A 44,892-nucleotide genomic window follows, 5' to 3' on the forward strand; every position below is an offset into this window, starting at 1 on the left:
CAAGGTCGGCGAGGCTCATCGTCGCCCCCGCCAGCCAGGCGCGGTGATCGAGCAGATAGTCGATATAGTCGAGATGCGCGATTGCCGCCTTCATCGCTTCGCGCAGCGCCCCCGAATCGGGCGCAGCGCGGTGGACCAGGCGCTTTTCCATCCGTTCGAACAGGAGCGGCCCGGTGACGTCGCGGTAGAAGGCGGTGTCGAACCAGATCGTCAGGCGGCGGATTTCGGCGCGGTCGGCCGCCGTCCCGTTGATCATCGCCGCCTTGTCGACGGTTTCCTCGAAATATTCGCAGATCGGGCCTGAATCGATCAACGGCATGCCGCCGCGTTCGCTATACGCCATCACCGGCGTCTGGCCTGCGGGATTGAGGTCGAGAAATTCGTCGCGCCGCAGCCACGGCGATTCGCGCACCGGGGCGTACGGCACGCCCTTTTCCCCCAGCAGCAGCCGGACCTTGCGCGAAAAGGGGCATAGGGGGAATTGGTAGAGCGTCCACATGACGCCCAGCATTAGCGGGCGTATGCGGTGAGCGGAAGTTGCAGGGTGGCGTTTTGTTGGTGCGCTCGCGTCCACACGCACCGTCACCCCTCCACGGCGGCCGGGGTGTGGGGATGGTGAGAGGCCCGGTCCCTACTCTGCCGCGACCAGTTCGCTCGGCGCATCGTCCAGGGGATGCGGCAGTCGCGTCAGCATCTCCCTCGGCACCACCTGCCAGAAATCGCCGACGATGCGGTCCCAATCCTCGATCAGGCCGCGCGAATGCTTGCTGTCGGTGGCAGCGGCGTGGGCCGCGACCAGTTCCTTCAGCATACCTTCCCAATGCGACGACGCGATGCGTTGCCAGGTGATGCTTTCCGGATTGGCCCGCGCCGCGAAGGCGCCCTCGCGGTCGTAGATGAAGGCCATGCCGCCGGTCATCCCCGCGCCGAAATTGGCACCCGTCGCACCCAGGATCACGGCGACGCCGCCGGTCATATATTCACAGCCATTCGCGCCGCAGCCTTCGACGACGACGTTGGCACCCGAATTGCGCACCGCGAACCGCTCGCCCGCCTGCCCCGCCGCGAACAGCCGACCGCTGGTCGCGCCATACAGCACGGTATTGCCGATGATGGTATTGTCCTGACTGACCAGCGGCGAACTGACCGTCGGACGCACGACGATGACGCCGCCCGACAGCCCCTTGCCGACATAGTCGTTGGCGTCGCCGAACACCTCCAGCGTAATGCCCTTGCACAGGAACGCGCCCAGCGATTGTCCGGCCGATCCGCGCAGGCGGACATGGATGTGCCCGTCGGCCAGCGTATCCATACCGAACTTGCGCGTGACTTCGCTCGACAGGCGGGTGCCGACCGCGCGGTGCGTGTTGCGGACGGTATAGGTGAGCTGCATCTTTTCGCCGCGGCTGAACACCGCGGCGGCGTCGCCGATCATCTGCGCGTCGAGGCTGTCGGGCACCGGATTGCGCCATTGGCCCTTGTCCGAACGGCGATCCTCGTCCGACGCATCGACCTTGGCAAGGATCGGGTTGAGGTCGAGATCGTCGAGATGCTCGGCCCCGCGGCTGACCTGACGCAGGAGTTCGGTCCGGCCGATCACTTCGTCGAGGCTCCTCACCCCGAGCTTGGCGAGAATCTCGCGCACCTCCTCGGCGATGAAGGTCATCAGATTGATGACCTTTTCGGGCGTGCCGACGAACTTCTGGCGCAGCTTCTCGTCCTGCGTGCACACGCCGACCGGGCAGGTGTTCGAATGGCACTGGCGCACCATGATGCACCCCATCGCGACCAGGCTGAGCGTGCCGATGCCGAACTCTTCGGCGCCCAGGATCGCGGCGATGACGATGTCGCGTCCGGTCTTGAGGCCGCCATCGGTGCGCAGCGTCACGCGGCCGCGCAGGTTGTTCAACGTCAGCGTCTGGTTGACCTCGCTCAGCCCCATTTCCCACGGGGTACCGGCATATTTGATGCTGGTCTGCGGGGAAGCGCCCGTCCCGCCGACATGGCCCGAGACAAGGATGACGTCGGCATGCGCCTTCGCCACGCCCGCCGCGACCGTGCCGATGCCTGCCGACGAGACGAGCTTCACGCACACCCGCGCGCGGGGATTGATCTGCTTCAGATCGTAAATGAGCTGCGCCAGATCCTCGATCGAATAGATGTCGTGGTGCGGCGGCGGAGAGATCAGCGTGACGCCGGGCGTGGCGTGGCGCAATTTTGCGATGAACTCCGTCACCTTGAAACCGGGAAGCTGGCCGCCTTCCCCGGGCTTGGCGCCTTGGGCAACCTTGATTTCGATCTCGTCGCAGGCGTTGAGATATTCGGCGGTGACGCCGAAGCGCCCGCTTGCGATCTGCTTCACCCCCGAATTGGCGTTGTCGCCATTGTCGTAGGGGGAATAGCGTGCCTTGTCCTCGCCGCCTTCGCCCGACACCGCCTTCGCGCCGATGCGGTTCATCGCGATGGCCAGCGTTTCGTGCGCCTCTGGCGACAGCGCGCCCAGCGACATGCCGGGGGTTACGAACCGCTTGCGGATTTCGGTGATCGCCTCGACCTGATCGATCGGCGCGGCTTCCGCTGGATAATTGAATTCAAGCAGGTCGCGCAGATAGACCGGCGGCAGGTCGCGGACGCCGCGCGCGAATTGCAGATAGGTCGAATAGCTGTCGGTCGCGACCGAGCTTTGCAGCAGGTGCATCAACTGCGCCGAATAGGCGTGCGTTTCACCTTGGTGGCGCTGGCGATAGAAGCCACCGATGGGCAGCGTGACGACCGCACGGTCGAACGCCGCCTCGTGCCGCATGATCGCGTTCAGGTGCAGCGACGCATAGCCCTCGCCCGAAATCTTGGCGGGCATGCCGGGGAACAGGTCGGCGACCAGCGCGCGGCTCAACCCCACCGCTTCGAAATTATACCCACCGCGATAGCTGGAGATCACCGCGATCCCCATTTTCGACAGGATCTTGAGCAACCCCTCCTGGATTGCTGTGCGATGCCGTTCCAGACACTCATCCAGTGACAAATCGCCGAACAGCCCGCGTGCCTGGCGATCGGCGATCGACGCTTCGGCCAGATAGGCGTTCACCGTGGTCGCGCCGACGCCGATCAGCACCGCATAATAATGGGTGTCGAGGCATTCCGCCGTCCGCACATTGACGCTGGCATAGGAGCGCAGTCCCTTGCGGACGAGGTGGGTGTGGACAGCCGCAGCCGCCAGTACGCCCGCAATCGCGATGCGGTCCGGCCCGACATTCTCGTCGGTCAGGAACAACTCGGTTTTGCCCTCACGCACCGCCTGTTCGGCCTGTGCGCGGATGTCGGCGATCGCAGCGCGCAAATCCTCCGCTCCACCACCGGTCGCAAAGGTGCAATCGATCTGCGCGGTCTGGTCGGCGAAATAGGCCTTCAGCCGGTCCCAGTCGGCATTGGTCAGCACCGGGCTTTCGAGCACCAGCACCGGATTGGCGCGCTCCTCGCTTTCCAGGATGTTCGACAGATTTCCGAACCGCGTCTTCAATGACATGACGTGGCGTTCGCGAAGCGGATCGAGCGCAGGGTTCGTCACCTGAGAGAAATTCTGGCGGAAGAACTGGCTGATCAGGCGCGGCTTGTCGGAAATGACCGCCAGCGGTGTATCGTCGCCCATCGATCCGATCGCTTCCTTGGCGCTCTCGACCATCGGCGACAGGATCAGCTCCATATCCTCCAGCGTCTGACCCGCCGCGACCTGACGCCGGGTCAGCTCGGCACGGTCGAACCGGCACGAGGAGGCGTCCACGCTCGGCAAGTCGTCGATGGTCAGGAACTCGCCGATCATCGACGCATAGTCGTGCTCGGCGGAAATCCGGTCCTTGACCGCGCGGTCATGCATCAACACGCCGTCGTCGAGGTCGACCGCAATCATCTGGCCGGGGCCCAGTCGGCCTTTTTCGAGCACGCTCGCCTCGGGCACCACCACCATCCCGGTTTCCGACCCGACGATCAGCAAGCCGTCATTGGTCAGCGTGTAGCGCAAGGGACGCAGCGCGTTGCGGTCCATCCCCGCGACTGCCCAGCGACCATCGGTCATGGCGAGCGCGGCGGGGCCATCCCACGGCTCCATCACCGAGGCCAGATATTTGTACATCGACAGATGCGCGCTCGGCATGTCGCTGCCGCCCTGCCAGGCTTCGGGGACCAGCATCAGCTTGGCGGTCGGCGCGTCGCGGCCCGAACGGCAGATCGCCTCAAACACCGCATCCAGCGCCGCGGTGTCGGATGCGCCCGCGGGGATCACCGGCTTGATATCCTCCGAGCGATCTCCGAACGCGATGCTCGCCATCTTGATCTCGTGGCTTAGCATCCAATTCTTGTTGCCGCGGATCGTGTTGACTTCGCCATTATGCGCGAGGCAGCGGAACGGCTGCGCCAGCCACCATTGCGGGAAGGTGTTGGTCGAATAACGCTGGTGAAAGATCGCGACCCGGCTTTCGAACCGATCGTCGGTCAGGTCGGGATAGAAGACCGACAGCGATTCCGCGAGGAACAGGCCTTTATAGATTATGGACCGGCACGACAGCGAACAGACGTAGAAGCCCGCGATCTGCGCTGCGATCACGGCTTTCTCGATCCGGCGGCGGACGAGATAGAGTTCCTTCTCGAACTCCGCCGCGCTCTGTTCATCCGGCATCGGCCCGGCGATCATGATCTGCTCGATCTCGGGCCGGGTTTCCTGTGCCTTGCGGCCAATGACCGACACATCGACCGGCACCTGACGCCAGCCATAGATGGTATAGCCCGCGCCGATGATCTCGGCCTCGACGATCGTCCGGCACGTCTCCTGCGCCCCCAGATCGGTGCGCGGCAAAAAGATCATGCCGACCGCCAGCCGGTTGTCGCGCGGGGCATGGCCCGATGCTTGGATCGCATCGTCGAAAAACCGGTGCGGCAAATCGATATGCAGCCCCGCCCCGTCGCCGGTCTTGCCATCGGCATCGACTGCACCCCGGTGCCACACCGCCTTCAGTGCATCGACCGCCGACTGCACGACGCGACGCGATGGCGTGCCGTCGGTGGCCGCGACCATGCCAACGCCGCAGGCATCGCCCTCGAACTCGGGGCGGTACATGCCTTCGCGGGCCAGGCGTTCGCGTTCGGATTGCATGTCGCGGACCATCACGCCGCCTCCTTCTCGCGCGTCGCCGACGCCTTTGCCTTTGCTTTCAGATACCGGTGCATATGCTCGCTAACGTCGCGCCCGTCGCGGATCGCCCAGACGACCAGCGATGCGCCACGCACGATGTCGCCCGCCGCGAACACGCCGTCCATGCTGGTCATCATGCTGCGTGCGTCGACACGTACGGTGCCCCAGCGATTGACGCCGAGTTCGGGCGCATCGAACAGCGCAGGCAGGTCTTCGGCGTCGAAGCCCAGCGCCTTGATGACCAGATCGGCTTGAAGCGTGAACTCGCTGCCCGGATCGGGTTCAGGCGCGCGGCGACCGGAGGCATCGGGGGCGCCAAGGCGCATCCGCTGACCGCGAACGCGCGCGACTTGGCCGTTGCTATCTTCAAACGCCGCAGGCGCAGAAAGCCAGACGAACTCGACGCCCTCTTCCTCGGCGTTGGCGACTTCGCGCTGCGACCCCGGCATGTTGGCGCGGTCGCGGCGATACAGGCATTTGACCGACTTCGCGCCCTGGCGGATCGCGGTGCGGACGCAGTCCATCGCGGTGTCGCCGCCGCCGATCACGACCACGTCCTTGCCCGCGGCATTCAGGCTGCCGTCCTCGAACGCCGGCACCGCATCGCCGAAGCTCTTGCGGTTGGAGGTGGTGAGGAAATCGAGCGCATCGACGACGCCGTTCGCGCCAACGCCCGGAGCCTTGATCGCGCGCGGTTTATACACGCCGGTCGCGATCAGCACGGCGTCGTGACGGGCGCGCAATTCGTCCAGCGTCGCATCGCGCCCGACCTCGAAATTGTCGTGAAAGACGATGCCGCCTGCCTTCAGCCGATCGACCCGGCGCATCACCACCGGCTTCTCCAGCTTGAAGCCGGGGATGCCATAGGTCAGCAACCCGCCCGCGCGGTCATAGCGGTCATAGACATGGACGTCATAGCCCGCCGCGCGCAGATATTCCGCCGCCGACAGCCCCGCCGGACCCGCGCCGATCACGCCGACCGACTGGCCACGCGCGGGACCGGGGACCAGCGGTTCGACCCAGCCTTCTTCCCATGCCTTGTCGGTGATGAATTTCTCGACCGAACCGATCGTCACCGCGCCGTGGCCGGAAAACTCGATCACGCAATTGCCTTCGCACAGCCGGTCCTGCGGGCAGATGCGGCCGCAAATTTCCGGCATGGTCGATGTCGCGTTCGACAATTCATACGCCTCGCGCAGCCGTCCTTCGGCGGTCAGCCGCAGCCAGTCGGGGATATGGTTGTGCAGCGGGCAGTGGACCGAACAATAGGGAACGCCGCATTGCGAGCATCGCCCGGCCTGCTGTTCGGCGTCAGGAGTCGCATAGCGATCGGCGATCTCGCGAAAATCATCGGCACGCAATTCGGCTTCGCGCTTGGCGGGATATTCCTGCTCGCGCTTTACGAATTGCAGCATCTTTTCGTCGGCCATCGTCCGCTCGCCCCATGTTTGAGGCTCGCGAATTATGCCGCAGCGCGGGGCGAGTCACGCAAAACCCGACAATCGGGTCAGCCTACATGACCTATCGAAAGAATGTTGCTGCGCCGCGAAACTTTGACGGCAATGATTATCGCGAATATCGTCCCGTATCGGTCCTATCGTGCCAGCAGCCACACCAGCGCTACCGATCCGATCGCGATCCGATACCAGGCAAAGGGCGCGAAGCCAAAGCGTCCAACGATCGCCACGAACGCCTTCACCACCACCAGCGCCACCAGAAACGCCACGGTGAATCCGATCGCGATGGCGTTCAGATCGTCGAGCGTCAGCACCTCGCGGTCGCTCCACAGCGCATAGACGGTCGCGCCGATCATCGTCGGGACGGCAAGGAAGAAGCTGAACTCCGCTGCGGTCTTGCGCTCGACCCCCATCAGCAAAGCGCCCATGATCGAAGCGCCTGAGCGGCTGACCCCCGGCACCATCGCCAGACACTGGACCACGCCGATGCCGATCGCGGTCTTGAGCGGCATCGCCTCGACGCTTTCGACCGTGACGTGCTTGACCATCCGCTCGATCACCAGAATCGCGACCCCGCCCAGAATCAGCGCCACCGCGACCGTCATCGGCGACTGCAGCAGCACGCGGATGCCTTCATAGGCGAAGGCGCCGATCACCATCGCGGGCAGGAAGCCGATCAGGATGTTGCGAGTGAACCGGATCGAATCGCGATCGGCGCGGAGCAAACCCTGGCCGACATTCCAGAAACGCCGCCAGTAAGCGACCAGGATCGCGAGGATCGCGCCCAACTGGATCGCGATCTTGAACGCCGCCGACCCTTCGCCGGTAAAACCCAGCAATTCGCTGAGCAAAATCAGGTGCCCGGTCGACGACACGGGCACGAATTCGGTCAGCCCCTCGATGATGCCGAGCAGGATGATGGTCAAAAGGTCGTTCATGGCGGCCCCTTTCGGACGTCATGCGCTGGCGGGCGGGCGGCCCGCGTCAGGGCGTGGGGGAAGGGCGGATTAGATTCAGGCAGCGCGGTGCGTGCCGAACCGACCCTGCTTGCGATACTGGACCAGCCAGCCCGGCGCGACCGTCGCCATCGGAACGGGATCGATATCGAGATCGGCCACGCCCAGCGCCGCGCCGCCGACGACATTGTCGGATTGCAGCATCTTCCACTGGTCGCGGGTGATCGGCGCGCCGGGCAGGAACCCCGCGCCCGCGATCAGCGATCCGATCTGGTCGGGCAGTTCGACGATCGCGGGGTCGCGACCGATGGTCTGCGCGATCCAGCGGATCAGCGCGCCCATCGTGATGACGTCCGGCCCGCCCAGTTCGATGGTCTTGCCCGCAAAGCGCGTCGGCTCGGCGAGCACACGCACCACCGCTTCGGCGACATCGGCGACATAGATGGGCTGGAACTTCGCCTCGGCGCGCAGCACCGGGACGACGGGCGCGCTCTGGATCATCCGCGCGAAGCGATTCACGAACTGGTCCTCGCGACCAAAGACGATCGAGGGGCGCAGGACAATGGCGTTCGCGAACTCGCCGCGCACCGCTTCCTCGCCCAGCGCCTTGGACCGGCCATAAGCGGAGGGCGATTCGCGATCCGCGCCGATCGCCGACATCTGGACGAAGGCGGTGGCGCCCGCCGCGTCGGCAGCGGCGGCCACCGCCCGCGCGCCGCGCACATGATATTTCTCGAAATCGCCCGACAAGATGCCGACCAGATTAACCACCGCGCCGGACCCTTCGACTGCGCGCGCCAGCGTCTCGGGGCGCGCGACGTCGGCGGCGACGAACTGGGTCTGGCCGAGGCCGCCCAGCGGTTTCAGGAACCACGCCTGACGCGGATCGCGCTGCGCGATGCGGACGCGCGCGCCCTTTGCGAGCAACGCCTGGACGACATAGCGGCCGACAAAACCGCCGCCGCCGATGACCGTGATGAGCTTGTCCTTCATGTGCCTTGCCATGTTTCGGTTGGTCGCTGGGATGACAGCCTGATGGCCACGTCCAATGCCCCTTGTGGGCGGCAAGGGCAAGGCCGCGCGGGTGCGGCGCCGACAAGTGCGAAAAACCGCACGATGCCGGTTGACACCCCCGACCCCGCCGCCTAGTTGCCGCCGCCTACCCCGTGCCCGGATGGCGGAATTGGTAGACGCACCAGCTTCAGGTGCTGGCGATCGCAAGGTCGTGGAGGTTCGAGTCCTCTTCCGGGCACCATTTTCCTTGAAGCTCAGGAACCACAGGGTTTGGCGTAAATTCCAGGATTTACACGAGCATCCAGCTCTAGGACGCCGCTATGTGGCACCAGCAGTTAGACTGCATTCGCTAAAGTAAGCTGGCTCGATAGGCTGTTGGGCAACCCTTACTGTGGAGTGGGCCGCTCTTAATGTGGTTTTGGGCCAGCTTTATTGTGCGGGATCAAGATTTCAGGAAATGGTGCCTAGGGACGGGATCGAACCGCCGACACTGCGATTTTCAGTCGCATGCTCTACCAACTGAGCTACCTAGGCACGCCGATCGAGTGATCGGGAGGGGGCTCCTTAGTCGGGGCGTCCGGTGCTGTCCAGCCCTGCCGAACCGGTTTCCGCGTCAGGGTCGCTCTCGGCCGGGCCGGCGGGAATCCGATACCCCTCGCCCAGCCATTTGAGCAGGTCGCGGTCGCGGCAGCCACGGCTGCAAAAGGGGGTGTGCTCAGGCGCGACGGGCTTGTCGCAGATCGGGCAGGCATTGCGGCGGGGCATCGGGTTCCTTCAGGCGGGGCTGAACAGATGGGGGCGCCCGGTCCGCCGGTGAAGCGCCGTGAGCCAATCGGGATGCCGGTCGAGAACAGCGATCAGTGCGGGGGGCAGGCGGTGCCAGGTCGGATCGGTCGGACCGCTGCGCTCGATTCGCCGCAGCACCGCGCGCAGTTCGGCGGCGGCTGGATCGAGCGCCAGCAATTCGGGAAGCGAAGCGCGCGGGCGGCGGCGAACCACCTGCAAGAAGCCGAAGCCGTTGATCGCGGTGCGTTCATAGGGTTGCGGCAAGGCGCGATCGAACGCCTCGACCACGCGGTTGCGCGCCGGTTTGTCGGGGAGGGTGGGGAAATCCACGCCGATCGACCCGCCAATCCCGAACCCCCGGATCGCGCGTGCAGCAGCGATGCCGCCCGCGATCGCCAGCGGCTCCAGCGGCGGCGCGCCGTCGATGTCGAACAGGGTCATGGCAGGCGTCACGCTCATGCGAAGCTGTCCGCCGGGAAAGGCGATCTCGCCGCTTGCGGCCTCAGCCAGCAATTCGGACCAGCCCGCGGCTTCCAGTGCATCCGCCTGATGCGGCTGGCAGGTGCGAACGGGGATGCCGGTCGCGGCGATGCGGGCGAGCAGGTCGGGGCCGGGGGCGGGGCTTGCACCTTCGGGGGCGAGGCGCGCGCGCGGCGGCTTGGGCCGCTCGGCCTCGGGGATCGCCTCACGCACGATTTCGACCAGCAGGGCGCGGCCTTCGCTAAGCCCCTTGGGAATCGCATCGAGCAGCGCTTCGCCGCCGTCTGCGAGTTCGATCCGCGCGCCGCGATTCGCGGTAGGACGCTCGATCAGCCGTGCCTCGGCGATCGTCCCCAGCGACGGTCCGGCATCGTCAGGCTCGATCCGCGCCTCGACGATCGCGCCGTTCTCGATCAGCGCCGCGCGGTTCTCGCCGATCCCGGCCTCATAGAGCCATTCAGACAAGCGGCAGCCCCGCCGCCTTCAGCAGTGCGCGCGTTTCGAACAGCGGCAGGCCGATGACGCCCGAATGGCTGCCCGACAGGAATCGCACGAACGCTTCGGCGCGGCCCTGGATCGCGTAGCCGCCCGCCTTTCCCAGCCCCTCGCCGCAATCGATATAGGCCTGGATTTCCTGCGGGTGCAGGCGTTTGAACGCGACCACGGTGTCCGCGAGCTTGATCCGCGCGGTGCCGTGCGAATCGATCACGCACACCGCCGACAGGCAGTGGTGACGGCGTCCCGACAGCTTGTTCAGCAGGTCGCGCTGGATGTCGGGCGTGTCGGCGGGCGGCAGGATGCGACGGCCGAGCGCAATGGTGGTGTCGCCCGCCAGCACGATCTCTCCAGCCGCGCGATCGACGGCGCGCGCCTTCTGCTCGGCCAGCCGCAGCGCATAGGCGCGGGGAAGCTCGTCCTTTAGAGGATTTTCGTCGATGTCGGGCGCGGCAACGCGGGTGGGCGTCACCCCAAGCCGCTCGACCAGCGCCAACCGGCGCGGTGAAGTGGAGGCGAGGACAAGGTTCATGATGTCCCCCTAGCCGTTCGTTTCGAGCGAAGTCGAGAAACGCATTCCCGGCGCCCGGGACCCGTTTCTCGACTTCGCTCGAAAAGAACGGGCCGAGAAACGCGTGATCTTATTTGAAACGATAGGTGATCCGACCCTTGGTCAAATCATAGGGCGTCAGTTCGACGAGCACTTCGTCGCCCACCAGCACGCGGATGCGGTTCTTGCGCATCTTGCCGGCGGTGTGGCCGAGAATCTCGTGGTCGTTCTCAAGCCGGACGCGGAACATGGCGTTGGGCAACAGCTCAACCACCTGTCCGCGCATTTCAAGCAGTTCTTCCTTGGCCAAAAAATGCCTCATGTCATGGAGCGAAAGTCGCGGCTCCATACGCGCTGGCGTGGAAAAAGGGAAGCGGGCGCGGAGGATGAAACGCCGCGCCCGCTTCCTTTCAGAAATTCGCGCGCACGCCGCCATAAATCGCGCGGCGCTCGATCGGATAGAAAATCTCCGACGCGGGTGTTGCCGCGACCACGGCGGAGATGTCGCCCACCGCCTTCTTCGCGGTCAGATTGCGCGCATCGACGAACACGCTGAGCGACTCCGACAGCCGCGCCTTCGCACCCAGCCCGATCGTCGCATAGCCATCAACGCGCAGCGTGTTGCGATAATCGGCCCACGCGCCCTGCGGTATCCATTCGACCCGCGGCGAGACGCTCAACGCATCGGTCCCCAGTCGCAGTTCGGCGCGATAGAGATGCTCGGGCACCACCGGCAGACGGTTGTCGCCATAGCGCGTGTCATCGACGAAGCGGAAATCGTTGAACTGATAGACCTGATTGAGCGCCAGCCACGGCGCGATGGCCAGCGTCAGGCCGGCCTCGACCCCCTGGTGCAAAGTACGATCGGCGTTGAAGGTCGATGCCGGAATGTCCGGCCCGATCACGAACTGCAGCATCTCTCCGCGAAGGTCGGCGCGATAGAGGCTGATGTCCCAGCTGGCGATGCCCAGCCGCCCGCGCGTGCCGATCTCGGTCGTCCAGGCGCGCTGCGGCTCGACCGCGACGAAGCCCACGGTGGGCGCCTGCACCAGTTCGGAAAAGCCCGGAAGCTCCAGGCTGCGCGACCGGTTGGCGTAAAGCTGCACCCCCGGCACCGGCGTCCACAGCACCCCGAATTTGGGCGAGAAACCATCGAAACGGCCGCCGTCGCTGTTGGCGGGAGCGAGCAGGTTGTCGACCTCGCGCTCACCCAGCGTGTGGATTCCGCCCGCGATCAAGCTGAGCGTGTCGCCCAGCAGCAGGCGACCCTCGACATGGCTGTTGATGGTGTGCGCCCGCTGAACGATGCTGGCGGTCAACGCGCCGCGCTTGCCGCCGATATTAACGAACTGCTTGGCGTCGGTGGTGCCGAACCGCGCCTGGCCGCCCAGCGTCACCTCCCAGCCGATGGCGTCGCTGACCCGCCCGGCATAATCCAGGCTGGCGAAGGCGCCATAGGTATCCGACTTGTGGTCGATGACCTGAAAGATCGGGTGGTAGAGCTGCTTGGTGTTGTAGAAGACGCCGACGCTTGCCTCTCCGCTGCCGATCGCGACGCGTGTGCGGTTCTGCAACCGGATCGAATCGATGTCGCGGCCGTAATTGTTGGCGATCAGTATCGCGCGCGCCTTGGCCGGATTGTTGATCGCGTCGGTCAGGTTGAGGTTGCCCGGCGAATCCTGACGGATGTGGTTGATCGACGCGTAGAAGCGCGTTTCCGCACCCGTGCCCAGCTTCAGGCCGACATTGCCGTTCAGCCGCAGCGAACGGCGATCGGACTGCTGGCGATCGCCCGACGACGTATCGCCGGTCATGGCCAGGAACACGTCACCCACTGCGTCCGACGCGCCATAGGCGATCTTGCCGCGCAGCGTGTCGAAACTGCCGCCATCGGCGCGCAGTTCGATGCCCGGCGCACTGCGCCCCGTCGGGGTGATTGCGTTGATCGCGCCACCCAGGGTCGATCCGCCATAGCGCAGCGCGTTGCCGCCGCGATACACCTCGATCGCCTCGAACACCTGCGGGTCGAGTTCCTGAAAATCGCCATTGTCGTCGGCCAGGTTGATGGGGATGCCGTCCTGAAGCAGCGTCAGCCCACGCATGTGAAAGCCGCGGCTGATCCCCGACCCGCGGATCGACAGCCGGGTTTCCTGACCGAAACGGGGCTGGGCATAGACGCCGGGCGAGAACGCGAGCGCGTCGGCGAGCGAAACCGCGACCTTGTCTTCGAACTGCTCGGCCTCGACCCGGTCGGCGCCGCCGGGGCGCTGTTCGGGATCGGTAGCGCGCTTGCCCGTTACGGTGACCTGCTCTTCGTCGCGTGGCGGTTCGTCGTCGCGGGCATGGGCGGGAAGCGCGCAAAGAAGCGCGGATGCGGAAATGCCGGCCGACAATGCGGCCCGCAGCGTGAAACTGGACATGGAAAACCCTTCATGGTCCCGTGGCCTTCGGGCAGCACGCGACAGCATCGATCGCGCCGCGCTTGTTGCGCGCGGCAAATGGAAATCAGGCGATCGTGAAGGTGGGCGGGCCGGTGGACGGCGGCGGCGGTGCGGCCAGTCCCTGGCCGATGGCGACCGAGAAACGTGCCAGCGCGAATGTCGGTTCGGTCGTGGTTGCAAGCGGTTCGGGGTCGATTCCGAGCGGCGGATCGAACGGCGCGGTCAGCCCGGCAAAGGCGCAATGCTGTTTGGCGGCGTGGGCCTCTCCCGGATCGCTGCGGTGCAGCCGGTTGTTGGCATCGACGAACGCGGTGACCATGCCGTCGCCGGTACACAGTTCGATCCAGCGCCCCTGATCCGACGGCATCCACCCGCCTGGCACCGCGATCCGCAGCAACAGCGCGCACGCGACCAGCGCCAGCGCAACGCGCCTGCCCAGTCCGTTCGTGTCGATGCCGCCCCGCATGGCTGAGCCTTTAGTGCGGAGGGGAATTGCGTGTCGAGCGTTACCTGCCCCCCCGACCCGTTTGTTTCGAGCGAAGTCGAGAAACGTGGGTTAAGCGCTGGTGTCGCGTTTCTCGACTTCGCTCGAAACAAACGGAGGGGAGGGTTTTGCTCGCGTTGTATCGGCCTCAAAAGAAAACCCCGCCCGGTTGCCCGGACGGGGTTGAGATCGCACCTCAATAAACGGTCAAGCGACCGCCAATGCCGACAGCAGCAGCAGTGCGACGATGTTGGTAATCTTGATCATCGGATTGACCGCCGGGCCTGCCGTATCCTTGTACGGATCGCCCACGGTGTCGCCGGTGACCGCGGCCTTGTGCGCCTCGCTCCCCTTGCCGCCGTGATTGCCGTCCTCGATATATTTCTTGGCATTGTCCCACGCGCCGCCGCCGCTCGTCATCGAGATCGCGACGAACAGACCCGAGACGATGACGCCCAGCAGCAATGCGCCGAGTGCCGCAAAGCCGTTGGCCTGACCCGCGACTGCAGTGATTAGGAAATAGACCGCGATCGGCGTCACCACCGGGAGCAACGACGGAATGATCATCTCCTTGATCGCCGCCTTGGTTACGATGTCGACGGTGCGGGCATAGTTGGGGCGGCTGGTCCCCGCCATGATGCCGGGGTCGTTGGCGAACTGATCGCGCACGTCCTGCACCACATGCCCCGCCGCACGCCCGACCGCGGTCATGCCGAAGGCCCCGAACAGATAGGGGAGCAATGCCCCGAGCAGCAGCCCGACCACGACATATGGATTGGACAGGCTGAAATCGACGGTGATGTCAGGGAAGAACTCGGTCAGATCGGTGGTGTACGCCCCGAACAGCACGAGTGCCGCCAGACCCGCCGATCCGATCGCATAGCCCTTGGTCACCGCCTTGGTGGTGTTGCCCACTGCGTCCAATGCGTCGGTGCGTTCGCGGACTTCATCCGGAAGCCCCGCCATCTCGGCGATGCCCCCGGCATTGTCCGTGACCGGACCATAGGCATCGAGCGCGACGACCATACCGGTCAGCGCGATCAGCGAGGTGGCGGCAAAGGCGATGCCGATGATCCCGGCAAGCTGATACGCGCCGACGAACGCGATCAGGATGACGATGGTGGGAAGCGCGGTCGCCTCCAGGCTGATCGCCAGTCCCTGGATGACGTTGGTGCCGTGGCCGGTAACGCTGGCCTTGGCGATCGACTTCACCGGGCGATAATTGGTGCCGGTATAATATTCGGTGATCCAGACCAGCGCGCCGGTCAGGCCGAGGCCGATCAACATGCACCAGAACAGGTCCATGCCGGTGAAGCTCTCTCCGGCTGCGGGAGAGCCTTCCGCGCTCGACAGCACGGTATCGCTCATCGGGTCGAGGAAGCCCGCGCCGCCGATCACCGCGTTCATGTCGCCCAGCACATACTGGCTGGCGAGATAGATGGCGGGCACCGACAGGATCGCGGTGGTCCAGAACCCCTTGTACAGCGCCCCCATGATGCTGCCCTTGCCGAGGCGGACCATGTAGGTGCCGATGATCGAGGTGATGATGCACACGCCCCCGACCAGCAAGGGCAACGACATCAGCGCGGTCAGTTCGGCATCGGTGCCCGAGACGAGCAGCGCGATCGACACCATCGTCAGGCCGATGGTGACGACATAGGTTTCGAACAGATCGGCGGCCATGCCCGCACAGTCGCCGACATTGTCGCCGACATTATCGGCGATCACCGCAGGGTTGCGGGGGTCGTCCTCGGGTATGCCCGCCTCGACCTTGCCGACCAGATCGGCGCCGACGTCCGCAGCCTTGGTAAAGATGCCGCCGCCCAGCCGCGCAAAGATCGAGATGAGCGATGCGCCGAAGGCGAGTGCGGTCAGCGCCTCGATCACTTCGCGGCTGTTCGCCGGATCGCCCTTCACGCCAACCAGATACCAGAAGATCAGCGCCATCGACAGCAGGCCAAGGCCCGCCACCAGCATCCCCGTCACCGCGCCCGAGCGGAACGCGAGAGTCAGCCCGCCCTGAAGCGAGGACCGTGCGGCCTCCGCCGTGCGGACATTGGCGCGCACCGAAATGTTCATGCCGACAAAGCCTGCGACGCCCGACAGCACCGCGCCGATCAGGAAACTGACGGTGGCGACGGTGCCCAGCGTGACCGCCAGCACGACCGCGACGACGACGCCGACGATGGCGATGGTGCGATATTGACGGCCGAGATAGGCCTTTGCGCCTTCCTGAATGGCGGCGGCGATGTCCTGCATCTTTGCGTCGCCCGCGGGCTTCGACAGGATCTGCTGACTGGTCACGATGCCATAGACCACGGCGATGACGCCGCAGACCAAGGCGAGATAGACGATCTCCATACCCCTTCGGTCCTCCCCGTTATGTCGGGACGGTGCAGGGTCTTGCGCCCTGTCAACCGGCCGCAACTAGGGGGACGAAGCTATAGCGTTGGAAGGAAAGCGCAAGCGGCGTGATGGGTGGGGGAGTTCGCTGCCCTCAAACCGTCATTGCGAGCGCAGCGAAGCAATCCAGCCGCCGCACGCGTTGCCGCTGGATTGCTTCGCTGCGCTCGCAACGACGATCATCCATATAATCGCGTCTCAGTGCCGCCACCCGAGCGACGCAGGCAGCGCAACCTGCCTGCCCCCTGCCGTCACCGACAACCCGCTCCCCGCCCGGCACGTCCCGATCGCGGTCGCGGGAACCGGCGGCCTCACCCCGGCGGGCAGCGTGAACAGCAACTGATAGTCATCCCCCGCCGTCGCCGCGAACAACCGCGCCGCCTCGCCGTCCCCGCGCACCGACACGAACGCGGTGGACAACGGCAGCCGGTCGAGGTCGATCTCGATCGCCACCCGGCTCGCCTTCGCCATCCGCTCGGCATCGATCAGCAACCCGTCGGACACGTCCATCATCGCCGCGACCACAGGCGCGAGCGCCTGCCCCTGCGCCACCATCGCCTGCGGACGGCGATAGGCGTCGATAAGCGCCCCCGGACTGGTCCGCCCCGCATCCAGCAGCGCCAGCCCCGCACCAGCGTCGCCGATCGTGCCCGTCACCCACAGCACATCGCCCGAAAACATCCCGCTGCGCGCAGGGACACGGGCGGCTGCCTCGCCGATCGCGGTCAGCGTGAAGCTGTGCGGGGCTCCCGCCGGCATCCGCACCGTATCCCCGCCGATCAGCGCGCAGCTATGTTCGACCAGGATCGCGCCCAATCCCTCGACGAACCGTGCGTCCCAACCGTCATCGCCCGACAGCGCATAGTTCATCAGGCACGCAATCGGCGTCGCGCCCTTGGCGGCCAGGTCCGACAGATTCACCGCCGCGAGCTTCCATCCCACGCTGTCGGCGGGATCGTCACGACGGAAATGCACGCTTTCGACCAGCGTATCGCTGGTGAGGACAAGCTTCGCACCCCCCACCGCCAACACCGCCGCATCGTCGGCTAGACCCCGCGCGGCGTCATGGGTCGCAAGCGCGCGAAGCCTGTCGATAAAGGCGAACTCGTCGGTCATGGGGAGGGGCTTAATGCACGGAACACCAACGCGCTACGCGACTGGCGCGGAAAATCTCGATCATCCGTCAGACATTCTTCATGCCCTGGCCTTCACCCAGTGGGTTGCCAACTTGTGCATCGTTGGCGCGAGCAGCAGGCTAGTTAGCGGCATAAGAATTGCCGTCAAAATGAGGGTCTGGAGGCCTAGCGCCAAATCGCTGATCATTGCTTCGAACAGCACCAGCATCCCAGTCACGAGTGGCCACGCGACAAGCCATACGAGGATCGTCCGAACGAGAATGATCCGCCTTGTCACGAATGGGCATCCGTTGCCCGGTTAAGGATCGCGAAATATTCCGGCAAAACCTGGCGGAGCTTGTTTTTGCCGGTTTCCGTAAGGGTAACATTTCGCGAGCGCCCATCGTCGGCGTTGTCGGAAATGGCGATCAGCTTCGACTGTTCCAGATTTTGAAGGGTGCGCGTGACGACGGGTCGCGACACATCTAATCGATCGGCAATCTCGCTGGCCGTAAGATAGTTGCGCTGTAGCTCGCGGTCGATGAGGATCATTGCCAGGAACCGTAACTGCGAGAGATCGTGCCGCGCGAAATAGGCCTCGAGGTCGCGGATCAGCAGACTGCCGTTTCGCATGATGCAAAGCGCGTCGAGCACTTTGTCCGCATCGACATTTTCCAATCGATCGACATATCCATCAACCATCCGCCAGCTTGGCAGTTCTTTCAGAAAGAACATGAAATCAACGGACTGGCCTGAGATGCAGGATTTGGGGCGGTTCGGCCAACCAAGCCTTGTAAGCCTTAAACACGGCCTGGGTGTATGGTTGGTCGTGATGTGAAGCTAGCGCTGCCTCGTCGCGCCATTCTTCGTAAAGATGCAAACTGCCTTGTTCGACATTTTCGTTAAGCCGAAACGTCATGCAGCCCGGTTCGGCGCGGGTTTGGTCGATGATCTCGCAGATCGCAGTGCGCGCCGCATCGAAATGCTGCGGGTGCGGCGTGATATGGGCGATGATGTTCAGTGGCTCGCTCATGACAGCTCCCTTTTAATTACCATGATAACCATATGGCTTCGAGTGGTTGTCTGGTCAAGCCGCGTCGCCTGTGGGAAGCGGACAATTCGTGAGCCAGCCTATATCGACGTTCGTCGCCCAGGCCGATGGCACAGGCAATAGGCCTAAGGCGTGTCGCCGCCCTTATCCCCCAACACCGCCCCGATATGCGTCTGGCCGCGCTTCTCCGCGAGCAGCGCCTGACGGTGCCGTTCGGCATAGTTCGCGCGCTGTTCATCCGTCCGCGCGTCGTGGCAATGGGGGCAGGCCACGCCTTCCTCGAATTTTGGCGAGGCGCGGTCAGCTTGCGACAATGGCATCCGGCACGCGCGGCACAGGCTGTGGCTCCCCAGGTCCAGCCCGTGAATCACCGCCACCCGCTCGTCGAACACAAAGCATTCGCCCTGCCAGCGGCTTTCCTGTGCGGGCACTTCCTCCAGATAGCGCAGGATGCCGCCGTCGAGGTGATAGACGTCCTCTACCCCCTCGCTTTTAAGGAACGCGGTCGATTTTTCGCAGCGGATGCCGCCGGTGCAGAACATCGCGACCTTCTTCTTGCCCGCCAGCACCTCGTCGCGGTGGTCGCGGAACCAGGCGGGGAAGTCGCGGAAGCTCTGGGTATGCGGATCGACCGCGCCCGAGAAGCTCCCGATCGCCACTTCGTAATCGTTGCGCGTGTCGATGACGACGGTGTCGGGATCGTCGATCAGCGCGTTCCAGTCGGCGGGCGCGACATAGCTGCCGACCTCGCGCGTCGGGTCGATCCCCTCGACCCCCATCGTCACGATCTCGCGCTTCAGCCGCACCTTGGTGCGGTGGAACGGCATCGCCTCGGCGTGCGAGAATTTGACGTCGAGTTCGGCGCAACCGGGCAGGGCACGGATATGCGCCAGCACTGCCTCGATCCCCTCGGGCGGCCCGGCGATGGTGCCGTTGATGCCCTCTTGCGCGAGCAACAGCGTGCCCTTCACACCGTTCGCGTTGCACGCCGCGAGGAGCGGTCCTTGCAACGCTGCGGGATCGTCGAAGCGGGTGAAGCGGTATAGCGCGGCGACGCGGATGTCAGCCATCGGACAGACTCTTCAATCGATACAATGCGTCGAGCGCATCACGGGGGGAAAGCGCGTCGATATCCAAGGTTGCGAGTTCGGCGCGCAATGAATCGACCGCCTCGACCTCGGCTTCCTGCGCGGCGGCGAACAAGGGCAGATCGTCCAGCCCCGCCGCAATCCCGCCGGTCTTGGCACGCCCCGCCTCCAGCTTCGCCAGCACCGATTTGGCGCGCGCGATGGTTGCGGGGGGAAGCCCCGCCAGCCGCGCCACGGCCAGACCATAGCTGCGATCGGCCGGTCCCTCGGACACTTCGTGCAGCAACACCAGATCGCCTTTCCACTCGCGCGCGCGGACATGGTGGAGGCTGAGCGCGTCGCAGCGCTCGGCCAGCCGTGTCAACTCGTGATAATGCGTCGCGAACAGGCAGCGGCAGCGATTGTCCTCATGGATCGCCTCGACCACCGCCCAGGCGATGGCGAGGCCATCATAGGTGCTGGTCCCGCGCCCGACCTCGTCCAGAATGACGAAGCTGCGCGGCGTCGCAGCGGCCAGGATCGCGGCGGTCTCCACCATCTCGACCATGAAGGTCGATCGCCCGCGCGCCAGATTGTCCGACGCGCCGACGCGGCTGAACAGCCGGTCGACCAGCCCCAGTTTGGCGCTGGTCGCGGGCACATAACTCCCCGCCTGCGCCAGCACCGCGATCAGCGCATTCTGGCGCAGAAAGGTCGACTTGCCGCCCATGTTCGGCCCTGTCACCAGCCACAGCCGGTTCGCGTCCGACAGGCCGCAATCGTTCGCGACGAAGCGCTCGCCGCGTTTCGCCAGCGCATCCTCGACCACCGGATGGCGCCCGCCCGCAATCTCGAAACACGGATGCTCAACCAGCGAAGGCCGCGCCCATCCGCCTTCGGCCGCGCGTTCGGCCAGTCCGGCCGCGACGTCGATTCGCGCCAGCGCGTCGGCGGTTGCGGCAATCGCCTCACGGTTGGCAAGCGCGGTCTCGGTCAGGTCCTCCAGATGCGCTGCTTCGGCTGCCAACGCGTGCGCGCCCGCTTGTCCGACCCGCAGCGCCAGATCGTGCAATTCCGGCGCATTGAACCGCACGACGCCTGCCAAGGTCTGGCGATGGGTGAACCCGCTCTCGGGCTTCATCAGCGCGTCGCCATGCTTGGCGGGCACCTCGATATGATAGCCGAGCACATTATTGTGCCGGATCTTGAGCGCAGGCGTTTTCGTCTCCTCGCGATACCGCGCTTCCAGCGCCGCGATCGACTTGCGCCCGCCCGCGCCGGTCACGCGCAGATCATCGAGCGCAGCATCGAACCCCTCGGCGATGTACCCGCCCTTGTCGGCATCGATCGGCGGCTCGGGCACCAGCGCGCGTTTGAGCAGGTCGATCAACGCGCCATGCCCGCGCAGCCGCGGTGCAAGGTGTTTGAGCAGTTCGGGCGCGTCCGCCAGCTTCTCCAGTCGCTCGCCGAGCATCCACGCGGCATCCAGTCCGTCGCGCAACTGGCCCAGATCGCGCGGGCTGCCCCGTCCCGCCGCGATCCGCCCGATGGCGCGACCGATATCGGGCAGCGCGCGCAGGCTTGCGCGAACTCCTTCGCGCAGGCCGGCATCGTCGTGGAAAAACCGCACGCATTCCAGCCGCGCGTCGATCGCCGCGCGCTCCATCAGCGGCGCGGCGATATCCTGTCCCAGCAACCGCGCCCCCGCGCCGGTCACCGTGCGGTCGACCGCATCGAGCAGACTGCCCTTGCGGGTGCCCGCCTGAGAAACCGTCAGTTCCAGACTCTCGCGCGTCGCGGCATCGATCGCCATCGTCGCGCCCGAATGCCGGACGCGGGGCGGGCGCAGGAACGGCAACGAACCCTTGGCCGTGTGATCGAGATAGGCGACCAGCCCACCCGCCGCCGACAGCGCGGCGCGGCTGAACGATCCGAACCCGTCCAGCGTCGCCACCCCGAACAGCGATTGCAGCCGCTCCTCGCCCTTGGCGCTGTCGAACCCGGCCCTAGGTCGCTCGACCGAGGCGGCAAGCGCCTGACCCGACCCCTCCGCCGCGACCACCTCGGCCGGGTTCAGCCGTGCGAGTTCCGCACCCAGCGAAGCCGGATCGCATTCGATCAGCTCGAAACGTCCGGTGGACACGTCGGCGGCGGCAATCGCCACGCCGCCCGCCGCCTCGCCGATCGCGGCACACCAGTTTGCCGCGCGCGCATCCAGCAGCGCTTCCTCGGTCAGCGTCCCCGCCGTCACCACCCGCACGATCGCGCGATTGACCAGCGCCTTCGACCCGCGCGCCTTCTTCGCTTCCTCCGGGCTTTCGATCTGTTCGGCAATGGCTACGCGGTGTCCCGCCTTGATCAGCCGTTCGAGATAGGCGGTGGAGGAATGCACCGGCACGCCGCACATCGGCACCTTGTCGCCGTCATGGTTGCCCCGCGCGGTCAGCGCGATGTCCAGCACCGCGCTCGCCACCTTCGCATCGTCGAAGAACAATTCGAAAAAATCGCCCATCCGGTAGAAGAGCAGGCAATCCTGCGCCTCGTCCTTGAGGCTCAGATATTGCTGCATCATCGGGGTGGGGGCGGCGGGCGTCGTCATTGCCGCTGCGAATAGAGCCTACGCGCGCGAAGGGAAACGACGCTTCTTCAGTGACTCGCGTTCAGCATTGCAAAAACCTGGTCGTAATCACCGCGTCGGTCCGCTTCGCTCAGGAATTTGACGCGCTCGACATGGATTTCCTTGGCGTCCGGGTCGGCCTCGATCAGCGACATGACTTCGGCGATATAGGCATCCAACGGCATCGAATTGGGGTTTTCGGCGTGCCCGGGCATCAGGTCGGTCGCGACCGCAGGCGGGACGATCTCCATCACGTCGATCGACGTAGCGGCGAGTTGCCCGCGGATCGCTTGCGACCAGCTGTGAATCGCCGCCTTGGTCGCGTTGTAGGTCGGCGTCGCGACCAGCGGTACGAAGGCCAGCCCCGAGGACACGGTGACGATCGACGCGCGAGGCTGGCGCTTCAGATGCGGCAACAGCGCCGCGGTCAGGCGAAGTGGGCCAAGCAGATTGGTGGCGATGATCGCCTCTGCGATGCCGATGTCATAGCGATGGGCGGTCAGGTCCTCGGCGACCATGATCCCGGCATTGTGGACGACGACGTTCAGGTCGGGATGGTCGGCAACGATGCGTTCGACGCCGGATGTGATGGCATCGGAATCCGACACGTCCAGTGTCGCCGTGGCGATGCCCGGATGCGCGGCGGCCACCGATTCCAGGGCTTCGCGACGGCGCCCCGCCACGATCACACGATTGCCCTTTTCATGAAACGCCCCGGCAAGGGCCGCGCCGATTCCCGAACCACCGCCGGTAATCAGGATGGTGTTGCCACGGATCTGCATCTCGATCGCTCCCTGAAGTCGCTTCCAGATCTCACAGATAGGAAGCCGGGCCGGTGCTGCAATGCAGTGGCGTTTTCTCGGGCGATCAGGGGTGACGGGAAGAAAACCGCTCCCTAAAGACCGCTATATCGATGACAGCGCCGGACCTCCCCCATGACCGATGAACCGAACAACCAGTTTTCCGAACGCGAAGCGCTGCTGTTCCATTCCGAAGGTCGTCCCGGCAAGATCGAGATCATCGCGTCGAAACCGATGGCCACCCAGCGCGACCTGGCGCTGGCCTACTCTCCCGGTGTCGCGGTCCCGGTAAAGGCGATCGCCGACGATCCCGCCACCGCCTATGACTACACCGCCAAGGGCAATCTGGTCGCGGTCATCTCCAACGGCACCGCGATCCTGGGGCTCGGCAATCTCGGCGCGCTGGCGTCGAAACCGGTGATGGAGGGCAAGGCGGTGCTGTTCAAACGCTTTGCCGACGTCGATTCGATCGATATCGAGTTGAAGACCGAGGACGTCGACCGCTTCATCGACGCGGTCGAACTGATGGAGCCGACCTTCGGCGGCATCAACCTTGAAGACATCAAGGCGCCCGAATGCTTCATCATCGAGCAGACCCTGCGCGAGCGGATGAACATCCCCGTCTTCCACGACGACCAGCACGGCACCGCGATCATCACCGCCGCGGGGCTCATCAACGCGTGTCGCCTGACGGGGCGGCGGCTGGAGGATGTGAAGGTTGTGGTCAATGGCGCGGGCGCGGCAGCGATCGCGTGCACCGAACTCATCAAGGCGATGGGCGTGCGCCACGACAATGTGCTGATCTGCGACCGGTCGGGCGTGATCTATCAGGGCCGCGAAAAGGTGAATCAGTGGCAATCGGCGCACGCGGTCAAGACCGACCGCCGCGAACTGACCGATGCGCTGGTCGGGGCCGACGTGTTTCTCGGGCTTTCGGCGGCGGGCGCGCTCAAGCCCGAAATGGTGAAGGACATGGCCCCTGCGCCGATCATCTTCGCGATGGCCAATCCCGAACCCGAAATCCGCCCCGAACTGGCCAAGGCCGCGCGCCCCGATGCGATCATCGCCACGGGCCGCTCGGATTATCCGAACCAGGTCAACAATGTGCTGGGCTTCCCCTTCATCTTCCGCGGGGCGCTCGACGTGCGCGCGACCGGCATCAACGACGAGATGAAGATCGCGGCGGCCAACGCCATCGCCGACCTCGCGCGCGAACGCGTGCCTGAAGAAGTCGCGCTCGCCTACGGCGTTCAGCACAGCTTCGGCCCCGATTATATCATCCCCGCACCCTTCGACCCGCGGTTGATGGAGTTGGTGTCGGCCGCCGTTGCACAAGCCGCGATGGATTCGGGTGTTGCGACCAAGCCGATCCTCGACATGGCGGCGTATCGCCAATCTTTGCGCGCCCGCCTCAACCCCACCACTTCGATCCTCACCCTCGCGCATGAAGGCGCGCGCGCGCACCCGAAGCGCGTGGTGTTTGCCGAGGGCGAAGAGGAAGTCGTGCTGCGCGCGGCGATCCAGTTCCGCGACGGCGGCTACGGCATCCCGGTGCTGGTCGGCCGCGACGACGTGCCCGATCGCCTGCGCGCGCTCGGCGTCGACGATCCCGAAGGATTCGAACTCCACAACAGCCGCGTGTCGCCGCTGGTCCCGCGCATGGTCGATTTCCTTTATGCGCGTCTGCAGCGCCGCGGCTTCCTGCGCCGTGACTGCGAGCGGATGGTCAATCAGGACCGCAACATCTTCGCCGCGCTGATGCTGCAACTGGGGGAGGCGGATGCGATGATCACCGGCATCACCCGCACCTATGCCCAGACGATCCGCGAAGTCCGCCGCGTCATCGACCCCGCGGGCGGGCGCACCCCGTTCGGCATCCATGTGATGGTCGGGCAGAGCCACACCGTGTTCATCGCCGACACCACCGTCAACGAGCGACCGAGCGCCGAGGAACTCGCCGACATCGCCGAACAGACGGCGCAGGTCGCCAAGCGCATGGGTCACGAACCGCGCGTCGCGTTCCTGTCCTATTCGACCTTCGGCAATCCGGAAGGGCGTTGGCTCGACAATATTCGCGGCGCAGTCGGCGTGCTCGACCAGCGCCAGGTCGGCTTCGAATATGAAGGCGAAATGGCCCCCGACGTTGCGCTCAACCCCAAACAGATGGCGAAATTCCCGTTTGCGCGGCTGTCCGGTCCGGCTAACGTCCTCATCATGCCCGGCCTGCAATCGGCCAACATCTCGGCCAAGCTGCTGCGCGAACTGGGCGGCGACACGATGATCGGCCCAATGCTGATCGGCATGGAAAAGCCCGTCCAGATCGCACCGATGACGAGCACGGCGGGGGATTTGGTGACGCTGGCCGTATTGGCGGCGGGGGGGATCGCGCGTTGAGCGGGTTCCGCCGGGCGTAGAGCCGTCGGCCCGAATTGTCCGGAATCAATCAAAGCCCAATCCTGACAAATTTGACAGCAGGCATACGATGATGGACGTTGTCGGCATGGATGCCTGACAGGAGACGTTCGATGTTTCTTTCCGCGCTCGCCCTCACGCTCGCTTCGGCAGCCTCGCCGCAAGCACCACCCGCAGAGATTACACTGAACAGCGAGGACCGTTGGGCTCTTCTGACAGGACTGCGCTACCGGCTCGGCGGACCGTTCGTCATCGCAAACCTTGCCGGCGCGGAAGTGGCCTGCAAGACCTCTGGCGCTTGCCTGCCTGCCGCCGCACTCGCTCGCGGTCAGACAGAAACGGTCGATTTACCGACCTTGCTCGGCGCGACGCACGTTGGTGGGCGAAACGCGGTTGCGCTTGTCGCGCTCAGAACGGGCAAGATCACCCGCCAGGGATTGCGCCTTACCGTGTCGGTGTTTGAACCGGCATCCAATAGCTGGACCAACAAGGATGTCTGGATCGACGAGCAATCCACCGGTGGGAATGTCCAGATGAAACGGATTTCTCGGTATGAGGATAGCGCTGTTCTGTAACGGACCGCATCAACCGTCGATGCTCGACCCCAGCGAAGCATTGACCAGTCCGCCATCGACCGTGATCGTGTCGCCCACGACATAGTCCCCCGCGCGGCTGGCGAGATAGATCGCGGCGCCCGCCATGTCCTCGTCCACGCCGATGCGTTTTGCCGGAATCGCCTGCGCCACTGCGTCGCCGTGATCGCGCGCGGCGCGGTTCATTTCGCTGCCGAACGCGCCGGGAGCAATCGAGGTGACGTTGATGCTGTCGCGGATCAGCCGCGCCGCCATCCGCTTGGTCAGATAGATCAGCGCCGATTTCGACGCGTGATAGCTGTAGGTGTCCCATGGATTGAGCCGCTGGCCGTCGATTGAGGTGATGTTGATGACCTTGGCGGGGCGTGTCCGAGAGGCGGCGGCCTTTAGTGGTTCGAACAGCGATTGCGTCAGGAAGAACGGTGATTTGACGTTCAGGTCCATCACCTTGTCCCAGCCGATTTCGGGGAAGACCTCGAACGGCTCGCCCCACGCCGCGCCCGCGTTGTTGACGAGGATGTCGAGCTTCGATTCATGTTCGGCGAATTGCGCGGCCAGCGCCTTGCAGCCTGCGACTGATGAGACGTCCTGGGGCAGAGCGATGCAGTTCTCGCCCAGTTCCTCGGCGGTCGCGAAGCACGCATCGGCCTTGCGCGACGAGATATAGACCTTCGCCCCCTGCGCGATGAAGCCCGCCGCGATCATCTTGCCGATCCCGCGCGAGCCGCCGGTGACCAGAGCGACGCGACCGTCGAGGCGGAAAAGGTTGGTGGTGTCCATGTGATTGCTCCTTGTTCGTCATCCAGCCGGCTCACACCTGCTGGCGATTGGTTGGTCCCGCCGCGGCAAAGCCGCGTCGTCAGACGGGTTCGCTGCGCGACCCGCTGGCCGGGATGCGCCGTCGAGCCGCGGATTAGCGACGCTAATCCGCTACGGCTTATCCCCCGCGTTTCAACGTCTCGCGGGCGATGATGAGTTGCTGGATCTGGCTTGTGCCCTCGTAAATGCGGAACAGCCGCACGTCGCGGTACAGCCGCTCGATCCCGTAATCGCTGATGTAACCCGCGCCGCCGAAGATCTGCACCGCGCGGTCGGCCACGCGTCCGACCATCTCCGACGCGAAATATTTCGCCGCCGCCGATTCCATCACAACGTTTTCCCCGGCGTCTTTCCGTCCGGCTGTCTCCAGCACCAGTGCGCGCGCCGCCAGCGCTTCGGTCTTCGAATCGGCAATCATCGCCTGGATCAACTGATGCTCGGCGATGGCTTTTCCGAACTGCTTGCGCTCGGTCGCGTAGGCCACGCAATCCGCAATCAGCCGCTCGGCGACGCCCACGCAGACCGCGGAGATATGCAGCCGCCCGCGGTCGAGCACCTGCATCGCGATCTTGAACCCCTGGCCTTCCTCGCCCAGCCGGTTGGCGGCGGGGACCGGCACGTCGTCGAGGTTGAGGTCCGCGACCTTCGCGCCCTTTTGCCCCATCTTCTTTTCCGGCTCGCCGACCGACACGCCGGGCAGGTCGCGCGGCACCAGGAAGGCGGAAACCCCGCGCCCGCCCGGCTCGTCGCCGGTGCGCGCCATCACCGTGAACAGGTCGGCCTTGTCGGCATTGGTGATGTAGCGCTTGGTGCCGGACAGGCGATAGACGTCGCCGTCCTTCACCGCCCGCGTCTTCACCGCCCCCGAATCCGACCCGACATCGGGCTCGGTGAGTGCGAAACTGGTGACGATTTCGCCACTCGCGATGCGCGGCAGCCATTCGGCCTTTTGCGCGTCGCTGCCCGCCATCACCAGACCCTGCGACCCGATCCCGACATTGGTGCCGAAGGTCGATCGGAACGCGGGCGTCGTCCGCCCCAGCTCGATCGCGACCCGGCATTCCTCCGCCATCGTCAGCCCCAGCCCGCCATAGTCTTCGGCGATCGACAGGCCGAACAGCCCCATGTCGCGCATTTCGCGCACCACATCGTCGGGGATCGCGTCGGCGGCCTCGACCTCGGCTTCCAGCGGGCGCAGCCGTTCGCTGACGAAGCGGCGCACCATATCGATCAGCGCGTCGAAGGTTTCCGTGTCGAGTGCCATATCCTCACCTGTCCGTCATCGCGCGCGGCGTCCCGCGATTTCGAACCGCGCGGGCAGTCTCATGCCTATCCTCCAGCTATAGCCGCACCGCAGCCTCCGACAAGAGGGCGAATGCCATACCCCATCTTCGAACGATGCGAACCAGGCGCAATTGACGTAGCGGAAGCGCCACCTATGCTGGCGGGCGGATCACCACACAGGCCGACCGCATGACCGCACCCGAAACGCATGTCGTTCCCCCCGAAGCACGCGTGTCGCGGCGCACGACGATGGCTTACGGGTTCGGCGCGGCCGCTTACGGAGTGAAGGATTCGGGCTTCGGCACGTTCCTGCTGCTCTATTACAATCAGGTCGTGGGCATTCCGGCGAGCACCGTCGGCCTGGTCATCATGTGTGCGCTGGTGCTCGACGCGTTTTTCGATCTGGGCATCGGTGTCGCGTCGGATCGCACCCGCAGCCGCTGGGGCAGGCGGCATCCGTGGATGTATGCCGCCGCGCTTCCGATCGCGGTCGGCTGGATCGCGCTGTGGAATCCGCCCGACTGGTCGCAGACCGCGCAGCTCGTCTGGCTGTTCCTGACCGCGGTCCTCGTCCGTACCGCGGTTTCGGCTTACGAAGTCCCCAGCCAGGCGCTGACCCCCGAACTCACCGCCGATTATGACGAGCGCACGCGGATCACCGCCTATCGCTATCTGTTCGGCTGGGCCGGGGGGCTATTGATGCTGGGCGCGGCCTATGCCCTGTTCCTGACGCCGACGCCCGAACAGCCGAACGGGTTGCTCAACGCGGGCGGCTATGTCTGGTTCGGCATTGCGGGCGCGGTGCTGATGTTCGTCGCGATCCTGGTGTCGGCGATCGGCACGCATCACGAAATCGAGCGGCTGCCAAAGGTGCCGCTGGAAAAATCGACGCTGCGGCAGGCGCTCAAGGAACTGGTCGAATCGGTCAACAACCGCGCCTTTGCGATCCTGATGCTGGCCGGGCTGTGCGCCTATACGTGCCAGGGGATCAGCTATGCGCTGTCCAATTACCTCTATTCCTATGTCTGGCGGTTCGAAGGCGCGACCTTCGCGATCCTGCCGGTCAGCCTGTTCCTGGGCGTCATCATCTCGTTCCTGATCGCCCCGCGAGTCGCCAAGCGCATCGGCAAACCGATGACGGCGCGGCTGTTCATCGTCATCGGCGCGATCCTGATGTGCTCGCCCTATGCGCTCAGGTTGCTGGGACTGTTCCCGGCATTCGACGATCCGATCATCCTCTATGTCCTGTTCGCGATCTTCACGCTCCAGACCGGGTTTCTTGTCTCGGTGTTCATGCTGTCGGCATCGATGATGGCCGATGTGGTCGAACATTCGGAGGAACAGACCGGAAGGCGGAGCGAAGGCGTCTTCTATTCGGGCGCGTTTTTCGTCCAGAAATGCACCAGCGGCGTCGGCATCTTCATCGCCGGATCGATCCTCGCCTTCGCGTCTTTCCCGACCGGCGCCAATCCGGCGGAGGTGCCGGGGGAGGTGATCGACCGGCTGACGATGATCTACATCGGCATCTATCTGAGCGTCGCGACGCTGGGTGCGTGGCTGTTCGGCCGCTTTCCGTTCGGCAAGGACGAACATCACGCGCGGGTTCAGGCGATGGCGGCGGGAGGGGACTGACGCCCATCGAACTGCGTTCAAGATGTGGGCCTACTCACGCCACTTGATCGACCCAGCCGTCATTGCGAGCGTAGCGAAGCAATCCAGCGGCACTGCGCGCGCTCTGGATTGCTTCGCTACGCTCGCACTGACGATTGAGCCTGCGTCATCATGACTCCGCGCCGTCGACCCGCCAGCAAATCGCACACCCTGTCGCTCGACTTCACGCCATCCGGGCGTTAGCGGCGGAGGGAATGACCGACGCAGCCCCGTCCCGAACACTGGTGATCGAAACCGCGACCGCCGCCTGCTCGGTCGCGCTGTTCGATGGCGACAGGCTGGTCGACGCGCGGTACGACATTGTCGGGCGCGGCCATGCGGAGTTGCTGGTGCCGATGATCGGCGACCTGCCGAAGCGCGGGCACGCTGAACGCATTCTGGTTGATGTAGGGCCGGGGAGCTTCACTGGACTGCGCGTCGGCATTGCCGCCGCGATCGGGCTGGGGATCGGCTGGGATGTCGAGGTGTTCGGCTTTTCATCGCTCGCGCTGATCGCGGCGGGGAGCAATCTCGACGCGGCTGAAATCGCCATCGCGATCGAAGGCGGGCATGGCGAGGTCTTCGTCCAGCATTTCGCCCGCGCGCCGCTGGCTGCGCTCGACGAACCCGTCTCACTCGCTCCCGACGCCGCACTGGCGCGTATCGCCGGTCGTCCGGTGCTCGGCAACGCCGCCCGTCGCTTGAGCGAGATCAAGGTGAAGGACGCGCTTCCCGATGCATGCCACGTCATGCGCCTGCCGCCCGCGCTGCGCACGCTTGCGCCGCGTCCGCTTTATCTGCGCGCGCCCGATGCCAAGCTTCCCGGCGGGATCGCGCCTGCATGACCGCGCGTATCCGCGCCGTCGATATTCGCACCGGCGGGCCGGCCGATCTGCCGGGCGTCGCCCGTTTGATGCAGGCCGCGTTCGACCCGCGTTACGGGGAGGCGTGGACGACGGCGCAGTGCATGGGGATGCTGGCGCTGCCCGGGTCGTGGCTGACGCTTGTCGAGCGCGACGGCGCGACGATCGGTTTCGCCCTGTCGCGCGCGACGCTCGACGATGGCGAATTGCTGCTGATCGCGGTTCATCCCGACGCCCGCGGAGCCGGTGTGGGGCGTGCGCTGCTTCGCGCGGTGATCGAGGATGCAAAAGCGCGCGGCGTCATTCGCTTCAATCTCGAGGTGCGCGCAAACAATCCTGCTACTGCTTTCTATGTTGCCGAAGGATTTGTAAAGATTGGCGAACGGCGCGATTATTATCGTGGTTCTTCGGGCGAAGTTTTTGATGCACTTACATTCCAGAAAAATTCTGCTGATGAACTGTCAAACTTTCACCCTGCTCTTGCGTCGCCAATCCATTCGGTTGATAGCCACAGGCGGGGGCGAATAATCGTCCGTACCTCCATTGGTCAAAAGGATGGAAATGGATAATCAGAACGAGATGGCGGAAACGCTGATCACGCTAACCGCCGATATCGTTGCCGCGCATGTCAGCAACAACAGTGTTGCCGTGTCCGATTTGCCGGTCATCATTCAGAATGTGCACGCCGCGCTGTCCGGCTTGGGTACTCCGGCAGCCGAACCCGAAGTAAAGCAGGAACCGGCAGTGTCGATCCGTTCGTCGATCAAGCCCGATTACGTCGTGTGTCTTGAAGACGGCAAAAAGCTGAAGATGCTGAAGCGCCATTTGATGACGCATTACCAGATGACGCCGGAACAATACCGCGCGAAATGGAATCTGCCCGCCGATTATCCGATGGTCGCACCCAATTACGCCGAACAGCGCCGGACGCTTGCCAAGAAGATCGGCCTCGGCACCAAGCCGCGGACGCGCGGCAAGAAGTAATCAACGCCGCTACCCGCCCACACGCGTATCCGGTGGGCGGGGCGCAACCGCATCGGCGTTCGCCGAGCGCTCACAGGCTTCCTTTCACGCGCGCCTGCGCTTACATTCATCGGCGAAGACTGCGCACCGAAGGAGATGTGATGGCCCGCAAGATCGACCTCGAAGCACTCTGCCACGAAAAGGGGCTGCGCATTACCGAGCAGCGCCGTGTGATCGCCCGCGTGCTGTCCGAGGCCGAGGACCATCCCGACGTGGAAAAGGTCTATGCCCGCGCGTCGGCGATCGACCCCGGCATCTCGATCGCCACCGTCTATCGCACCGTGCGTTTGTTCGAAGAGGCGGGCATCCTCGACCGTCACGATTTCGGCGATGGCCGCGCCCGCTACGAACCCGCGCCGGAAGCGCATCACGATCACCTGATCGATGTCGAGACCGGAAAGGTCATCGAATTCGTCGATCCCGAACTTGAACTGCTGCAAAAGCAGATCGCCGAACGGCTGGGCTTCCGCCTGGTCGATCACCGGATGGAGCTGTACGGCGTGTCCATCGCCCGCAAGGACTGATCGGCTGACCGGCGCCGCTTCCACCACCAACGCGGCAATCCACCCGCGCGCCTATCTACGGATCGCTGGTTTCGCCCTCGCGGTGATCGTCGCGGTGCCGCTGCACGGGTTGTGGCGGCTGTTCCGTCTTCCCTCGCCCTGGCCGCGTCTGTTCCTCGGCGCGCTCGGTCGCATCGCGGGCGCCCGGCGGCGGACGGTCGGCACCCCGCTCAAGAAGAACGCGTTCTTCGTCGCCAATCACGTGAGCTGGCTCGACATTCCCTTGCTGGCCGGTGCGACCGGCACCGCCTTCATCGCCAAGGACGATCTGGAGAACGTGCCGTTCGTCGGGTGGATGTGCGGCCTCAACAACACCGTCTATGTCGCGCGCGGCGACAGGAAGTCGATCGCGGTCCAGATCGCGCGCGTCGCCCAGGCTCTGGCTGACGGCTGGAGCCTCGCCATTTTCCCCGAAGGCACCACCGGCGACGGCAAGTCGCTGTTGCCGTTCAAGGCATCCTTGCTCGCCGTCCTCGATCCGCCACCCCCCGGCCTGATGGTCCAGCCGGTGTGGATCGATTATGGTGCCCACGCCGACACGGTGTTCTGGGGCACCGAACACGGCAAGGAAAACGCGCTGCGCATCCTGTCCAACCCCGGCGCGATGGACGTAACCCTCCACTTCCTCGAACCTTTTGCACCGGGCGACATCGGCGACCGCAAGGCAATCGCGGCGGAAGCACGCGCGCGGATGGACTTTGCGATGGGGCTTCAGCCGATCTGATAGGTGATCGTCATGGTCGTCCAAGAACGGATGGCCTCTCGCTCGCATTGCGTGCCGGTTCGAAATCGCCCCGCCGCATGATCGTCTCGCACGACGACTTTGCGAGCAGGTGTTCGGCGTTCCGGTTCAGGATTCGGCAATCCGTGGGCTTGCCCTCATCGGAGACCGCGATCAGCGTGACGATGCGGCCCTCCGCGCCGAATATTCGCGGCGACGATGGACAGGTGAACCAGCGCTCTGGCCGTCGTGCGGTGGTTCGAACCGTGGCCTGCGCGATTTCCGCCATCGGCACGCCATGCATTTCCATCAGATCATCGCCGCATTTGTCGAGCGCGGCGAGCGCGGCGGCGAAATTGTCGGGCGCCAGCGCGATGCGTTCGCGCCCGCTGACCGGAACCGCGAAAGATTTGGCCGCCTTCAATCGTCCAAGCACCTCTGCGTTCACGACCATCGTGACCACCCGGCCTTGCCGATCGCGGATATAATAGGATTTGGCGCTGACCTTTATCGAATCGGAGCCGTCGGCCACATCGATCGACTGAGAGAACTCGTGATACCGCGCGCCGCTTTTCGCCGGCTGAAGCACCACCAGCATGCCGCCTTGCCCTGCAAAGCCGTCGGGGCGAAAGCCGAAAGTAATGCCGCCGTCGCCGAACGAACGTCCCACGGTGCCCATTTCTTTGCCGTAATCGAAGTTCCATTTGCTCGAGGGGTGGGCGGGGCTGCCTGGGCGGCGGCGATCACCGCAATGCTCGCCAATATCATGATGTTCCCCATTTTGCTGCCGACGGTCATGGATCGCGGCGCACCAAAGCGTCAACCGGCAGACGGTGGCATCCGGCCCACAAATCCGCTACACGCGCCGCGCCATGACCAAGCCCACGCCCAAGACCTTCCACGTCAAATCCTTCGGCTGCCAGATGAACGTCTATGACGGCGAGCGGATGGGCGAATTGATGGCGGCTAAGGGCATGACTGTGGCGGACGCCGCCGACGCCGATCTCGTCATCCTCAACACCTGTCACATCCGCGAAAAGGCGACCGAGAAGGTCTATTCCGAAATCGGCCGCGTCCGCAAAGGTGCGCGCGCCGAGGGTCGCGAGCCGATGATCGCGGTCGCCGGCTGCGTCGCCCAGGCCGAGGGCGACGAGATTGCGCGCCGCGCCAAGGTGGACGTGGTGGTCGGCCCGCAGGCCTATCACAACCTTCCCGATCTGGTCGCAAAAGCCGCATCGGGCATGCCCGCACTCGACACCGACATGCCGGTGCTGTCCAAATTCGGCGCGCTGCCCAGCCGCCGCCGGGTCGCGCCCTCGGCGTTCCTGACCGTGCAAGAGGGGTGCGACAAATTCTGCACCTATTGCGTGGTGCCCTATACCCGCGGGGCGGAGATCAGCCGCCCGTTCGACGCGATCGTCGATGAGGCGAAAGCGCTGGTCGATGCCGGTGCGCGGGAGATCACGCTGCTCGGCCAGAACGTCAACGCCTGGGATGCCGATGGCCGGGGCCTGCACGACCTGATCGTGACGCTCGACAGGATCCCCGACCTTGCGCGCATCCGCTATACCACCAGCCACCCCAACGACATGCGCGACGGACTGATTGCGGCGCACCGCGACGTCGAAAAGCTGATGCCGTTCCTCCACCTGCCGGTTCAGGCGGGCAGCGACCGCGTGCTGAAAGCCATGAACCGCAGCCACAGCCGCGATTCCTATCTGCGCATCCTCGACCGCGTCCGCGAAGCGCGTCCCGACATCGCGCTGTCGGGCGATTTCATCGTCGGCTTTCCCGGCGAAACCGATGCCGAATTCGAAGACACGCTCAGCCTGGTCGATGCGGTCGGCTATGCGCAGTGCTTCAGCTTCAAATATTCGCCCCGCCCCGGCACCCCAGCGGCGCAGATGGACGGCGCGGTTCCGGCCGAGGTGATGGACGACCGCCTCCAGCGCCTGCAATCGCATCTCAACCGCGATCAGGCCGCGTTCAATGCCGCGACCGTGGGCAAGACCTGCACGGTATTGATCGAACGCGCGGGCAAGCGTCCGGGTCAGATGCTCGGCAAATCCCCCTGGCTGCAATCGATCCACCTGACGACCGACGCCCCGATCGGCGCGCTGGTCGAGGTCGAGATCGTCGAAGCCGGTCCGAACAGCCTGTCGGGAGTCGAGCGGGTCCGCGCCGCGGCGTAACCCTCCGCACTGCCGGGCGGTTACGTCGCGACCGGATATTCCATCCGTTGCACTGGCGGCAGCCGCGCGTCGATCCAGTCGCCGCTTGCTCGCTTGATGCGCGGTCAGAGGGCGAATCGCGTCTTCGGAATGTGGGTGATTCGGCAGGCGAGGTCGGCTTCGCCCGACGCGACGAGGAAATGGTCGACGCCATCGACCAAACCGGTCGTGAAGACGATGTCGCGCAGATACAATTGGTAGTCGATCGGTGCGGTCAGCGCGGGGTTCGCCTCGATCAGCGGTGCGTTATCGGTGGCGATGGTGCGCGAGGGGTCGGTCGCGTCGAGCAGGCTCCAATAGGTGCGATAGGTGCCGACGCTATCGTTGGGCTCCACCCCGTGCCACAGGGTCAGCCAGCCGCGCGGTGTCAGGGTCGGGGGCGCGCCGCCGCCGATGCGCGTGGTCGCCAGCGTCGCGGCGTGGGGCCGGATGCCGGGTTCGAGCCGGGGCTTCCAGTGCAGCGCATCGGGTGAGGTGGCGAGATTGATCGACGGGCCTGCGCGCCAGTCGCTGCCCGGCGGATAGGCGAAGAAGGAGGCGCCCAGCGGGCGGGTCTGCGCCCAATATTGCCCGTCGATGCGGCCTTCGAACAGCAGCATGTCCTTGTTCTGATGGTCGAGCACGACGCCTTCGAATTGCCAGTCGCGGGCGTTCCTGCTCGAATAGAGCGTGGTCGATTGCCGCTCGGGACTAACCGAGCAGGTGGTCATCCACCAGCGATCCTCGATCCGGCTGATGCGGGGGTCTTCGATACCGTAGCATTGCACGGCATGTCGGGGCGCGATCGCGCGGTCATAGTCGATCGCGATCACCTCCAGCCCGTCGGGCGAGAGTTCGACCGGGAGCAGCCAGGACAATGACGTCAGACCAAGCACGTCCCAACCGCCCGCATCCTTGATTCGGAAGGTGCGCGGGTCGTCCATTTCGACCGCATCCAGCGGCCAGCGATCGAGGACATAGCGCCCGGCGTCCCAGCGAATCGCGCGGACATGACCGTCCTTGACCGGTTCGCGCAACGCTTCCGCGACGCGGACCATCAGCAGCAGATTGCCGCTCGGCAGTCGCGTCAGGCCGGGGTTGAAGGCGCCGAGCACATAAGTGCTTTCGCCGAGATCGCGCAGCGGCGAGCGGGTCAGGTCGATATGGTCGGGGGTGATGACCAGCCGGTCCGCCGCGAAGCTCACGGGGCCATGGCGGGTAACGGTGGAGCGGGTAACGGGAATCGAACCCGTGTATTCAGCTTGGAAGGCTGCTGCACTACCATTGTGCTATACCCGCTCACTGGATGGACGCGATTAGCGAACCGCCTGCGCCCGCGCAAGTTCCCGATCGCGCGAAATACTGGCGTTGCGGCGAAATCTTGCATATCAGCCCGGCGCTATGGCGAGGATAGAGACCCCCAAACGCGTGCGCGGCACGCAGGATATCGCGTTCGAGGACCAGCGCCGCTTCGGCCATGTCGTCGATACGTTCGACCGCGTGCGGCGGCTCTATTGCTTCGGGCGGGTGGAATTGCCGGTGTTCGAGGCGACCCAGGTCTTCGCGCGAACGATGGGCGAGACGTCGGACGTGGTGTCGAAGGAAATGTACACCTTTCCCGATCGCGGCGGCGATTTGCTGACGCTGCGCCCGGAGTTCACCGCGGGAATCGCGCGCGCGTTCATCACCGAAGGCTGGCAGCAGCACGCGCCGATGAAGATCGCGACGCACGGCCCGGTGTTCCGCTACGAACGCCCGCAAAAGGGGCGGTATCGCCAGTTCCACCAGATCGACGCCGAGATCATCGGCGCTGCGGAGCCACAGGCGGACGTGGAATTGCTGGTGATGGCCGACCAGTTGCTGCGCGAGTTGGGGATCGGTGAGGGCGTGACGCTCCAGCTGAACACGCTGGGCGATGCCGCGACGCGCGATGCGTGGCGCGCGGCGCTGGTCGCGCATTTCGAGGCGCATCGCGGGGAATTGTCCGAGGACAGCCTGGCGCGGCTGGAGAAGAACCCGCTGCGGATTCTGGATTCCAAAGACCCGCGCGACCGGCCGATTGCCGACGGCGCGCCGGACATCGATGCGTATCTGACCGAGGAAGCGGCGGCGTTCTTCAAGGCGGTGACCGACGGTCTGGACGCGGCGGGCGTGGCGTGGACGCGCAACAGTCGGTTGGTGCGCGGGCTGGATTATTATCGGCATACCGCCTTCGAGTTCGTGACCGATCGGCTGGGCGCGCAGGGGACGGTGCTGGCGGGCGGGCGCTATGACGGGTTGATCGAGAGTTTGGGTGGGAGCCCGACACCGGGGGTTGGCTGGGCTGCGGGGATCGAGCGGTTGGCTATGCTAGCCGATCAAGTTGGCGAAGAAACTCCCGACCTCCTTTTTATCGCGGCAGATGACGAGTCGCGTCTTCTAGCCTCCGAAATCACCGCGCTGGCACGTCGCGCGGGAATTACATCTCAACTTATGTTCCGTGGTTCGGCCAAAAAGCTATTTGAGAAGGCGAAACGCGATCTCAGCGCGGTACGAGTTGTCAGCGTCGAGGCGGGTGTCGAGCCTGCCAACATCGGGCGGCTCCGTGTAAGGGATATTTGGGATCAGCCTCAACCAGTACGCGGGAAACTTAAGGCTGCTCTCGGCAAAGCGTTCGTTATCGATGATGACGATGAGACGCGTATCATATCCCTCGTGAAGCGTAAAAAATGACCCGCATCCCCGCTGACCGCATCGCCGCGATCGAGGCGCGGCGGGATGAGTTGCAGGCGCTGATGGCGACCGGCGATCTGCCGGGCGATCGCTTCGTCGCGGTGTCCAAGGAATATGCCGAGCTGGAACCCGTCGCGGCGGCGGCGGGGCAGGTGCGGCGGTTGCGGGCCGAAGGACAGTCGCTCGACGCGATGACGCGCGACGGCGATGCCGAGTTGCGGGCGATGGCGTCCGAGGAACTGCGCGCCAATGAGGCGGCGCTTGAGGCGGCCGAACACGCGCTGGCGCTGGCGCTGCTGCCGCGCGATGCTGCCGATGCGCGGCCGGCGATGCTCGAAATCCGCGCCGGGACCGGGGGCGACGAGGCGGCATTGTTCGCGGGCGACCTGCTGCGGATGTACCAGCGCTATGCCGATGCGCAGGGGTGGAAGGTCGAGCTGATCTCCGCCAGCGCGTCGGAAGCCGGGGGTTACAAGGAAGTCGTCGCGTCGGTGAACGGCTCGGGGGTATTCGCACGCATGAAGTTCGAGAGCGGCGTCCACCGCGTCCAGCGCGTGCCGGTGACCGAAAGCGGCGGGCGCATCCACACCTCCGCCGCGACCGTCGCGGTGCTGCCCGAGGCCGAGGAAGTCGATCTGCACATCGACGACAAGGATCTGCGCATCGACATCTATCGCTCGTCGGGCGCGGGCGGGCAGCATGTGAACACTACCGATTCGGCGGTGCGGATCATTCATATTCCAACCGGCATCACCGTGATCCAGCAGGACCAGCGGTCGCAACACAAGAATCGCGACAAGGCGATGAAGGTTCTCCGCACGCGGCTGTACGAGGCCGAGCGCGAGAAGCTGGCGTCCGAACGCGCGGGCGCGCGCAAGTCGATGGTCGGGTCGGGCGATCGGTCGGAGCGGATTCGGACCTATAACTTTCCGCAAGGACGCGTGACCGATCACCGGATCAACCTGACGCTGCACCGCCTGCCCGAGATTTTGGAGGGCCAGATGGACGAACTCGTCGGCGCGCTGATGGCGGCGGACGAGGCAGACCGGCTGGCGCAGCTGGATGGGGGGTAAGGTGCAGCGGCACGCCCAATTCCTCGGTTCGTTTCGAGCGAAGTCGAGAAACGCTTGCGAGCGCGCGGGGCACGTTTCTCGACTTCGCTCGAAACGAACGGGTTGAGAGGGGTGTCAACGGGACAGGCGCTGTCCGAGGCCGCCACCCGCCTCGCCGCCGTATCCGACACCCCGCGTCTCGATGCCGAATTGCTGATGGCGCACGCGTTGGGGTGTTCGCGCGAGGCGATGCTGCTGGGGCGGTTGGACGAGCCTGCGCCGCCTGCGTTCGGCGCGCTGCTGGCACGGCGGATGGCGCATGAGCCGGTCGCCTATATTACCGGCAGCCGTGCCTTCTGGACGATCGATCTGGAGGTCGGGCCGGGCGTCCTCATCCCGCGTGCCGACAGCGAGACGCTGATCGAGGCGGCGGTGGCGTATTTCGAGGGCAGGGCGCCCGCGACGATCCTCGATATGGGCACCGGGCCGGGGACGTTGCTGCTCGCGGCGCTGTCCGAATGGCCCGAGGCGAGGGGGCTTGGCGTGGATGCGTCGGAAGCGGCGCTCGATTATGCGCAGGCCAATGGCGATCGGATCGCACCGGGCCGGGCGGAATTTCTCATCGGCGACTGGGGCGCAGGGATCGACGCGCGGTTCGATCTGGTGCTGTGCAACCCGCCTTATGTCGAAGCGGACGCGGTGCTCGACGCTCAGGTCGCGCGGTACGAGCCGGGGTCGGCGCTCTACGCCGGGGCGGAGGGACTCGACGATTACCGGCGGATCGCGCCGCAATTGCCGGGGCTCGTTGCGGCGGGCGGCGTCGCGATCCTCGAGATCGGGTACACCCAGCGCGATGCCGTCTCCGCATTGCTCGAAGCGGAGGGCGCTTCGGTCGCGTGTCGTCACGATCTGGGCGGGCGGCCCCGTGCCCTGATCGCCACATATGGTTGAAAAAGCCGGAGGGGCGGCGCATATTGTGCTTGGCGATCAACGCCCCAGCGGCTAAGAACCGGCTTGGGGCAAGCGTTTCCTTCATTAAATCGTTGAAAACGCGCAGATTGACCCGATCCATGTCATGCAGCCGCTGTAGTCCGGCGGCGCTGGCGCGCAGGCATGTCGGCGCGGTTAGACCGGGTCGGCGTGCATATGGGCACGCATCCGCCGGCCGCTTTCAAGGGCGGTCGCCGGCCAAGGGTTCTGGTGAACAGGACGTTCTAAAGATTAGGACAAGGCGAACTTGATCAACAATCGTCAAGCCGGCCGCCGTCGCGGTCGTGGTGGGCAGCGCCCGCAAGGTGGTGGTGGCAACACAGGCCGCGGTGGCGGCGACAGCGGCAACCGCATCGATAGCCGGGCACGCGGCAATGCGCCCCAGTTGCTGGAGAAATACAAGAACCTCGCGCGCGACGCCCAGATGGCGGGCGACCGGGTCAACACCGAATATTATCTTCAGTTCGCCGACCATTATTTCCGCGTGCTGAGCGACAATCGCGCGCGCCAGGAAGAGCAGCAGGGCAACCAGCGCCGCGGTCGCGACGATTTCTCGAACGCCGGCGACGACGACGACGGCGAGGATTTCAACACCGACATCTCCAACATGGACGACGATGATCGCGGCCAGCAGCGCGACGCGCGCGGCGACCGCGACGGCAATCGCGGCGAGCGTCAGGATCGCGACGACCGGGGCAATGGCCGCGATAGGGACGAACGCAACAACCGAAATGACCGGGACGCCCGGGGGGATCGCAATGACCGTCCGCAGCGCGCCGAGCGGGGTGAACGTCCTGAACGGAACGATCGGCCGGAACGCGAAGCGCGTCGTCCGCGCCGTGACGAGGGCGATAGCCAGCCGCGCGAGACCGCTCCGGTTCAGGCCGAAGCCGCCGTCGAGGAAGCGCCTGCACCGGCACGTCGTCGCGGTCGTCCGCCGCGTGCCAAGGTCGAGGAAAGCAGCGACGCCGGCTTCGACGCCGCCATTCTGCCGCCCGCCTTGTCGGTGTCGGCGAGCGACAATGATGCGCCCGAGAGCGAGGAAGAACGGCCCCGCCGCCGCCGCCGGGTAACTCGCGACGAAGGCGATGTGTCTGCCGACGCAGCCTGATCCGCCCAGCGATTGGGAGAAATGAGGCCGGTATCCGAAAGGGTGCCGGCCTTTTTCGTTAGAGTGTCTTCTTTCCTCGCAACGACGGCGAAGGGCAGGCCCGGCAATGCCGTTTCCCCCTTCGCAAGCCCGTCCAACCTGTTAGGCTCGCGATCGACCTGAGGGGGGAGAGTGCGATGCGTGGTTTAGCGATGCTGGCGCTGGTGGCGGTGCCGGGGATGGTGTCGGCGCAGACCGCGCTTCCCGGCGGGAACGCGCAAGGCGATGTCGCGCTCACCATCTATTCCGACGGCACGACGCTGGTTCAGGATACGCGCCAGCTCAACCTGCCGAGCGGCATAACGCGGCAGGAGTTCCGCGACGTCTCCGAGAATATCCGACCCGAAACCGTGCGGCTGTCCGCCGATGCGGTCGAGATCGTCGAGCAGAATTTCGATTACGACCTGCTTTCCCCCGCTGCGCTGATGCAAAAGGCGGTTGGCCAGACGATCACCATCGTTCGCACCAATCCCGGCACCGGCGCGGAAACGCGCGAACAGGCGCGAGTGCTCGCGGCCAACAACGGCGTGGTGCTCGACATTGGCGGCCGGATCGAGGTGCTGCGCGACGACGGGCTGCCGGTGCGGGTCATCTATCCCAGCCTGCCGCCCAATTTGCGCGCGCGACCCACCTTGTCCGTGACCCTCGACAGCGCACGGGCAGGCGCGCGACCGGTAACGCTGTCCTATCTGTCGAGCGGGCTGGGCTGGCGTGCGGATTATGTCGCGCTGTTCGACGAGGCGAAGGGCGCGATCGACGTACAGGGCTGGATCACGCTCAACAATTCTGGCGACACGGCTTTTCCCGATGCTGATATCGTGATGGTCGCGGGCGTCCCGGCCACCGTCGGCCAGCAGCCGCGCCCCGGCATCCGGCGACCCATGCCCGTGCGTCCGCAACCCGGCGGGCTGGTGCAGGCCGGGACCGAGACGGCGGGACGCGCGCGGCTGGGCGATTTCTATCTCTATCCGATCGCGCGGCCGACGACGGTGGCGGCGAATCAGCAGAAGCAGGTGAGTTTCCTCAACGTATCGGCGGTGCCTGCGCGGCGCGGCTATCAGTTCCGGTCGAACTGGCTGCAGAGTCAGGACGAGCCGACCAGCGCATCGACCGTGCTCAATTTCTCGTCGTCGCGCAGCGGCGGGTTGGGCGATGCGCTGCCCGCGGGGACGGTGCGCGTCTATGTCCGCGACGCGCAGGGCCAGCCGCAATTCATCGGCGAAAACAATATCGGCCACACGCCGATGGGCTCGGCGCTGTCGATCCGCACCGGTGACGCGTTCGATGTGCGCGTGCGCCCGGTGGTCGAGAATCGCGAGCGGCTGTCGGCGAACCGGTGGCGCACCACCCAGCGCTACACGCTGACCAATGCGCGGCCCGAGCCGGTGACGGTCGAACTGGTGCAGGACGGGCTTTACTGGGCGTGGACCGATACCCGCGTTGTGAGCGAGACGATCGAGGGCGAGCGGCGCGGCGCCGACCAACGCGTGTGGCAAGTGCCGGTGCCCGCCAATGGCGAGGCGGTGCTGAGCGTCGTCACCGAAACGCGCTACTGATCCGGGCGGGGCGATGCGCCGTCTGATCCTGTCGCTGCTGGCCGGGGCGCTGGCAATGCCCGCCGCCGCGCAGGAGGTGGTGACGTCGGACGCCCCCGAGAGCACATCGATCACCATCTATCGCGACCCGAACCGCGGTGGCGACAACGCGATCAACCGCAACTGGCTGAACGGTTTCGCGCTGGTGACCGAGACGCGGACGATCGCGATTCCCGCCGGGACCGCGGTGATCCGGTTCGAAGGGGTGTCGGGCGGGATATTGTCGGAAAGCGCGATCGTCACCGGTTTGCCGTCGGATGTGACCGAAAAGAATCTCGACGCCGATCTGCTCAGCCCGCGCAGCCTCTACGATCGTTCGCTCGGGCGGCGCGTGACGATCCGCCGCACCGATGCGAGTGGAAGGACGCGGGAGGCGCAGGCGGTAATCCGGTCGGGCGCGGATGGCGCCGCGGTGCTGGAAACCGCGGACGGGTTCGAAGCCGTCCGTTGTTCGGGCCTGAACGAAACGATTGTTTATGATGCCGTGCCGCAGGGACTTTCGGCCAAACCAACGCTGTCGATCGAAACCACGTCGCCGGTCGCGCGCACGGTCACCGTCCAGCTGTCCTATCTGGCGGGCGGGTTCGACTGGCAGGCCGACTATGTCGTGACGATGCAGCCCGACGGGACCGCGAAGATGTTCGGCTGGATCACGCTCGCGAGCACCGATGTCACGAGCTATCCGAACGCACAGGCGCAAGTGGTGGCGGGGCGGACCAACCGCACGAGCAATTATGCGCGGCAGATCGGCGATGGCGCGCGACTGTTGCTGAGATGCTGGCGCGAACGCGAAGCGCCAGGGCCAAGAACCAGTGACCTCGTGCCCAATTTCGCCGCAGCGCCACCCGCACCACCGGCCCCGCCGCCGCCCGTCGCCGAGGCGATCACCGTCACCGGATCGCGGATCGCGCGGCAGGAGGATCTGGGTGACCTCAAACTCTATCGCGTGCCGCAACCGACGACGGTCGCGGCCAAGGCGCAGAAACAGGTCGCGTTGATGGACAAGGCGGGCGTGCGGTTGCGCCCGGTTTACGTGTCCGAACTCTATGGCGAGCAACTGCAGCCGATGCGGCTGGTGCTTCGCGGCGAGAACAAGGCTTCAGGCGGGCTCGGCCTGCCGCTGCCTGCGGGGCCGGTCGCCCTGTTCGAGGAAACGGGCGTGCGCCCGATCCTGATCGGCGAGGCGTCGGTGAACGATGTCCCCGTTGGCGAAGATGTCGAATTGCGGGTCGATGCGGGGCCGGGGGTCGTCCCTGCACTGGACGTCACCGACAGCAAGGAAGGCGAAGCGCGACGGCGGCTTTCGGTGACCAACGCCAATGCCTGGGCCGTCGATTACGAAGCGGTGCTGACCCGCGCAGGCGGCGAACGGATCGATCGCGCGTCGGCGCGGCTGGTGCGCGAGGATGGCGAGACGCTATGGCGCGTGCGCGTGCCCGCAAACGGCAGCGCGACGCTGACTTACCGGTCGCGCCAGCCGCGCTGATCGGGATCGGTGAACTGCGCGGCGTTCTCGTCATGGCCGGTGCCCGAACTCAGGAACACCAGTCCCATCAGCGCCGCTGCCATCAATACCGTCAGGAACACGCCGACGAATGCGCCCAGCGCGACCAGCCAATGCAGGTTCTCGGTGATTGCGGCGACGATACCGACGCCCGCGATTCCCGCAAGCGCGGCGGCGAGCGTCATCCATTTCAGGATACGGCGATAGCGCGCCCAGGCGAAGGCGGCATATTCCCGATCGTCGAGCGCGCGTCTGGGGTTGGTCATGCTTTGCAATTGGGGGCGGGCTGTGCGAATCTCAATGCGCTAACGAGTTGGTTCGATACCGGCCCGAACGGTCACGGCCTTCTCTTTCATATAGGAGACGCACGATGACGGTCGCGGCAATCCTGGACGGCAAGGGGCACGACACCATTACGGTCGGTGCCGATACGAGCGTCGGCGATGCCGCGCGCATTCTGGCAGACAAGCGCATCGGCGCGATGCCGGTGGTGGACGACGACCGGGTGGTCGGCATCTTTTCCGAACGCGACATCCTCTATTGCCTGGCAAAGGAAGGCGCGACCGCGCTCGACCGCCAGGTGGGCGAGCTGATGACCGTGCCTGCGATCACCGTCGATCCCGATACCGCGATCCTCGCGGCGCTGTCGTTGATGACGCAGCGCCGGGTTCGTCACCTTCCGGTGTTGGCGGGCGAGCGGCTCGTCGGCGTCGTGTCGATCGGCGATCTGGTGAAATACCGGATCGAGCGGATCGAGGCCGAGGCGAATGCGATGCGCAGCTACATCCAGAGCGCGTGAATCGGAGCGGAACGAATCAATGCTCGAATCATTGCCCGAATCAGCGGCGTTGAT

At 65.3% G+C, this 44,892-nt stretch carries 40 protein-coding genes and 3 tRNA genes (2 of these 43 only partly in view); 17 read left to right on the plus strand and 26 right to left on the minus strand.

Annotated elements, in window-relative coordinates:
• The 5 genes from ACX0GZ_RS03485 to ACX0GZ_RS03505 all read right to left on the minus strand — a co-directional run.
• Positions 1-499, minus strand: the 5' portion of a protein-coding gene (locus tag ACX0GZ_RS03485) for a glutathione S-transferase family protein (RefSeq protein ID WP_458813432.1). It extends 176 nt beyond the left edge of the window; 499 of the gene's 675 nt are visible here — the first part of the coding sequence; the start codon lies at positions 497-499; its stop codon lies beyond the left edge, outside the window.
• A 132-nt stretch (positions 500-631) separates the two neighbouring features.
• Positions 632-5,155: a glutamate synthase large subunit gene (gene gltB, locus ACX0GZ_RS03490; RefSeq protein WP_458813434.1), complete on the minus strand. Its 4,524-nt coding sequence runs from the start codon at positions 5,153-5,155 to the stop codon at positions 632-634.
• Positions 5,155-6,612: an NAD(P)-dependent oxidoreductase gene (locus ACX0GZ_RS03495; protein WP_458813436.1), complete on the minus strand. Its 1,458-nt coding sequence runs from the start codon at positions 6,610-6,612 to the stop codon at positions 5,155-5,157. The genes gltB and ACX0GZ_RS03495 overlap by 1 nt, the downstream gene beginning before the upstream one ends.
• A 164-nt stretch (positions 6,613-6,776) precedes the next feature.
• Positions 6,777-7,577, minus strand: coding sequence for an undecaprenyl-diphosphate phosphatase (locus ACX0GZ_RS03500; protein WP_458813438.1), 801 nt, complete (start codon positions 7,575-7,577; stop codon positions 6,777-6,779).
• Between the two features lie 75 nt (positions 7,578-7,652).
• On the minus strand, positions 7,653-8,588 hold the full coding sequence (locus ACX0GZ_RS03505; protein WP_458813440.1) for a complex I NDUFA9 subunit family protein: 936 nt from the start codon (positions 8,586-8,588) through the stop codon (positions 7,653-7,655).
• Positions 8,589-8,763: 175 nt separating this feature from the next.
• Here ACX0GZ_RS03505 and ACX0GZ_RS03510 point away from each other — a divergent pair.
• Positions 8,764-8,850 (plus strand) — tRNA-Leu (locus ACX0GZ_RS03510).
• Positions 8,851-9,067: 217 nt separating this feature from the next.
• Here ACX0GZ_RS03510 and ACX0GZ_RS03515 read toward each other — a convergent pair.
• The 14 genes from ACX0GZ_RS03515 to ACX0GZ_RS03580 all read right to left on the minus strand — a co-directional run bounded on the left by ACX0GZ_RS03515 (position 9,068) and on the right by ACX0GZ_RS03580 (position 22,880).
• Positions 9,068-9,143: transfer RNA gene (locus tag ACX0GZ_RS03515), tRNA-Phe, on the minus strand.
• A gap of 30 nt (positions 9,144-9,173) precedes the next feature.
• Positions 9,174-9,374, minus strand: coding sequence for a DNA gyrase inhibitor YacG (locus tag ACX0GZ_RS03520; protein WP_458813442.1), 201 nt, complete (start codon positions 9,372-9,374; stop codon positions 9,174-9,176).
• Between the two features lie 9 nt (positions 9,375-9,383).
• Complete coding sequence (locus ACX0GZ_RS03525; RefSeq protein ID WP_458813444.1) at positions 9,384-10,340, minus strand: ribonuclease; 957 nt, start codon at positions 10,338-10,340, stop codon at positions 9,384-9,386.
• The gene (locus ACX0GZ_RS03530; RefSeq protein WP_458813446.1) at positions 10,333-10,902 is read right to left on the minus strand and encodes a Maf family protein; all 570 of its coding nucleotides are present in this window, start codon (positions 10,900-10,902) and stop codon (positions 10,333-10,335) included. Before ACX0GZ_RS03530 ends, ACX0GZ_RS03525 begins: the two co-directional genes overlap by 8 nt.
• A 109-nt stretch (positions 10,903-11,011) precedes the next feature.
• Complete coding sequence (gene infA, locus ACX0GZ_RS03535) at positions 11,012-11,230, minus strand: translation initiation factor IF-1 (protein WP_003049127.1); 219 nt, start codon at positions 11,228-11,230, stop codon at positions 11,012-11,014.
• A 100-nt stretch (positions 11,231-11,330) separates the two neighbouring features.
• Complete coding sequence (locus ACX0GZ_RS03540; protein ID WP_458813448.1) at positions 11,331-13,340, minus strand: TonB-dependent receptor family protein; 2,010 nt, start codon at positions 13,338-13,340, stop codon at positions 11,331-11,333.
• 85 nt (positions 13,341-13,425) lie between these two features.
• Positions 13,426-13,827, minus strand: a complete 402-nt coding sequence (locus ACX0GZ_RS03545) for a hypothetical protein (protein WP_458813450.1) — start codon at positions 13,825-13,827, stop codon at positions 13,426-13,428.
• Positions 13,828-14,052: 225 nt separating this feature from the next.
• Positions 14,053-16,206 carry a sodium-translocating pyrophosphatase gene (locus ACX0GZ_RS03550; protein WP_458813452.1) on the minus strand — a complete coding sequence of 718 codons (2,154 nt, stop codon included), beginning with the start codon at positions 16,204-16,206 and terminating at the stop codon, positions 14,053-14,055.
• A gap of 240 nt (positions 16,207-16,446) precedes the next feature.
• Positions 16,447-17,364: a thiamine-phosphate kinase gene (gene thiL / locus ACX0GZ_RS03555; RefSeq protein ID WP_458813454.1), complete on the minus strand. Its 918-nt coding sequence runs from the start codon at positions 17,362-17,364 to the stop codon at positions 16,447-16,449.
• 293 nt (positions 17,365-17,657) lie between these two features.
• A complete protein-coding gene (locus ACX0GZ_RS03560; protein WP_458813456.1) occupies positions 17,658-18,041 on the minus strand; it encodes a MarR family winged helix-turn-helix transcriptional regulator in 384 nt (127 codons plus the stop codon).
• Between the two features lie 61 nt (positions 18,042-18,102).
• On the minus strand, positions 18,103-18,396 hold the full coding sequence (locus tag ACX0GZ_RS03565) for a putative quinol monooxygenase (RefSeq protein ID WP_458813458.1): 294 nt from the start codon (positions 18,394-18,396) through the stop codon (positions 18,103-18,105).
• A gap of 143 nt (positions 18,397-18,539) precedes the next feature.
• Entirely contained in the window at positions 18,540-19,484 is a 945-nt protein-coding gene (trhO, locus tag ACX0GZ_RS03570) for an oxygen-dependent tRNA uridine(34) hydroxylase TrhO (protein WP_458813460.1), read from the minus strand.
• Complete coding sequence (mutS, locus tag ACX0GZ_RS03575) at positions 19,477-22,053, minus strand: DNA mismatch repair protein MutS (RefSeq protein WP_458814316.1); 2,577 nt, start codon at positions 22,051-22,053, stop codon at positions 19,477-19,479. The genes trhO and mutS overlap by 8 nt, the downstream gene beginning before the upstream one ends.
• Before the next feature lie 74 nt (positions 22,054-22,127).
• Positions 22,128-22,880, minus strand: coding sequence for an SDR family oxidoreductase (locus tag ACX0GZ_RS03580; RefSeq protein ID WP_458813462.1), 753 nt, complete (start codon positions 22,878-22,880; stop codon positions 22,128-22,130).
• Between the two features lie 153 nt (positions 22,881-23,033).
• On the opposite strand from ACX0GZ_RS03580, the gene ACX0GZ_RS03585 reads away from it, so the two are divergent.
• On the plus strand, positions 23,034-25,292 hold the full coding sequence (locus tag ACX0GZ_RS03585) for an NADP-dependent malic enzyme (protein WP_458813463.1): 2,259 nt from the start codon (positions 23,034-23,036) through the stop codon (positions 25,290-25,292).
• Between the two features lie 131 nt (positions 25,293-25,423).
• A complete protein-coding gene (locus ACX0GZ_RS03590; RefSeq protein WP_458813465.1) occupies positions 25,424-25,885 on the plus strand; it encodes a hypothetical protein in 462 nt (153 codons plus the stop codon).
• Between the two features lie 9 nt (positions 25,886-25,894).
• On the opposite strand, the gene ACX0GZ_RS03595 is transcribed toward ACX0GZ_RS03590, so the two are convergent.
• Positions 25,895-26,683 (minus strand): SDR family oxidoreductase, encoded by a 789-nt coding sequence (locus ACX0GZ_RS03595; RefSeq protein ID WP_458813467.1) that lies wholly within the window; start codon positions 26,681-26,683, stop codon positions 25,895-25,897.
• A gap of 157 nt (positions 26,684-26,840) precedes the next feature.
• The gene (locus ACX0GZ_RS03600) at positions 26,841-27,986 is read right to left on the minus strand and encodes an acyl-CoA dehydrogenase family protein (RefSeq protein ID WP_458813469.1); all 1,146 of its coding nucleotides are present in this window, start codon (positions 27,984-27,986) and stop codon (positions 26,841-26,843) included.
• Positions 27,987-28,195: 209 nt separating this feature from the next.
• Between ACX0GZ_RS03600 and ACX0GZ_RS03605 the strand changes: the two genes are divergently transcribed.
• The 6 genes from ACX0GZ_RS03605 (at position 28,196) to ACX0GZ_RS03630 (ending at position 32,829) form a co-directional block, all read left to right on the plus strand.
• Complete coding sequence (locus ACX0GZ_RS03605; RefSeq protein ID WP_458813471.1) at positions 28,196-29,638, plus strand: MFS transporter; 1,443 nt, start codon at positions 28,196-28,198, stop codon at positions 29,636-29,638.
• 233 nt (positions 29,639-29,871) lie between these two features.
• Positions 29,872-30,501: a tRNA (adenosine(37)-N6)-threonylcarbamoyltransferase complex dimerization subunit type 1 TsaB gene (tsaB, locus tag ACX0GZ_RS03610; protein WP_458813473.1), complete on the plus strand. Its 630-nt coding sequence runs from the start codon at positions 29,872-29,874 to the stop codon at positions 30,499-30,501.
• Complete coding sequence (rimI, locus tag ACX0GZ_RS03615) at positions 30,498-31,088, plus strand: ribosomal protein S18-alanine N-acetyltransferase (protein ID WP_458813475.1); 591 nt, start codon at positions 30,498-30,500, stop codon at positions 31,086-31,088. The genes tsaB and rimI overlap by 4 nt, the downstream gene beginning before the upstream one ends.
• Positions 31,081-31,503, plus strand: coding sequence for a Ros/MucR family transcriptional regulator (locus ACX0GZ_RS03620; RefSeq protein WP_458813477.1), 423 nt, complete (start codon positions 31,081-31,083; stop codon positions 31,501-31,503). Before rimI ends, ACX0GZ_RS03620 begins: the two co-directional genes overlap by 8 nt.
• A 140-nt stretch (positions 31,504-31,643) precedes the next feature.
• Entirely contained in the window at positions 31,644-32,066 is a 423-nt protein-coding gene (locus tag ACX0GZ_RS03625) for a Fur family transcriptional regulator (RefSeq protein WP_458813479.1), read from the plus strand.
• Between the two features lie 82 nt (positions 32,067-32,148).
• A complete protein-coding gene (locus ACX0GZ_RS03630) occupies positions 32,149-32,829 on the plus strand; it encodes a lysophospholipid acyltransferase family protein (protein WP_458813481.1) in 681 nt (226 codons plus the stop codon).
• A 10-nt stretch (positions 32,830-32,839) separates the two neighbouring features.
• Here ACX0GZ_RS03630 and ACX0GZ_RS03635 read toward each other — a convergent pair whose 3' ends face one another.
• Positions 32,840-33,496, minus strand: coding sequence for an energy transducer TonB (locus ACX0GZ_RS03635; RefSeq protein ID WP_458813483.1), 657 nt, complete (start codon positions 33,494-33,496; stop codon positions 32,840-32,842).
• Between the two features lie 202 nt (positions 33,497-33,698).
• On the opposite strand from ACX0GZ_RS03635, the gene miaB reads away from it, so the two are divergent.
• Positions 33,699-35,018: a tRNA (N6-isopentenyl adenosine(37)-C2)-methylthiotransferase MiaB gene (gene miaB, locus ACX0GZ_RS03640; protein WP_458813485.1), complete on the plus strand. Its 1,320-nt coding sequence runs from the start codon at positions 33,699-33,701 to the stop codon at positions 35,016-35,018.
• 104 nt (positions 35,019-35,122) lie between these two features.
• Here the strand turns inward: miaB and ACX0GZ_RS03645 are convergent, their stop codons facing one another.
• Positions 35,123-36,241, minus strand: a complete 1,119-nt coding sequence (locus ACX0GZ_RS03645; protein ID WP_458813487.1) for a glycoside hydrolase family 130 protein — start codon at positions 36,239-36,241, stop codon at positions 35,123-35,125.
• Positions 36,242-36,261: 20 nt separating this feature from the next.
• A tRNA-Gly gene (locus tag ACX0GZ_RS03650) sits at positions 36,262-36,335 on the minus strand.
• Positions 36,336-36,437: 102 nt separating this feature from the next.
• On the opposite strand from ACX0GZ_RS03650, the gene hisS reads away from it, so the two are divergent.
• The 6 genes from hisS (at position 36,438) to ACX0GZ_RS03680 (ending at position 44,021) form a co-directional block, all read left to right on the plus strand.
• Entirely contained in the window at positions 36,438-37,748 is a 1,311-nt protein-coding gene (gene hisS / locus ACX0GZ_RS03655) for a histidine--tRNA ligase (RefSeq protein ID WP_458813489.1), read from the plus strand.
• Positions 37,745-38,821, plus strand: a complete 1,077-nt coding sequence (gene prfA, locus ACX0GZ_RS03660; protein ID WP_458813491.1) for a peptide chain release factor 1 — start codon at positions 37,745-37,747, stop codon at positions 38,819-38,821. The genes hisS and prfA overlap by 4 nt, the downstream gene beginning before the upstream one ends.
• Before the next feature lie 111 nt (positions 38,822-38,932).
• A complete protein-coding gene (gene prmC, locus ACX0GZ_RS03665) occupies positions 38,933-39,751 on the plus strand; it encodes a peptide chain release factor N(5)-glutamine methyltransferase (protein WP_458813493.1) in 819 nt (272 codons plus the stop codon).
• A gap of 286 nt (positions 39,752-40,037) precedes the next feature.
• Positions 40,038-40,901, plus strand: a complete 864-nt coding sequence (locus ACX0GZ_RS03670) for a DUF4167 domain-containing protein (protein ID WP_458813495.1) — start codon at positions 40,038-40,040, stop codon at positions 40,899-40,901.
• Between the two features lie 176 nt (positions 40,902-41,077).
• Positions 41,078-42,496 carry a DUF4139 domain-containing protein gene (locus ACX0GZ_RS03675; RefSeq protein ID WP_458813497.1) on the plus strand — a complete coding sequence of 473 codons (1,419 nt, stop codon included), beginning with the start codon at positions 41,078-41,080 and terminating at the stop codon, positions 42,494-42,496.
• A gap of 13 nt (positions 42,497-42,509) precedes the next feature.
• A complete protein-coding gene (locus ACX0GZ_RS03680; RefSeq protein WP_458813499.1) occupies positions 42,510-44,021 on the plus strand; it encodes a DUF4139 domain-containing protein in 1,512 nt (503 codons plus the stop codon).
• Here ACX0GZ_RS03680 and ACX0GZ_RS03685 read toward each other — a convergent pair.
• Complete coding sequence (locus tag ACX0GZ_RS03685) at positions 43,997-44,305, minus strand: hypothetical protein (RefSeq protein ID WP_458813501.1); 309 nt, start codon at positions 44,303-44,305, stop codon at positions 43,997-43,999. The genes ACX0GZ_RS03680 and ACX0GZ_RS03685 overlap by 25 nt on opposite strands.
• Before the next feature lie 104 nt (positions 44,306-44,409).
• Between ACX0GZ_RS03685 and ACX0GZ_RS03690 the strand changes: the two genes are divergently transcribed.
• Complete coding sequence (locus ACX0GZ_RS03690; RefSeq protein WP_458813503.1) at positions 44,410-44,838, plus strand: CBS domain-containing protein; 429 nt, start codon at positions 44,410-44,412, stop codon at positions 44,836-44,838.
• 40 nt (positions 44,839-44,878) lie between these two features.
• Here the strand turns inward: ACX0GZ_RS03690 and ACX0GZ_RS03695 are convergent, their stop codons facing one another.
• Positions 44,879-44,892: the end of a hypothetical protein gene (locus ACX0GZ_RS03695; protein ID WP_458813505.1), read on the minus strand. Its footprint extends 256 nt past the window's final position; 14 of the gene's 270 nt are visible here — the last part of the coding sequence; its start codon lies off the right edge, out of view; its stop codon occupies positions 44,879-44,881.

The sequence above is a fragment of the Sphingomonas aestuarii genome, assembly GCF_054457155.1.

Bases quoted from the DNA above. Each gene is read 5' to 3' on its own strand.
- gltB (WP_458813434.1), bottom strand. From the start codon at position 5,155: ATGGTCCGCGACATGCAATCCGAACGCGAACGCCTGGCCCGCGAAGGC.
- ACX0GZ_RS03495 (WP_458813436.1), bottom strand. From the start codon at position 6,612: ATGGCCGACGAAAAGATGCTGCAATTCGTAAAGCGCGAGCAGGAATAT.
- ACX0GZ_RS03500 (WP_458813438.1), bottom strand. From the start codon at position 7,577: ATGAACGACCTTTTGACCATCATCCTGCTCGGCATCATCGAGGGGCTG.
- ACX0GZ_RS03505 (WP_458813440.1), bottom strand. From the start codon at position 8,588: ATGAAGGACAAGCTCATCACGGTCATCGGCGGCGGCGGTTTTGTCGGC.
- ACX0GZ_RS03520 (WP_458813442.1), bottom strand. From the start codon at position 9,374: ATGCCCCGCCGCAATGCCTGCCCGATCTGCGACAAGCCCGTCGCGCCT.
- ACX0GZ_RS03530 (WP_458813446.1), bottom strand. From the start codon at position 10,902: ATGAACCTTGTCCTCGCCTCCACTTCACCGCGCCGGTTGGCGCTGGTC.
- ACX0GZ_RS03540 (WP_458813448.1), bottom strand. From the start codon at position 13,340: ATGTCCAGTTTCACGCTGCGGGCCGCATTGTCGGCCGGCATTTCCGCA.
- ACX0GZ_RS03545 (WP_458813450.1), bottom strand. From the start codon at position 13,827: ATGCGGGGCGGCATCGACACGAACGGACTGGGCAGGCGCGTTGCGCTG.
- ACX0GZ_RS03550 (WP_458813452.1), bottom strand. From the start codon at position 16,206: ATGGAGATCGTCTATCTCGCCTTGGTCTGCGGCGTCATCGCCGTGGTC.
- thiL (WP_458813454.1), bottom strand. From the start codon at position 17,364: ATGACCGACGAGTTCGCCTTTATCGACAGGCTTCGCGCGCTTGCGACC.
- ACX0GZ_RS03565 (WP_458813458.1), bottom strand. From the start codon at position 18,396: ATGAGCGAGCCACTGAACATCATCGCCCATATCACGCCGCACCCGCAG.
- trhO (WP_458813460.1), bottom strand. From the start codon at position 19,484: ATGGCTGACATCCGCGTCGCCGCGCTATACCGCTTCACCCGCTTCGAC.
- mutS (WP_458814316.1), bottom strand. From the start codon at position 22,053: ATGATGCAGCAATATCTGAGCCTCAAGGACGAGGCGCAGGATTGCCTG.
- ACX0GZ_RS03580 (WP_458813462.1), bottom strand. From the start codon at position 22,880: ATGCAGATCCGTGGCAACACCATCCTGATTACCGGCGGTGGTTCGGGA.
- ACX0GZ_RS03585 (WP_458813463.1), top strand. From the start codon at position 23,034: ATGACCGATGAACCGAACAACCAGTTTTCCGAACGCGAAGCGCTGCTG.
- ACX0GZ_RS03590 (WP_458813465.1), top strand. From the start codon at position 25,424: ATGTTTCTTTCCGCGCTCGCCCTCACGCTCGCTTCGGCAGCCTCGCCG.
- ACX0GZ_RS03595 (WP_458813467.1), bottom strand. From the start codon at position 26,683: ATGGACACCACCAACCTTTTCCGCCTCGACGGTCGCGTCGCTCTGGTC.
- ACX0GZ_RS03600 (WP_458813469.1), bottom strand. From the start codon at position 27,986: ATGGCACTCGACACGGAAACCTTCGACGCGCTGATCGATATGGTGCGC.
- ACX0GZ_RS03605 (WP_458813471.1), top strand. From the start codon at position 28,196: ATGACCGCACCCGAAACGCATGTCGTTCCCCCCGAAGCACGCGTGTCG.
- tsaB (WP_458813473.1), top strand. From the start codon at position 29,872: ATGACCGACGCAGCCCCGTCCCGAACACTGGTGATCGAAACCGCGACC.
- rimI (WP_458813475.1), top strand. From the start codon at position 30,498: ATGACCGCGCGTATCCGCGCCGTCGATATTCGCACCGGCGGGCCGGCC.
- ACX0GZ_RS03620 (WP_458813477.1), top strand. From the start codon at position 31,081: ATGGATAATCAGAACGAGATGGCGGAAACGCTGATCACGCTAACCGCC.
- ACX0GZ_RS03625 (WP_458813479.1), top strand. From the start codon at position 31,644: ATGGCCCGCAAGATCGACCTCGAAGCACTCTGCCACGAAAAGGGGCTG.
- miaB (WP_458813485.1), top strand. From the start codon at position 33,699: ATGACCAAGCCCACGCCCAAGACCTTCCACGTCAAATCCTTCGGCTGC.
- hisS (WP_458813489.1), top strand. From the start codon at position 36,438: ATGGCGAGGATAGAGACCCCCAAACGCGTGCGCGGCACGCAGGATATC.
- prfA (WP_458813491.1), top strand. From the start codon at position 37,745: ATGACCCGCATCCCCGCTGACCGCATCGCCGCGATCGAGGCGCGGCGG.
- ACX0GZ_RS03675 (WP_458813497.1), top strand. From the start codon at position 41,078: ATGCGTGGTTTAGCGATGCTGGCGCTGGTGGCGGTGCCGGGGATGGTG.
- ACX0GZ_RS03680 (WP_458813499.1), top strand. From the start codon at position 42,510: ATGCGCCGTCTGATCCTGTCGCTGCTGGCCGGGGCGCTGGCAATGCCC.
- ACX0GZ_RS03685 (WP_458813501.1), bottom strand. From the start codon at position 44,305: ATGACCAACCCCAGACGCGCGCTCGACGATCGGGAATATGCCGCCTTC.
- ACX0GZ_RS03690 (WP_458813503.1), top strand. From the start codon at position 44,410: ATGACGGTCGCGGCAATCCTGGACGGCAAGGGGCACGACACCATTACG.